General features: G+C 61.8%; 53 protein-coding genes and 2 tRNA genes (1 of these 55 cut by a window edge). 33 read left to right on the top strand and 22 right to left on the bottom strand.

The window, feature by feature from the left end:
- The 11 genes from EJ075_RS00520 to EJ075_RS00470 all read left to right on the top strand — a co-directional run.
- On the top strand, window positions 1-2 hold a 2-nt sliver of the coding sequence (locus EJ075_RS00520) for a hypothetical protein (protein ID WP_126102959.1). 1,570 nt of this gene lie to the left of the window's left edge; just 2 of its 1,572 coding nucleotides fall inside the window; its start codon lies off the left edge, out of view; its stop codon straddles the left edge of the window (only 2 of its three bases are visible, at window positions 1-2).
- A 747-nt stretch (window positions 3-749) separates the two neighbouring features.
- Window positions 750-1,556: a glycosyltransferase family 2 protein gene (locus tag EJ075_RS00515; protein ID WP_095486496.1), complete on the top strand. Its 807-nt coding sequence runs from the start codon at window positions 750-752 to the stop codon at window positions 1,554-1,556.
- Window positions 1,556-2,701: a glycosyltransferase family 4 protein gene (locus tag EJ075_RS00510; RefSeq protein ID WP_126102958.1), complete on the top strand. Its 1,146-nt coding sequence runs from the start codon at window positions 1,556-1,558 to the stop codon at window positions 2,699-2,701. Before EJ075_RS00515 ends, EJ075_RS00510 begins: the two co-directional genes overlap by 1 nt.
- A 5-nt stretch (window positions 2,702-2,706) precedes the next feature.
- Window positions 2,707-4,674, top strand: a complete 1,968-nt coding sequence (locus tag EJ075_RS00505; RefSeq protein WP_126102957.1) for a hypothetical protein — start codon at window positions 2,707-2,709, stop codon at window positions 4,672-4,674.
- A complete protein-coding gene (locus EJ075_RS00500; RefSeq protein WP_126102956.1) occupies window positions 4,661-5,419 on the top strand; it encodes a hypothetical protein in 759 nt (252 codons plus the stop codon). Before EJ075_RS00505 ends, EJ075_RS00500 begins: the two co-directional genes overlap by 14 nt.
- A gap of 14 nt (window positions 5,420-5,433) precedes the next feature.
- Entirely contained in the window at window positions 5,434-6,711 is a 1,278-nt protein-coding gene (locus EJ075_RS00495; RefSeq protein ID WP_126102955.1) for a glycosyltransferase family 4 protein, read from the top strand.
- Window positions 6,702-8,036 carry a hypothetical protein gene (locus EJ075_RS00490; protein ID WP_126102954.1) on the top strand — a complete coding sequence of 445 codons (1,335 nt, stop codon included), beginning with the start codon at window positions 6,702-6,704 and terminating at the stop codon, window positions 8,034-8,036. The genes EJ075_RS00495 and EJ075_RS00490 overlap by 10 nt, the downstream gene beginning before the upstream one ends.
- A 13-nt stretch (window positions 8,037-8,049) precedes the next feature.
- Window positions 8,050-8,373, top strand: a complete 324-nt coding sequence (locus tag EJ075_RS00485) for an acyltransferase (protein ID WP_095486502.1) — start codon at window positions 8,050-8,052, stop codon at window positions 8,371-8,373.
- 9 nt (window positions 8,374-8,382) lie between these two features.
- Window positions 8,383-9,564, top strand: coding sequence for a GNAT family N-acetyltransferase (locus tag EJ075_RS00480; protein ID WP_095486503.1), 1,182 nt, complete (start codon window positions 8,383-8,385; stop codon window positions 9,562-9,564).
- Window positions 9,565-9,657: 93 nt separating this feature from the next.
- Window positions 9,658-9,990: an NAD(P)-binding protein gene (locus tag EJ075_RS00475; RefSeq protein WP_245458069.1), complete on the top strand. Its 333-nt coding sequence runs from the start codon at window positions 9,658-9,660 to the stop codon at window positions 9,988-9,990.
- Window positions 9,983-11,152 (top strand): NAD(P)/FAD-dependent oxidoreductase, encoded by a 1,170-nt coding sequence (locus tag EJ075_RS00470; protein ID WP_158302621.1) that lies wholly within the window; start codon window positions 9,983-9,985, stop codon window positions 11,150-11,152. The genes EJ075_RS00475 and EJ075_RS00470 overlap by 8 nt, the downstream gene beginning before the upstream one ends.
- Before the next feature lie 206 nt (window positions 11,153-11,358).
- Here the strand turns inward: EJ075_RS00470 and EJ075_RS00465 are convergent, their stop codons facing one another.
- Window positions 11,359-13,194, bottom strand: a complete 1,836-nt coding sequence (locus tag EJ075_RS00465) for a polysaccharide biosynthesis/export family protein (RefSeq protein WP_164547005.1) — start codon at window positions 13,192-13,194, stop codon at window positions 11,359-11,361.
- A gap of 256 nt (window positions 13,195-13,450) precedes the next feature.
- On the opposite strand from EJ075_RS00465, the gene EJ075_RS33035 reads away from it, so the two are divergent.
- Window positions 13,451-13,594, top strand: a complete 144-nt coding sequence (locus tag EJ075_RS33035; protein ID WP_158302623.1) for a hypothetical protein — start codon at window positions 13,451-13,453, stop codon at window positions 13,592-13,594.
- Window positions 13,595-13,894: 300 nt separating this feature from the next.
- On the opposite strand, the gene EJ075_RS00460 is transcribed toward EJ075_RS33035, so the two are convergent.
- The 3 genes from EJ075_RS00460 to EJ075_RS00450 form a co-directional block, all read right to left on the bottom strand.
- Window positions 13,895-14,734: a response regulator transcription factor gene (locus EJ075_RS00460; protein ID WP_126102952.1), complete on the bottom strand. Its 840-nt coding sequence runs from the start codon at window positions 14,732-14,734 to the stop codon at window positions 13,895-13,897.
- Window positions 14,735-15,467: 733 nt separating this feature from the next.
- The gene (locus EJ075_RS00455) at window positions 15,468-16,124 is read right to left on the bottom strand and encodes a Crp/Fnr family transcriptional regulator (RefSeq protein WP_245458068.1); all 657 of its coding nucleotides are present in this window, start codon (window positions 16,122-16,124) and stop codon (window positions 15,468-15,470) included.
- Window positions 16,125-17,267: 1,143 nt separating this feature from the next.
- Window positions 17,268-17,344 (bottom strand) — tRNA-Pro (locus EJ075_RS00450).
- 204 nt (window positions 17,345-17,548) lie between these two features.
- Here EJ075_RS00450 and EJ075_RS00445 point away from each other — a divergent pair.
- Window positions 17,549-19,069: a phosphomannomutase/phosphoglucomutase gene (locus EJ075_RS00445; protein ID WP_126102950.1), complete on the top strand. Its 1,521-nt coding sequence runs from the start codon at window positions 17,549-17,551 to the stop codon at window positions 19,067-19,069.
- 109 nt (window positions 19,070-19,178) lie between these two features.
- Here the strand turns inward: EJ075_RS00445 and EJ075_RS00440 are convergent, their stop codons facing one another.
- A complete protein-coding gene (locus tag EJ075_RS00440) occupies window positions 19,179-20,057 on the bottom strand; it encodes an NmrA/HSCARG family protein (protein WP_126102949.1) in 879 nt (292 codons plus the stop codon).
- 97 nt (window positions 20,058-20,154) lie between these two features.
- On the opposite strand from EJ075_RS00440, the gene EJ075_RS00435 reads away from it, so the two are divergent.
- The gene (locus tag EJ075_RS00435; protein ID WP_126102948.1) at window positions 20,155-21,066 is read left to right on the top strand and encodes a LysR family transcriptional regulator; all 912 of its coding nucleotides are present in this window, start codon (window positions 20,155-20,157) and stop codon (window positions 21,064-21,066) included.
- A gap of 9 nt (window positions 21,067-21,075) precedes the next feature.
- Here the strand turns inward: EJ075_RS00435 and betB are convergent, their stop codons facing one another.
- From betB to betI, 4 genes are read right to left on the bottom strand one after another with little or no spacing between them, the layout of a single operon-like run.
- Window positions 21,076-22,539 (bottom strand): betaine-aldehyde dehydrogenase, encoded by a 1,464-nt coding sequence (betB, locus tag EJ075_RS00430; RefSeq protein ID WP_126102947.1) that lies wholly within the window; start codon window positions 22,537-22,539, stop codon window positions 21,076-21,078.
- A 52-nt stretch (window positions 22,540-22,591) separates the two neighbouring features.
- Window positions 22,592-24,244, bottom strand: a complete 1,653-nt coding sequence (gene betA, locus EJ075_RS00425; protein ID WP_126102946.1) for a choline dehydrogenase — start codon at window positions 24,242-24,244, stop codon at window positions 22,592-22,594.
- A gap of 45 nt (window positions 24,245-24,289) precedes the next feature.
- Entirely contained in the window at window positions 24,290-25,819 is a 1,530-nt protein-coding gene (gene betC, locus EJ075_RS00420; protein WP_126102945.1) for a choline-sulfatase, read from the bottom strand.
- Window positions 25,816-26,406 (bottom strand): transcriptional regulator BetI, encoded by a 591-nt coding sequence (gene betI / locus EJ075_RS00415; RefSeq protein ID WP_126102944.1) that lies wholly within the window; start codon window positions 26,404-26,406, stop codon window positions 25,816-25,818. The genes betC and betI overlap by 4 nt, the downstream gene beginning before the upstream one ends.
- Window positions 26,407-26,631: 225 nt before the next feature.
- On the opposite strand from betI, the gene EJ075_RS00410 reads away from it, so the two are divergent.
- Both EJ075_RS00410 and EJ075_RS00405 read left to right on the top strand, forming a co-directional pair.
- A complete protein-coding gene (locus EJ075_RS00410; RefSeq protein WP_126102943.1) occupies window positions 26,632-27,798 on the top strand; it encodes an acetyl-CoA acetyltransferase in 1,167 nt (388 codons plus the stop codon).
- Window positions 27,799-27,928: 130 nt separating this feature from the next.
- Window positions 27,929-28,933, top strand: a complete 1,005-nt coding sequence (locus tag EJ075_RS00405; RefSeq protein ID WP_126102942.1) for an asparaginase — start codon at window positions 27,929-27,931, stop codon at window positions 28,931-28,933.
- A gap of 9 nt (window positions 28,934-28,942) precedes the next feature.
- On the opposite strand, the gene EJ075_RS00400 is transcribed toward EJ075_RS00405, so the two are convergent.
- Complete coding sequence (locus EJ075_RS00400; protein WP_126102941.1) at window positions 28,943-30,319, bottom strand: TIGR03808 family TAT-translocated repetitive protein; 1,377 nt, start codon at window positions 30,317-30,319, stop codon at window positions 28,943-28,945.
- A gap of 119 nt (window positions 30,320-30,438) precedes the next feature.
- Between EJ075_RS00400 and greA the strand changes: the two genes are divergently transcribed.
- Window positions 30,439-30,912, top strand: coding sequence for a transcription elongation factor GreA (gene greA, locus EJ075_RS00395; RefSeq protein ID WP_126102940.1), 474 nt, complete (start codon window positions 30,439-30,441; stop codon window positions 30,910-30,912).
- On the opposite strand, the gene EJ075_RS00390 is transcribed toward greA, so the two are convergent.
- The 4 genes from EJ075_RS00390 to EJ075_RS00375 form a co-directional block, all read right to left on the bottom strand.
- On the bottom strand, window positions 30,909-31,298 hold the full coding sequence (locus EJ075_RS00390; RefSeq protein ID WP_126102939.1) for a type II toxin-antitoxin system death-on-curing family toxin: 390 nt from the start codon (window positions 31,296-31,298) through the stop codon (window positions 30,909-30,911). The genes greA and EJ075_RS00390 overlap by 4 nt on opposite strands.
- A complete protein-coding gene (locus EJ075_RS00385; RefSeq protein WP_095486518.1) occupies window positions 31,295-31,516 on the bottom strand; it encodes an AbrB/MazE/SpoVT family DNA-binding domain-containing protein in 222 nt (73 codons plus the stop codon). The genes EJ075_RS00390 and EJ075_RS00385 overlap by 4 nt, the downstream gene beginning before the upstream one ends.
- Before the next feature lie 72 nt (window positions 31,517-31,588).
- Window positions 31,589-33,712, bottom strand: coding sequence for a methylmalonyl-CoA mutase (gene scpA, locus EJ075_RS00380; protein WP_126102938.1), 2,124 nt, complete (start codon window positions 33,710-33,712; stop codon window positions 31,589-31,591).
- Window positions 33,709-35,151, bottom strand: a complete 1,443-nt coding sequence (locus EJ075_RS00375) for a methylmalonyl-CoA mutase subunit beta (protein WP_126102937.1) — start codon at window positions 35,149-35,151, stop codon at window positions 33,709-33,711. The genes scpA and EJ075_RS00375 overlap by 4 nt, the downstream gene beginning before the upstream one ends.
- Window positions 35,152-35,412: 261 nt before the next feature.
- On the opposite strand from EJ075_RS00375, the gene EJ075_RS00370 reads away from it, so the two are divergent.
- The 5 genes from EJ075_RS00370 (at window position 35,413) to EJ075_RS00350 (ending at window position 40,976) form a co-directional block, all read left to right on the top strand.
- Window positions 35,413-36,951, top strand: coding sequence for a helicase HerA-like C-terminal domain-containing protein (locus tag EJ075_RS00370; protein ID WP_126102936.1), 1,539 nt, complete (start codon window positions 35,413-35,415; stop codon window positions 36,949-36,951).
- A 176-nt stretch (window positions 36,952-37,127) separates the two neighbouring features.
- Window positions 37,128-37,988, top strand: coding sequence for a xanthine dehydrogenase family protein subunit M (locus EJ075_RS00365; RefSeq protein ID WP_095486522.1), 861 nt, complete (start codon window positions 37,128-37,130; stop codon window positions 37,986-37,988).
- Complete coding sequence (locus EJ075_RS00360) at window positions 37,988-38,464, top strand: (2Fe-2S)-binding protein (protein ID WP_126107184.1); 477 nt, start codon at window positions 37,988-37,990, stop codon at window positions 38,462-38,464. Before EJ075_RS00365 ends, EJ075_RS00360 begins: the two co-directional genes overlap by 1 nt.
- Before the next feature lie 2 nt (window positions 38,465-38,466).
- Entirely contained in the window at window positions 38,467-40,731 is a 2,265-nt protein-coding gene (locus tag EJ075_RS00355) for a xanthine dehydrogenase family protein molybdopterin-binding subunit (protein ID WP_126102935.1), read from the top strand.
- Entirely contained in the window at window positions 40,731-40,976 is a 246-nt protein-coding gene (locus tag EJ075_RS00350; protein WP_095486524.1) for a MoaD/ThiS family protein, read from the top strand. The genes EJ075_RS00355 and EJ075_RS00350 overlap by 1 nt, the downstream gene beginning before the upstream one ends.
- 311 nt (window positions 40,977-41,287) lie before the next feature.
- Here EJ075_RS00350 and EJ075_RS00345 read toward each other — a convergent pair whose 3' ends face one another.
- Window positions 41,288-41,878 (bottom strand): CGNR zinc finger domain-containing protein, encoded by a 591-nt coding sequence (locus tag EJ075_RS00345; protein WP_095486525.1) that lies wholly within the window; start codon window positions 41,876-41,878, stop codon window positions 41,288-41,290.
- A gap of 118 nt (window positions 41,879-41,996) precedes the next feature.
- Here EJ075_RS00345 and EJ075_RS00340 point away from each other — a divergent pair, with 118 nt between their 5' ends.
- Window positions 41,997-42,902 carry an alpha/beta fold hydrolase gene (locus EJ075_RS00340; RefSeq protein WP_126102934.1) on the top strand — a complete coding sequence of 302 codons (906 nt, stop codon included), beginning with the start codon at window positions 41,997-41,999 and terminating at the stop codon, window positions 42,900-42,902.
- A 98-nt stretch (window positions 42,903-43,000) separates the two neighbouring features.
- On the opposite strand, the gene EJ075_RS00335 is transcribed toward EJ075_RS00340, so the two are convergent.
- The 3 genes from EJ075_RS00335 to EJ075_RS33025 all read right to left on the bottom strand — a co-directional run bounded on the left by EJ075_RS00335 (window position 43,001) and on the right by EJ075_RS33025 (window position 44,437).
- On the bottom strand, window positions 43,001-43,825 hold the full coding sequence (locus tag EJ075_RS00335; RefSeq protein WP_095486527.1) for a L,D-transpeptidase: 825 nt from the start codon (window positions 43,823-43,825) through the stop codon (window positions 43,001-43,003).
- A gap of 271 nt (window positions 43,826-44,096) precedes the next feature.
- Complete coding sequence (locus EJ075_RS33030; protein ID WP_164547004.1) at window positions 44,097-44,396, bottom strand: HAD-IA family hydrolase; 300 nt, start codon at window positions 44,394-44,396, stop codon at window positions 44,097-44,099.
- Window positions 44,359-44,437: transfer RNA gene (locus EJ075_RS33025), tRNA-Phe, on the bottom strand. The genes EJ075_RS33030 and EJ075_RS33025 overlap by 38 nt, the downstream gene beginning before the upstream one ends.
- 268 nt (window positions 44,438-44,705) lie before the next feature.
- Between EJ075_RS33025 and EJ075_RS33020 the strand changes: the two genes are divergently transcribed.
- The 5 genes from EJ075_RS33020 to EJ075_RS00310 all read left to right on the top strand — a co-directional run bounded on the left by EJ075_RS33020 (window position 44,706) and on the right by EJ075_RS00310 (window position 48,087).
- A complete protein-coding gene (locus tag EJ075_RS33020) occupies window positions 44,706-44,852 on the top strand; it encodes a hypothetical protein (RefSeq protein ID WP_164547003.1) in 147 nt (48 codons plus the stop codon).
- Between the two features lie 61 nt (window positions 44,853-44,913).
- Entirely contained in the window at window positions 44,914-45,792 is an 879-nt protein-coding gene (locus EJ075_RS00325) for a branched-chain amino acid aminotransferase (protein ID WP_126102932.1), read from the top strand.
- Window positions 45,793-45,899: 107 nt separating this feature from the next.
- Complete coding sequence (locus EJ075_RS00320; protein ID WP_126102931.1) at window positions 45,900-46,496, top strand: superoxide dismutase; 597 nt, start codon at window positions 45,900-45,902, stop codon at window positions 46,494-46,496.
- 199 nt (window positions 46,497-46,695) lie between these two features.
- Window positions 46,696-47,139, top strand: coding sequence for a cytochrome c (locus tag EJ075_RS00315; RefSeq protein ID WP_095486530.1), 444 nt, complete (start codon window positions 46,696-46,698; stop codon window positions 47,137-47,139).
- Window positions 47,140-47,148: 9 nt separating this feature from the next.
- Window positions 47,149-48,087, top strand: coding sequence for a cytochrome c (locus tag EJ075_RS00310; protein ID WP_126102930.1), 939 nt, complete (start codon window positions 47,149-47,151; stop codon window positions 48,085-48,087).
- Between the two features lie 19 nt (window positions 48,088-48,106).
- Here the strand turns inward: EJ075_RS00310 and EJ075_RS00305 are convergent, their stop codons facing one another.
- Together EJ075_RS00305 and EJ075_RS00300 are read right to left on the bottom strand one after the other, a co-directional pair.
- Complete coding sequence (locus tag EJ075_RS00305) at window positions 48,107-48,496, bottom strand: SET domain-containing protein-lysine N-methyltransferase (RefSeq protein ID WP_126102929.1); 390 nt, start codon at window positions 48,494-48,496, stop codon at window positions 48,107-48,109.
- 160 nt (window positions 48,497-48,656) lie between these two features.
- Window positions 48,657-50,798: a S9 family peptidase gene (locus tag EJ075_RS00300; RefSeq protein WP_126102928.1), complete on the bottom strand. Its 2,142-nt coding sequence runs from the start codon at window positions 50,796-50,798 to the stop codon at window positions 48,657-48,659.
- A gap of 120 nt (window positions 50,799-50,918) precedes the next feature.
- Here EJ075_RS00300 and EJ075_RS00295 point away from each other — a divergent pair, with 120 nt between their 5' ends.
- Complete coding sequence (locus EJ075_RS00295; protein WP_095486534.1) at window positions 50,919-51,287, top strand: hypothetical protein; 369 nt, start codon at window positions 50,919-50,921, stop codon at window positions 51,285-51,287.
- Between the two features lie 433 nt (window positions 51,288-51,720).
- Window positions 51,721-52,146, top strand: coding sequence for a MucR family transcriptional regulator (locus EJ075_RS00290; RefSeq protein ID WP_023800837.1), 426 nt, complete (start codon window positions 51,721-51,723; stop codon window positions 52,144-52,146).
- 147 nt (window positions 52,147-52,293) lie between these two features.
- Here EJ075_RS00290 and EJ075_RS00285 read toward each other — a convergent pair whose 3' ends face one another.
- A complete protein-coding gene (locus EJ075_RS00285) occupies window positions 52,294-52,722 on the bottom strand; it encodes a SufE family protein (RefSeq protein WP_095496748.1) in 429 nt (142 codons plus the stop codon).
- Between the two features lie 115 nt (window positions 52,723-52,837).
- Window positions 52,838-53,188, bottom strand: a complete 351-nt coding sequence (locus EJ075_RS00280) for a DUF5330 domain-containing protein (RefSeq protein WP_095486626.1) — start codon at window positions 53,186-53,188, stop codon at window positions 52,838-52,840.
- A gap of 532 nt (window positions 53,189-53,720) precedes the next feature.
- Here EJ075_RS00280 and EJ075_RS00275 point away from each other — a divergent pair.
- The 3 genes from EJ075_RS00275 to EJ075_RS00265 all read left to right on the top strand — a co-directional run bounded on the left by EJ075_RS00275 (window position 53,721) and on the right by EJ075_RS00265 (window position 56,664).
- Window positions 53,721-55,460, top strand: a complete 1,740-nt coding sequence (locus tag EJ075_RS00275; RefSeq protein WP_126102927.1) for a HAMP domain-containing sensor histidine kinase — start codon at window positions 53,721-53,723, stop codon at window positions 55,458-55,460.
- A complete protein-coding gene (locus EJ075_RS00270) occupies window positions 55,435-56,208 on the top strand; it encodes a peptidoglycan-binding protein (protein WP_126102926.1) in 774 nt (257 codons plus the stop codon). Before EJ075_RS00275 ends, EJ075_RS00270 begins: the two co-directional genes overlap by 26 nt.
- Window positions 56,209-56,316: 108 nt before the next feature.
- Window positions 56,317-56,664 carry a DUF1491 family protein gene (locus tag EJ075_RS00265; RefSeq protein WP_095486537.1) on the top strand — a complete coding sequence of 116 codons (348 nt, stop codon included), beginning with the start codon at window positions 56,317-56,319 and terminating at the stop codon, window positions 56,662-56,664.
- The last annotated feature ends 39 nt before the right edge of the window (window positions 56,665-56,703 follow it).

The raw sequence follows: 56,703 nt of genomic DNA, 5'->3' as shown, positions 1-56,703 counted from the left end.
AGCTACCCGTAGCCAGGCGGTCGAGCGCAAGGTACCCCGCCTGCGAAGGGCCGGGCGCGCTCGACCCTTCTCGGGCACAGAATAAGCTCGGAAATCACGGCCGAGTGAAGGAGCGAGCCCACCTGCACATCGCAGCTTCTGGCCAGTGGCAATGTCAGCGTTGCGCTGGACGTTCATTTCTTCGCCCCGACGGCTCGCTCAGTAGAAATTGTCGCTTGTGAGCTAGTGCCGGCCGCGGGTCGATGGATGTCCTCGCTGGCGTTGAAGGTGGCCCCAGAGGTCTAAACGGGTTTGGCAACGCTGCCAACACAGCTGCTGAAGATGATCGGTGCCGCTGCCGTGCTATCCGCGCTGGTGGTATGGGCTGGAAATAACCTGAAGGGATACCCCAAGAGAGCTAATCATCTATTGTCTTTTCCTAACCATCCATCGTCCTTCCATTTAAGATATGCATCAGTAATGCTCGCATAACAAACTAAGATTAGGGGGCTGCAAGCGTACCGATCTTCATCTCATCTTCATTTTATTATGGCCGGGAGTCCGCATATGGTTGGATCAAGCACATCCGTGGATGTGGCGGTCATTGGATCTGGCCCCCACGGCTTGTCGCTGGCCGCGCATTTGCGTGCGCGCGATGCGGAGCACCGGACGTATCACCCGGCCCATCATCTCGCCCGATACCTATCGGCAGTCCTGGCGCGCTTCCAGCCCGCCCCCTGGGTCCCATCGTACGACCTCAAAGCGCTGCCATGAACGCCCGTCTTTCCAGCATTGTCGCCCCCATCGGTGCCGCATCGCCGCCTGACCCGATCGATTTCGCGCTGCGGCGATCGTTGACTCTGCCTCGAGTCAGCTTCGTCGTCCCGACGCTCAATGAAGCCGAGAACCTCCCTTGGCTTCTGCCGCGCATCCCCAACTGGGCGCATGAGATCATTATCGTGGATGGTCGTTCGACCGACGACACGGTCGCGGTCGCGCGCCGCCTGCGCGAGGACGTGAAGGTTGTCATGGAGCCCCGTCGGGGCAAGGGCGCTGCACTGCAAGCGGGATTCCTGGCCGCCACAGGCGACATCATCGTCATGCTGGACGCCGACGGCTCCATGGTCCCGGAGGAGGCGATCGTCTTTGTAAGTGCGCTGATGGCCGGCGCGGATCTCGTCAAGGGTTCACGTTTTATCCAGGGCGCCGGCACCGACGATATGTCCCTGGTCCGGATGTTCGGCAACAGGGGGCTGACCCTTTTCGTGCGGCTGCTCTATGGCGGTTGGTACTCCGATCTATGCTACGGATACATAGCCTTCTGGACCAAACACGTCGCCACGCTGGACTGCGATTGCGATGGGTTCGAGATCGAGACGCTCATCAACGTGCGGGCCTTGAAGAACCACCTCAATATCGTAGAGGTGGCGAGCTTCGAGGCTCAGCGCATCAGCGGTGTGAGCCATCTGCGCGCCATGCCGGACGGCTGGCGCGTCCTCAAAACCATCCTGCGCGAGAGGATACACCAACAGCGCAGGCGGAGCGCGACAGCCTGTGTTGTCGGTGGACAGACCTGATGCGAATCCTGATGGTTGCCGCCCGCTGCTACCCCCTCATAGGCGGCATCGAAACTCACATCCAGGAAGTCGGCCCCCGCTTGGTAACGCTGGGCCACGCCGTCGACGTGCTCACCACCGATCCCTCGGGGGAGTTGCCGGTTGAGGAGGAGGTGCGCGGCATGCGCGTCCGGCGCGTGCGGGCCTGGCCGAGGGAGCTGGACCTCTATTTTGCGCCCCGCATTTATACCGCGATCCGGCGCGGGACTTGGGATCTGATCCATTTCCAAGGTTACAACACCTTCGTGGCGCCGATCGGACTGTTCGCGGCCGTGCGCGGGGACCTGCCGTTCATCCTGACCTTCCATAGCGGCGGGCATTCCTCCCGGCTGCGCAACACCGTGCGCGGCACGCAGCACGCGCTGCTCCGGCCTCTGGTGGCCCAGGCCGCGCGGCTGATTGGCGTCTCCGAATTCGAAGCCAGCTTCTTCAGCGGGAGGATGGGCGTGCCACGGGAGCGGTTTGTCGTTATCCCGAACGGCGCCGCGATGCCAGCTCCGAGCCCCGGCATCAAGGTCGATCCGCACCTGATCGTCTCGGGCGGCAGGCTGGAGCGCTACAAGGGCCATCACCGGGTGATTGGGGCCTTGCCCGAACTGATCCGCAGGGTGCCAGACGCGCGACTGCACGTCGTCGGTACAGGCCCGTATGAGAGAGAGTTGCGGCGCCTCGTCGCGATGCTAGGCCTCGAGAAGCGGGTCACCATTGCGGGTATCCCCGGATCCGAGCGGCAGAAAATGGCAGACCTTCTGGCGAGGGCTGCGCTGTTCGTGCTGTTCAGCGACTACGAAGCCCATCCGATCGCCGTAATGGAAGCCCTGTCGCTGCGCCGTCCGGTCCTTGTCAGCGACACGTCCGGTCTGCGGGAGCTGGCCGCCAAGGGCCTGTGCCGGGCGATTCCGCCCAACGCCGGTCCGAAAGAGTTGGCCGCCGCCATGGCCGACGAGCTAAAGGCCCATCGGGAGGTCCCGGATTTGGCGCTACCGGACTGGGATGCCTGCGCTCAAGTGCTGAGCGACGTTTATTGTGATGTCCTGAGCAGCCGATCCGTGGTCCGCTTGCCCCCCGGCGGCGTGATGTCGTGGCCTCCTGCGACGGGGGTATGAGGCTGATGATGCCGGCTCATTTCACCGCGGGAACCAGGATCAACCCGCTCCGGGCCGGGATACGATTCGTCTCGGCCGTTATCGGCCCCGACCTTCGCGACGGCGGCGCCGATGCCCCGTCGCAACGCGCCAATTCCGGGTGGATCGCGGTTCTATGCCTGACGATCGCCACGGCTCTACTCCTGGTCGTGGCCGGGCACGCGGCCGGGCGCCGGGGCTATGACGTGGCGCCGCTGCTCTTCTGGTCCGGTGTCGTCCTCCTGGTCGTTCCGACCAGCCTTCGCATCACCTGGCCGATGGTAGCCCGGGGTGAGCGCTTGTTCCTCCTGTTTCTGCTTGCCGAAGCCCTGTTCTACTACAAGACGGTCTATTCCCCGACGAGCTTCATCAATCACGACGAGTTCTTGCACTGGATCGCAGCCGACGATCTTATGACGGCCCGCCGGCTATTTCTGTCCAACCCGCTTTTCCCAATCGGGCCAACGTATCCCGCCCTGGAAATCCTGACGACGGCGATCGTCAATCTGACGGGCTTGCCATTGTTTGCGGCGGGGACTCTATTGTTGGCCGTCCTCAGGGGCACGTTCATCGGTGCCCTGTTTCTGTTCTTCGAAAGCATCACCGGATCGCCGCGCATCTCGGCCATCGCCTGCCTGGCCTATATGGGCTGCTCAACCTTCGTCCTGTTCGAGTCGATGTTCTCCTACGAGAGCCTCGGCATCGTGCTGTGCGTGCTGGCCTTCGCGGTCGAAGCAGCGTCCAAGGATCTCGTCGGGCGACCGAGACTGAAGGCGCTCGGGCTGATTGCCTTGCTGTTGGCGAGCCTCGCGGTCACGCACCACCTCTCGGCCACTTTCACCGCCACCTACTTCGGAGCGCTGGCGGCCCTCGAGGCTTTGCGCCGGCAGGGGCCCTTGCGGATTGGGGCCAGGACCGCCGCGGGCTTCACGGCGCTTCTGGCTATAGCCCTGCCGTCCCTTTGGGTGCAGGCCCGTGGCATCCCTCTCACAGGCTATCTCGGCCCGATGGTCGAATCCGGCTTCGACACATTGCTCGGGAAGATCCTGGGCGCGCCCACTCCACGGTCGGAGTACCCCGGAGCGCCGGACAAGGCCCTCTACATGCGGCTGACCACCTTGCTGGCGATCCTGCTGTTGGCACTCGGCCTGGCAACGGGATTCTTTCGGTCGCTGGCCATGGCAGCGCCGAGTGGTGCGCGGTCGGGTTGGCGTCCGATCCGGGACATTCTCAAACGCCGCTGGCGCGACAGCCGCCTCGTGCTCCTCGCCTTGCTGGCTTTCGGGCTCCCAGTCTCGGTGGCCTTCCGACTGACCATCGCCGGATGGGAAATCGGCAACCGCATGGGAACGTTCGTGTTCATCGCCGTCGGGCTGGTCGTCGCGGTGAGCATCGTCCACTTCTGGCAGGGCCGCACGCCACGCGGGTGGCGCCGCATCGCACCGGCCGTCGCTCTGGCGGTCATCGTCCTGGGCGGCGTCGCGAGCTCTACGATTAATCCGATCCATGGGCGCTACAGGGTGGCGGCAGATCAGGCATCAATCGAGCCCATGGGGATCGAAACGGCACGCTGGGCCAAGGAATGGCTCGGTGCCGGCAACCGCTTCACCTCCGACCGCATCAACCGCCTTCTGCTTGCGAGCTACGGCCGGCAGGACGTGAGGGTCAGGATCATCGAAGGCGTCTATTCCGCGCGCATATTCGAGGCCGAGACATTGGGGCCCGACGAGTTTTGGGCCTTGGCGCGAAGCGACATCGATTTCCTGATGATTGACCTACGCCTGACGACGGCTCCCCCGGTGCTCGGCTTCTACTTCGAGCCGTGGCAACGGCAGGGAACGCCGCTCTCGGGCGCAGAGCTGCTCAAGTTCAATGACATCAAGGGCGTCACCCGCATCTACGACAACGGCTGGATCGTCATCTATGACGTGAGAGGATTGCATGAGAATTTGTAGCAAGCTGGACCTTCTGGCCGCGTGCCTGTGGGCGGGGGCCGCGGTGGCGGCTGTTGCGGTCAGCGACAGCTTGCTCATCCGTACTGCCCTGGGCGCGCCCATGGTGTTCCTCGTCTCGGGCCACACGGTGCTGCGGGCCATTGGCGTGAGGACCGGCTCCGCGTTGCAACACTTCGTCTACGCGGTCGGAGCAAGCCTCGCCGCCGGCATCGCCGGGGGATTTGCCCTGAACGCCGCGGGCTCCCTTACGCCGCTCGGCTGGGCGCTGTGGTTCTGGGCCGTGACGGCCGCCGCGGCACTGGTGGCCGCCGGCCGCCGCGACACTCCCGATCTGCCAGCCTGGCCGGCTCCGGCGCGGGTCCGGCTCTGGCAGGGGGCCGCGTTCATGCTAGCGCTGCTTGTGGCGACCGGAGCCTATGCGCTGGCCGTCCGGGACGAAGCGGCCTACCGGGAATTCAAATACACCGCGTTCTGGTTGTTGCCGTCGGCAAGTGGCGAGTCCGGCCGGATCACCGTCGGCATCAGGAGCGCCGAGACTCAACCTCAGCTGTTCGACCTGGAAATCACCCTCGACGGGCAACCGTTCGCCATCTTCCGATCGCTCACCATCGCGCCGGGCGAGACCTGGGCGCGGGAGATCCCGGTGCCCGTCTTGGCCACCCCGCAGAAGGCAGATGCCCGGCTCTATCGGCCGGAAGACAACCGACTCTATCGCAGCGTTTCGACGCTGGTGCCGCACATCTGAAACGGAGCCCGACCATGCGCATCCTGCTACTGTCGCAGTTCTATCCTCCGGTGATCGGGGGAGAGGAGCGGCACGTCCGCAACCTCGGCGCGGCGTTGGCGCAGCGGGGCCATCACGTGAGCGTCGGCACCTTTATGCATCCCGGATCGCCCGAAACCGAGCTGGACGGCGCGGTCCGCGTGCACCGCCTGCGCGGCACGCTCCAGCGTCTGTCGGGCCTCCACAGCGATCCCGAGCGCCGCCACGCACCACCCTTCCCGGATCCCGAACTGGTGCTAGCCCTGAGGCGGCTGGTCGCCCAGGAGAGGCCGGACATCGTCCACGCCCATAACTGGATCTACGCGTCCTTCCTGCCGCTCAAAGTTCTGAGTGGGGCACGCCTCGTGGTTACGCTCCACGATTACGGCCTTGTCTGCGCCAAGAAGAACTTCATGCACTTGGGCACCCATCTCTGCGGTGGCCCAGCACTGGCGAAGTGCCTGCCCTGCGCTGCCGGGCATTACGGGGCCGTGAAGGCAGCCGTGACCACGTTTGGCAACTGGGGGTCGAGCTTCGCCGCCCGGCGTGTGGTGGACCGTTTCATCGCGGTGAGCCACGCGGTGGCGCGTCACAACGGCCTGACCCAAGGCCGCGCCCCCTACGAGGTCATCACCAATTTCGTGCCCGACGATGTCGAGGTGCTTGGCCCGGAAGATCCCTGCCTGCGGGAGCTACCCGGGGATGGATTCATCCTGTTCGTCGGCGATATGATGCGCCTCAAGGGCATTGACGCTCTCCTGCAAGCCTATGCCGACCTCGAGCGCGCGCCTCCGCTGGTCCTGATCGGGCGCCCGCTCGCCGATACACCGACTGAGTTTCCGCCGAACGTCCATGTGTTCACCATGTGGCCTCATTCCGCCGTCATGCACGCATGGCGGCGCTCACTGTTCGGCGTGGCGCCATCGGTCGGGCTGGAACCCTGTGCGACCGTCATCATGGAAGCGATGGCGTCCGGCAAGGCCGTCGTCGCAACCGACGTCGGAGGCATGCCCGATATGATCGATCACGGCGAAACGGGGCTTCTCGTGCCGCCCGGTGATGCGTCAGCCTTGGCCCACGCGATGCAGACACTTCTGGAGGACCGCGCCTTGCTTGCCCGCCTGGAGGCGACAAGCCTCGCCAGGGTTGGGCGCCTCAAGGCCGGAGCGGTCGTGACCCGGATCGAGCAGGTCTACCGGGACGTCCTGCGCCCAACCGCCAGCAGGTCCGCGGTGCCGGCGCACCAAGGTTCGGGAGAGCCATCATGCCGGTAGGCCTCGTCGGGACGGCCACTATTCGCGCCCGACGAGAGCTTCGAAAGAGCGCCGCGCTCGTTCTGAATTCCGGCGCTCTGGCGATCGGAACGATTGCAGCGGCCGGTCTTGGGTTTGTCTATTGGTGGCTCGCCGCCCGGCTGTTTCCGCCGGAGGTGATCGGCAAGGCCTCCGCCCTCCTGTCCGTGATGGGCCTCGTCGGTCTGCTGGGGGAGGCCGGGCTGGGGACCTTGCTGATGGGGGAGATCGTCCGGCATCCCGGCAAGGAGCGCTGCCTCGTGGCCGCAGCAGCGTCCGTCGGGGTGGCGCTGACGGTCGGCCTGGCCTTGTTGTTTGTCTTCGAGGAGGCGCACCTCAATAGCTCGACCGGGCTGATCGGCGGCTGGTTCGTGGGCGCTGCGTTCGTCCTCGGCTGCGGCCTGACTGGTCTCAGCATGGTGGGCGATCAGGCGCTCGTCGGCCACTTGCGGAGCAGCGGCAAGATGATCCGGCAGGTGCTGTTCTCCGTGGTCAAGCTGATGCTGATCGCCGCCCTCGCGGCTGCCGGCTACGCCTCCAATGCCGCGATTCTTCTGTCGTGGGTGGCCGCGCTGCCGGCGTCCTGGATCGGCTTTGATCTCCTGACCCGGGGCGGTGCGCGTCGCCTCGTTGGGCGCCCCGATTTCCGGCTGCTCCATACGCTTCGGCGCAAGGTATTCGGTCACTACGCGCTCGATGTGGCCGCACAGGCCCCGGGCGTCATCATGCCCTACCTTGTGCTGGTTCTCCTGTCGCCGACCACCAATGCCGCCTTCGTGCCGTTGTGGATGCTGGTCTCCATGGCCTCATTGATTCCCGCAGCCATGGCCACGGTGCTGTTCCCCGTGGTCAGAGCAAGCCCGAAACAATCCAGGCACGATATCCTTTTGTCGCTGACGGCGTCATTGCTCTTCTCACTGGTCTGCGCCGCCTTCATCTTCACCTATTCGCAGGAGATCCTTGCGGTCTTCAATCCCGTCTATCCTGAGATCGCCGGTTCGAGCCTGCGCTTCCTCGGCTTCAGCCTGTTGGGATCAACGCTCAAATTTCATGCCTGTACGCTGGCGCGGTTGCGCGACAGGATGCGCAAGGCATCTCGCTGGTTCGCGCTTGGCGGATTGCTGGAGCTGTGCTTCGTGGTCGCGGGGGCGAAGCTTGATGGACTTCAAGGCCTGGTCCTAGGCTGGACGCTCGCCGTCAGCATCGAGGGTGCATGTGCGGCCCTGATTTTGGCCTTCGCGATGAAACTGGATTCTGCCGCCGGCCCCGCGCACGAACGACCGACCGCGTCGCCGCTCCAGACTTGAGGAGACACCGATCATGGCGCTGGGTTATCGACCGCAATTAGATGGCCTGCGGGCCATCGCGGCCGGACTCGTCGGCGTCGAGCACTTCGGCGGGCCGCGGGTCAGAACGCACTTCCCCATCGGGGCGGGAGCGCTGGGGGTCCAACTGTTCTTCGTCCTGAGTGGCTTCCTGATCACGCGCAACTTGCTGTTCAGACTGGAGCAAGCCCCTGCGGGCGAAGTCATCCGCAGGTTCTTCCCTATAATTCGATCGGCGACCCGGACAAGGCACGCTAGCTCTTGGGATTTCAACCAGAACATCTCTAGCAGCAGACTGGCTAAAACCTTTGTTACATAGGCACACCCAATGACGACGGCGAATATTGCTCTGCAAATCTTCACCGATATGGACGCGGTGGAAGCTCAGTGGAGAACATTAGAGCAGCATGCGGATTGTACCGTATTCCAATTGTTTGATTGGCAGATGGAATGGTATCGCCACATCGGCTCCAGAGAGAAACTGATTCCGGTGATCGTGCTGGGTCTCGACGATACGGGCGCGGCGATTTTTATTCTGCCATTGGCGATCGAACGCCATGGTCTGATCCGCCGGCTTGTCTGGTTTGGATCGGAATTGTGCGATTATAATTCGCCCATTCTGGCGATAAACTTTAGCGATCACGTGAAACCTGGGCAATTCGGCCGCCTGTGGAAAGACATAATTCGGGCGATTCAAAACTATCCTCAACTTCGTTTCGACGCTGTTGAACTTTACAATATGCCTAGTGTTGTCGGCTCTCAACCTAATCCCTTTCTCGACTTGCCAGTCTTGCTGGCTAATTGCGCCGGACATGTCGCAACCCTCCCGGAAGCGAACTGGGATCGGTTTTATGCGTCAAAGTTTTCGAATTCGACGCTGCATACCCACCGGCGCAAGGCCAAAAACCTCGCCAAGCAAGGTGGCGGGGCGGTTCGCTTTGTAGACGTGCAAGATCAGGCCGAGATCGAGTGCACCATTGCAAAGCTGATCGAACAAAAACGGAGCAGCTATGCCCGAATGGGTGTTCATGATATGTTCGAACGTCCGGGTTTTCGCGAATTTTATTTGGCGATTGTCGCCAATCCTCGGTTGCGCGAGGTCATCCATGTCACGCGGCTGGATTTGGATGGGATTCCGGTGGCGACGGGTCTGGGTCTCCAGTTAAATTCCAGTTATTCACTGGTGATGTCGAGTTATCAGGAGGAGTTCGCCAAATACAGTCCCGGGCGTCAGCATATTCAGGAAATTATGCAATATGCCATTGGCCAAAAGATGCAGAAATTCGATTTTACGATCGGCGACGAGCCTTATAAGCTCTCATGGTCCGATATAAATTCGCTTTTGTTTTTCCATTTTGATAGCAGAACTTTGCGCGGTCGTATTGTCATTGCGATGAAAATGGCAATCAATTATGTGGATACATGGTATAATCAAACGCCGTTATTAAAGCCACCGCTGCGGCAGGTTCTTCGTAAGACGAGACGATCCTTGCATCGCATGTTTCTCTGACCGGGCGATCACGAGTTTTTGATCTCGGCGCGGGATGCAATCATCGAGCTTCGCGAAAGAGTATAGTATAATGCGATTACTTTGTGGGAGACGATGATGTATAGCGCAGATATTGGGATTGTCGGCGGCGGTCTGGAGGGTTCTATCGCCGCCGCGACGCTCGGGCGAGCCGGATTCTCGGTCGTCCTGATCGACGCGCATCATCCCTGTCCGGAGGATTTTCGCTGCGAGAAAATTGGGATTGTTGCCGCGTCAACGCTGTTTACCGAACTGTGGATTGCGCGGTTTGGTCGGGTGATAAACAAGCGCCCCTGGTTTGGTTTTGCAGCAAAAGACGGAGTCTTGAATTTTCTTCGACACCGTTTGGTTCGCCGTCACGATCGTGCTGTCAATGAAGTGGTGGGCGAAGGAGCGGGAATTGAATAATATTGATGTAGCGGTCCTCGGGGGTGGTACCGCCGGCTCGTTAGCCGCTGCGATGCTTGGCCGGATGGAGATTTCGACCATCCTTGTTGATATCCATCAAGTCTATCCAGGGGAGTTTCGCTGCGAAAAACTCGATGACGATCAAGTCGACTTGCTCAAAAAAACCGGGCTGGCGGATGCCGTATTGGCGGCTGCGACACCGATGACTGAGATATGGGTGGCCCGTCACGGTTATGTCATCGGTAAAAAGCATGGGAAACACGGCGAGCCCTGCGAATATGGGGTGGCTTATCAGGATTTGGTAAATGTTATTCGCCGCCAGATTCCAGATAGTGTCCAATTCATCTGCGCCAAAGTGACCAAAATAACGACGAGTTCCGACCGGCAGGAAATTACCCTGTCAAATGGTGACACATGGTCGACCCGATTGATTGTGGTGGCGACCGGCTTAAACAATGTCGTCCGGGGTGCGATCACGCGATCCGAGATCAGCAAATGCCACTCGATCAGTGTTGGTTTTGATCTCACCTCTAAAGCTGGTTTCAAATTTCAAGCTTTAACGTATTTTGCGGAAAAGCCAGGGCCTATGGGTTACGTGAGCATGTTTCCGATTGGTTCAAGAATGCGCGCCAATGTGTTCGTCTACCATGGTGATATACGCCATCCGTGGTGTCAGGAAGTGCGCACATCGCCGTTATCTGCATTGTATGCGGCAATGCCCCGATTGAAGCGTCTCCTCGGTGATGCTGTCGTGTCAAGCGATATTCAAATTCGACCCGTTGATCTTTACGCCGCGCAGAATCACGAACAGCAACCCGGTCTGGTATTGGCCGGTGACAGTTTTGCTACCAGCGATCCGGCGGCGGGTACCGGTCTCAATAAAGTGCTAACCGATGTTGATCGGTTATGCCATCATATTCCGACATGGTTAGCCACGCCCGGAATGGGCGTCGAGAAAATTCAGACGTACTACAGTGATCCCGTCAAAGTTGCCTGTGATGAATGGTCGCTTGCTGAAGCATCTTACAACCGATCACTGGCGTCCGATACAACGCTATTATGGCGTATTCGTCGGATGGGCAGGATTGGTCTCGACATGATGGGAATCTCGATCCCACAACTTCGCTTGGCGGCAAGCGGAGTTCGTTGGGGAGCAGGCTGAACTTGGCGGTATCGACAGCGTTGTTGGTCTTCATGCCGCGTCTGCCGCCTGCGCGGGCCGAAGCCGCTTCGTCGCGGCGAAGGCCCGTCAGGCTGGCGCCGATCAGGGCTTTCGACGTTTCCAAGACCAGGCTTAGAAAGTAGTGACCGCATCAACTGGTACGCATCACTGGCAGAAGCCATTCTGGCAGGAGACAAGCAGCCACATCAATTCGGATCGATCCTCTCCTCCCTCACCACGCGGGCAGGGTCGACGTCGCTTGGGTTGCACGCGGCAGGCAAGCTCTCGCAGGTCGGCGACAAGGTCGGGACCGACGAATCGGCCGGTTCTCTTGGCTCGCTTTCGCCCACGATGATGTTGACGAGGTCGCCTGGCTGCAACAGGGTCATCCCAACGGTCTCGATGCTGACCGGCCCGGCTGCCGATTGCCGCACGATTTGATAAATTACGCTGTTTGCGTCCTTCGCAAATTGGGCGCGGGTCACCGGCAACGTGTAAAGGATGCCTTCGCTGGCGTTCAACTCGCGCACATTGGCCGCGATCTGGCTCTCCGCGGTCTCGATCTCGACCTCCAGATCGTTCCTGAGGTCGGCCCGGGTCCGCAACACCTCAGACTCTAACCAAGCGAGGCGCTGGTTGGCGCTCGCGTACTGGTTAAGGGCGTCCTGCCGACGCTGTTCCGCGTCGGACAACTCACTCTGGATCTGAGCCATCACCGTCATGCTGAGAACTTTGCGGTCCACGAGCGTGCGCATGCTGTTGACGCGCTCCTGGCGCAGCTTGACCAATTCGTCGAGCGACTCCATGCGCCTATAAGCGACAACATCCTGCCTGGCCGCCTCCAGCGCCCGCAGGCTCGCGCGCTCGCGATCCTTGCGGGCCGTGGCGACGGCCTTGCGCCGGTCGCTCTGCTCGTTGACGAGGTTAGCAGCTTCGGTCGCGCCGGCCAGCTCCAGCAACTGGCGCGGGATAGTGGGTGCCGTGCCGTCGCGCTCGGCCTTCAGCACCGCCGCGCGCGCGAGCAACTTCAACATCGCATCGATCGCCGCGCTCCGCTTCTGGGTCTCACGCACGGTTTCGATCTTCTGCCACGGTTCGCTCTCGGCCCGGTCGAGTCCGCCGGCCAGCGCGATCGCATGCAGGATCGTCATGCCGGCCGCATACTTGAACGAGCCTGGATTCTTGACCGGCCCCAGCACGTAAATGGGTGGGCGCTCCAGCGGCAGGATGTTCACCAGTCCCTCGCGGCCCAGCAGTTGATTGAAGGTTTCCACCAGGTCGGCCTGTACCTGTTGCGTCGACCGGTTGGCGACCGGAATGGAGCCAAGCAAGGGCACGGAAATCGTGCCGTCCTCTTGGATAATATATTCGCCGCTCAGTTCCGGACGCTGCAGGATGCCGTGCAAGGCAGAGGACGCGCGCCCCCACTTGTCTTCCTCGACGTCGACGCGCTCGTAGAACGTGACCTTGAGGCGGTCGCCGATGCCAAACAGGGCTCCGGTTGGCACGCCTGGCGCATTGCTGAGGGTTTTGGAGCCCTCGGCACTGGTGGGGACGGCAGGGACGACGCTCCGCTCGACCAACGCCGCGGCGGACGCATCCGGTCCCGTGCTGAGAGTTTTGGGGGGCTCGGCACTGGTGGGGACCGCAGGGACGGCGCTCTGTTCGACCGGCGCCGCCGCAGCCGGTCCCGACACGATCGCGCGAGAGGGTTCGGCCGTGGCTTGGACCGGTTGTCCTTGCCAGCTATCGATAGCAGCAGACACCTTCTGCACCACGGCTCCGGAGGCATCCTCGACCTTCTGCATCACGGCTCCGGAGGCATCCTCGACCTTCTGCACCACGGCTCCGGAGACATCCGCGGCCTTGTGCACCACGGCGCCGGAGACATCCTCGGCCTTCTGCATCACGGCTCCGGAGATATCCTCGATCTTCTGCATCACGGGTCCGGAAACAACCTCGACGGCCGGCCAGTTTCCGATCGCGGCCCCTCCCAGGGCGGCGACCCCGCAGAGCCCAAAGGCAAGCAGGATGGCCTTCATTCCCCTGCGGCGAGCCGCCCGTGACGAAGGAGCGACGGGGTCGGAATTGTATTTTGTATCCATGGCCATGGCGCGTGGCTTTCAATGGCGGCCATCCCGTCCCGAACTGGTCAAGCACGGGTCGACGGGCACGGCTCTGCCTTATCGTGACCCTTCGCCGCCAGCGGCACAACTATCCCTTTGTGGGCACTCCTTCCGGATAAAGCGCGGCCTTCGTCCAATAGCCAGACTGCTGCGCTGCAGGAGAACTTGTTTGATGGCAAACGGGACAAAAGCGATCGAACGCAACGAAGAGGCGGAAATCTTGGTTACCGACGCAGCGCCTCGAACCGTCTGCGGCTCCGGCATGCATTCGCAGGATGGCTGGGCTGTTTCCAACTTCATCATCGAGGTGAGGTAACCATAGCGGACCTGGCCCCGCCTCATATTCCTTTCGTCAGCTCTCACGTCCTCGGCCGAAGTCCGTGCCGCTTGGACAACGCTACCGCGTCACGCACATCCCGCCGACGCAGGTACAGACGACAACGCTTGCCGCATGATTTGAGGAAAACCGATCGGAGACGGCCCGCTTCCAGTACAAACGGCGCACCTCTTTCGTTGCCACCGCCGAGGGTGATTTGAACCTGGACGTTCTTGATCGCGGAGCCTCGTATCAGGGTGAGGCTTGGCAAGTGAAGGCACCAGCCCGAATGCCGATATATCAAGGCAGGGAAGCGGGTCTCATTGAATGAATATTATCGAGAGAGTGGTACCCCTTTTGTGCTTTAAGCAGATCTTGCGGATGGTGAGACGGTTGAGTTGCTATCTTTTCGTTCCCTGACGGGCCATTGCCAGACGCGGCAGTAAGCATGCCATGGTTCATCGCCCAAACTGCAGCCTGTGTACGGTTGCGGACCCGGATCTTTCGGAGGATGGCCTTGACGTGTACCTTCACCGTAGCTTCGGCAATGTTGATCTCGCGCGCGATGGCTTTGTTAGACTCCCCTTCGATTAAGCGACGTAGAATACAGTTTTCCCGATCTGACAAAATTGATAGTTCTTGATCCTCATGCTCCACTTTAACAACCGCATTTGTTAACTCATCAGCTACCGCGTCAGGTTTCAGATCATGCCTTATATCTTGAATAGCCGTTGAAGTTTCGGCAGGTAACACCGTCTGCCCTAGCATAACCAATTCGAGAGCTTTGATGAAGGTGTCGTAAGCAGCGACTTTTATCAAATACCCGTCTGCCCCCGCACGAAAAGCTGAAACTATATCGGTCGATCGACAGTGATCGGCTAGCGCGACGACATGGCTGGTCGGATAAATCGCTTTGAATTCTGCAATTTGTGCGAATTCAGCATCCGCATCAGTACCGCCGACATCTATGATGAGCAAGATGGACCGGTGCTGGGCTAGCGGCTTCTGCAGAAGATCGTGAACACAAGCCGCAGAGAAAAGGACACGAAACTTTGCCGCTTCCAGGATTCGACTAAGGCCTTCTCGGAGTAACTCGCTCGGCCCGACAAGTACTGTTATAAAAGATTGTCTTGTCATCATTGCCTCTCGCTCCGGCGCGATTGAGGTACACGCGTCGAGTAGGGCACTCCACGCGCCAACCGCACTCGATGCCCCCGGTTTGAGTCTCTTGCAGTTCCTCACTCCCTCCTTGGCGAGAATAGGTTGGGCAGTGTAAGATCTATTTATAAGCAGTCTCTAACATAGGTTGCTTTTTCGGTAAATTTTGCCGGCAACGGACGCCAAACTGGAACCCAAGGGCGCGGCAATCTGCCTGAAGACGCAGGGATGGGACGGCTTAGCCATCTCAAGCCGCTGGTAGTCGAACGACGATCGGGATGGTGCCTGCGGCGATTGCAGCGATAGGCGAGGATTCCTGAAGGCGGTGGTTGGCATGGTCAGGTCGCAGCGCTTTGATATCGTTGCCCAACGCTTTAGGTGAGAACACCCGATAGATCTGCCGCAGTGTGTGAGCCACTTGCACTTATTCTGCGGCACGCTCTCGCCGCGCGATAGGCCGTGTCGCCGTCGGTCATGATGGTCGGGCCTTTTGCATATTGCTCAACACGGACGAGGTTAAGTTCCGCTCGGCCCGTCCTTCACCGCACGCCGGATGCGGATACCCTGTGGTCGAGATATATCACCGCCCCGCCAGGCCGCGCACGACCAGTCGTCCGGAAACATTTGGCTGGAACTGGTCCAGCAACGGCGGAGGGTCGTCTTCCAGCGGAAAACTTGCTAATGGCCCGTGCGCTGCCGCTCTAGGAGATAGCCGTTACCTGAGATACTCGTTGTCGAATCCGGCTATTTCGACCAGCTTCTTGCGGTTGATCACCTGTACATGGCCCGCCTTGAAAGAGACGAGATCGGCCCTGCGGAGTTCCCCCAACGTTCGGTTGACGTGAACGGTGGTCATTCCGAGAATGTCGGCCAAGTCATATTGCGTAAGGGGACACTCATATCTTCCATGGGCCGACAAGCCAACCATGGAGAGCCTCTCCTCCAACTCGAGCAGGAAATGGGCGGTGCGGCTCATCGCGGTCCGCCGCCCGGTATTCATGAGATGTTCGGCAAGGATGGCGTTCAGGCGGGCCAGGGAGCAGACGATCTTCTTCCCGAGACGGCCTTCCGACAAGATGGCCTCGACAAGTTCCTTACTGGAAATTTCATAAACAGTTAGTTCGGTTATGGACGCCAGCGATGCTAAACGTGGTCCGTCCACAGAACGGAAACCGACAATGTCCCCCGTGAGGGGAGTGTCGATGATCTGCCGTTCTCCGTCCGGTAGCCCGTGGGAAAGGATGGCCCAACCCGATTTTACGATGAATATCTCATCGTTATCGTCATCCTGGCGGCCTATCACCGAATGGGGTTTGTAGATTTTTGCGGTAACACCGAGAAAATCGTCATTCCCCCAATCGTTCTTCGACAATGTCGCCCCTATGGGATGCGAGCGCATGAACTGCCATAGTGTCTGCATGAAGAATCGCGAGGTTGCCCCTGTTTCCGCACAATAATTGCCCCCGGACGAGTTCGACAGACAGATCTCCTACCGTAGGGGCAGGCTGGCCCACTGTCCTCGTCTGTTTGAATGAGGCAAATTGCGCTTAGATCAAGGTGTTGCAAGCATCAGGCGGTTAAGGCTCCCGGCTTGTCTCGGGACACTCGCTCTTTGCTCGCTCGGCGGCGTGGCGGTTGCCGGCGCGCTCGATGCGGCCGATAATTTTCATCATGAAAACGCTGACGCCGATGCCTGAGTTCAAACGCAGCGTTCATGGCATGCCGCAAGAAAAGCGCACGCTTCTTCGCTGTGCGGTCGATGAACGAATGCGGGAAGAGGAATGCTGACGCTGACGCGTCCGGCCTGACCACTTGCCGCACTACGGGCTACGAGTTCCTGTTCGGGCTCGATCATGTGTTTATCCCCCTATCGATTTATTCCATAGGTGGATAAAGCTGAGGCGGCGCACTATCCGGCGACCGTTGCTCGATCTTGTCCTATTCCATTCGCGGTTCCATCGCCTCAGTTCTAAGGAACGGGGCGACGCGAAACGAGACTGGTCCACTCGATGAGAGGGCGGCGGGACTGAGGACGCAGCGGAAACAACGAAACAATCCGCGCTGTAGTCGCGAGGCGGTCATATCGCCAGTTGCGATATGGAGGCGCAGAGGGGCAGGCCGTAGCTCGAAGTATGGGTGTTGTCTTCGGGTCAGTTCGAGACGTCGGACCCACCGGATTGAATTTTTGCATTCTCGCGCGTCTTACCAGAACCGGTCGGACCGCTTCCTGCCCATTGAAGTCATTCGACAGCTGTCGGCGGTTGCGAGCTTTTGGCGCGCAGCAGACTAGTTTGGATGGCGCGGCCTCAGAGAGCACCATCTGCAAAATCGCGAGTGGTTAATGTGGTCTTGGCTTTGGTCGGTGCGGAAACAAGCCGATCCGGGCTGGCGGGTGCAATGGCATAGATAGCGCTTGATAATCATGCGTCTGCCAGCTGCACCGAGGTGCCTAGATGCTGTTTCCGGTTTTCTGTGGGGTAGGCGGTATTCGGGCCGCCTAAGTATTTGTTTTTTCTGGTCGGAGTGGCAGGATTTGAACCTGCGACCCCATCGTCCCGAACGATGTGCGCTACCAGGCTGCGCTACACTCCGTGACCAGACCGCGGGCTTATAGCCGCCGCACTTCGTTCCTGCAAGCGCCAATGGCAGCGCTTCTGTCGCATTTCTTCCGCTTTCGCTTTAACGTCATACAGGTTTCAGTTTCCTGGGGGATAAACACGGCTTAAAGGCTCGTGTTATAGGCATCGGCCACCTGCGTTGAAACCACTCTGATTCCAGCCGCTTGGAGTTGCTGTCTTGCCCCTGAAGATCGTTAGCGAAGCCCGTCCCAACACCTTCGAGTTTGAAACCTCGGCGCTTATCAAGGCGTCCGGCTTTCGTGAGTATGACGCGCGCTGGTGGTTCGGCCATCCGGGCTCTGCGGAGCCGCCGGAGCTCAACCTGATCGGTGTTCAGGCGCTCGGCATGGGGCTCGGCACGTTGATCCGGCGCCTGGGCGCCGGGCCGGATATCGTGACCGGGCATGATTTCCGTTCCTATTCGCTGGCAATCAAGCTGGCGCTGGTTTCCGGGCTGATGGCCGCCGGCGCGCGGGTCAGGGATATCGGGCTGGCGCTGTCACCGATGGCTTATTTTGCCCAGTTCGCGCTCGACACGCCGTCCGTCGCCATGGTCACCGCCTCGCACAACGAAAACGGCTGGAGCGGCGTCAAGATGGGGGCGGCGCGTCCCCTGACCTTCGGTCCGGAGGAAATGAGCGCATTGAAGACGATCGTGCTTGCCGGCGACTTCGACCTTGTCGGCGGCGGCTCCTATGACTTCGTTGCGGATTTCCGCAAAACCTATCTGGACGACCTGACCACTGGGAAACGCATATCACGAAAGCTCAAGGTGGTCGCCGCCTGCGGTAACGGCACTGCCGGCGCCTTCGCGCCTGAAGCGCTGGAGCGGATCGGCTGCGAGGTGATCCCGCTCGATGTCGAGCTCGACCATACATTTCCGAACTACAATCCCAATCCCGAAGACATGAAGATGCTGCACGCGATCCGCGACAAGGTGCTGGAGACGGGAGCCGACGTCGGGCTTGGCTTCGACGGCGATGGCGACCGCTGCGGCGTGGTCGACAATGAAGGCAACGAGATCTTCGCCGACAAGGTCGGCGTCATGCTCGCGCGCGACATCGCGCGACTGCATCCCGGCTCGACCTTCGTCGTCGACGTCAAGTCGACCGGATTGTTCAACACCGACGCCGCGTTGCGCGCCGATGGCGCCGTCACCGATTATTGGAAGACCGGCCACTCCTACATAAAACGGCGCGTGGCTGAGCTTGGCGCCATCGCTGGTTTCGAGAAATCCGGTCATTTCTTCTTCAATCCGCCGATCGGGCGCGGCTATGACGATGGTCTCATCACAGCCATCGCCATCTGCCAGATGCTGGATCGCAGCCCGGGCAGCAGCATGGCCGATCTCTATCGCGCCCTGCCGCTGACCTTCGGCACGCCGACCATGTCGCCACACTGCGCCGACGAGCTGAAATACGGTGTGGTCGAGCGGGTCGTTTCCGATTTCCAGGCCATGAAGCAGGACGGCACTGTCTTCGCCGGCCAGAAGATCGCCGAGCTGATCACAGTCAATGGCGTGCGCGTCGTTGCCGAGGACGGCACCTGGGGCCTGGTGCGGGCGTCATCGAACAAGCCGGAGCTTGTCGTGGTGGTGGAGAGCCCGGTGTCGTCGGAGCGGCGCCGGCAGATGTTCGAAGGCGTCGATGCGGTGCTGCGCCGCAGCCCGGAAGTCGGCGCTTATAATCAGACCTTCTAGGTAGCGCCTCATCGCATCCAGGGTGAGAGGACCATGCAAGGGAAGCGGTCCAGCTTGTCGCTGATCCGCTTCCGCCGGGCATCATCGCAAACGGGGAACTCAGTCGGGCTTAAGATGCCTGCTCAAGAGCGTTCCAGTCGAACTTCCGCGCCCAGTCAGCAAAACTGTGCCAGCGGACCTCCGGGAAATCTCGGTGCAAAGCCGCGATATCGACGTCGTAGCCGACGCGGTCGAACCACTCGAACATCAGCGCTACGTCCTCGCTTTGCTGGCGGGCCACCGCGATCGGAATTTCCTGATAGTTGATCGGGCGGCCGATGGCCTGCGAAAGGATCTTGGCCTGGTCTTCGCCGGACAACTCGTCTCCGGCGAAATCGAAACGCTTGCCGAACACGCGCTCGCGCCGCTCGACCAGGGTGGCAACAAAGGCGCCGATGTCCGCCAGGGCGACCAGCTGGAGGGGGCGTTTGGCGGGCACTGCGAAAGCATGCGTGCCTTGGCTGAGCGCGCCGATCGACCACGGCGCGACGAAATTCTCCATGAAAGCAACCGGGGCGCTGATTGTATAGGGAAGGCCGAGCCGTTCGACATGCTGCTCGACGAGATATTTGCTTTCGAAATGCGGGATGCCGGTTTTCTTGTCGGCATCGGCAACGGACGAATAGATCAAATGTCCGACGCCGGCAGCCTTGGCTGCATCGGCGGCCAGAATCCCCTGGCGGGTCTCCTCTTCCATCCCGGCCTCGTAGCTGTTGCCCATCAAGAACATGGTGTCGACGTCTTTTGCAGCCTTCATAACGGAGGCCGTATCGCCGAGATCGCCGGTCACGATCTCGGCGCCTGCCGACGCCAATTGCCGCGCGGCATCGCTGTCCGGCCTGCGCGTCAATGCCTTGACGCGATGTCCGCTCGACAGCAAGGCACGCGCAACTGCGCCGCCTTGCTGGCCTGTGGCGCCGGTGACTAGAATGCTTCGTTTAGTGGTCATGTGGTTGCTCCTTTTTTGCGGTGGAGCAAAATTAAGGTTTGTCACATTGATGCACAATTGCATATAATTGGAAAACTTTGTCCCATATGCGGATACAATGATCGATCTCAATGATATCGTGGTGTTCGCTCGCGTCGTCGAAGCTCGCAGCTTCACCGCTGCCGCGCGGCTGCTTGCCATGCCCAAGACGACGGTCAGTCGACGCGTTGCCGCGCTCGAGCGTGAGGTTGGGGTCCGCCTGCTGCAGCGCACCACGCGCAGCCTCAACGTGACGGATGCCGGGCGTCTGTATTACGAGCAGAGCAGTCAGGCGCTGCGGACGATCGAGGAAGCAAATCTGCGCCTTGCGGAAGCGAAGGCGGAGCCATCGGGCACGATTCGCATTTCGGCGCCCGTTGGCTTCGGGAGCCATTTCCTCACAGCTGCCGTGGTCGACTTTCTGGCAATGTATCCGAAGACCAAGGTCGAGCTCCGCCTGACCGACGACAAGCTCAACCTGGTTGAGGACGGTATAGATCTCGCCTTCCGAACCGGCATCCTACAGGATTCGACGCTGATTGCCCGCAAACTCGGCTCCACGCACAGGCTGCTCTGCGCCAGCCCGGACTATCTCGCAAGGCACGGGATGCCGAAACGCCTGGCGGATCTTGCGCACCACCAGTGCGTCATCGCAGGCCCTTCGACCTCCGGCACCCATTGGGTGCTGGACGGGCCACACGGTCAGGAGACGGTCACGGTGGCCGGGCGCTTCGCCGCTAATGAAATGCAGGCGGTCGTTGCGGCCACGCTCGCAGGCTTCGGCATCGCCCAATTGCCGCACAGCATCGCCGAGCCCCTCATCAATGGGGGGCGGCTGAGCCGCGTTCTCCGGGACTACACGACGCCGGCTGGCGGGCTGCATGTCCTATATCCGAGCAGCCGGCATCTTTCGCCCCTGGTCAAGGCATTCATCGAGCTTGCATCCGACCGGATTTCCAGTCTGGCAAATACTGCGGCTGACCAGCAGTAGCCGCGTGCCTCAATACGGGCTCGCCACATCCCCGGTCTCGACATAGACCGACTTCAGCTGCGAATAGAGCGCCAGCGCGGCAAGCGAGTTTTCCCGCCCGATTCCCGACTGCTTGAAGCCGCCGAAGGGAATTTCGACCGGCGTCAGATTGTAGGCGTTGATCCAGCAGGTCCCGGCCTGCAGCTCGGCGATAACGCGGTGGGCGCGCGGCAGGTCGCGCGTGAACACACCCGCGGCAAGGCCGAACTCGGTATCGTTGGCCCGGTCGATCACCTCGTCCTCGCCGTCGAATTTGAGCACGCTCATCACCGGCCCGAAAATCTCCTCGCGCGCGATGCGCATCGTGTCGGTGACGCCGGTGAAAACCGTCGGCTCGACGAAGAAGCCGTCCTGGAAACCCTGCAGCGAAGGCACATTGCCGCCGCAGGCGAGCACAGCGCCATCCTGCTTGCCTGCCTCGATATAGCCGATGACCTTTTCGTGCTGCGCCTTCGAGACCAGCGGTCCCATCTGCGTTTCCGGGTCGAGCGGATCGCCGATGCGGATCTTCTTCGTCCGCTCGACCAGCCGTTCGACGAAACGGTCGTGGATGCCCTTCTGCACGAAGACCCGCGTGCCGTTGGAGCAGATCTGGCCGGTCGAATAGAAATTGCCGAGCATGGCGCCGCCAATGGCGTTTTCGAGATCGGCATCGTCGAAGACAATCAGCGGCGACTTGCCGCCGAGCTCCATGGTGGCGTGCTTCATCTTCGAGCCGGCGAGCGACAGCACCTTGCGCCCAGTCGGCACCGAGCCCGTCACCGAGACTTTGGCGACGACATCATGCCCGACGAGGCCGGCGCCGACATCGCCATAGCCTTGCACCACGTTGAAGAGCCCGTCGGGGAGGCCGGCCTCGGTATAGATTTCGGCGAGCGCCAGCGCCGATAATGGCGTGTTCTCAGACGGCTTGAACACCATGGCGTTGCCCATGGCGAGTGCGGGTGCCGATTTCCAGCCGGCGATCTGGATCGGATAGTTCCAGGCGCCGATGCCGACACAGACGCCCAGCGCTTCGCGCCTCGTATAGGCGAAGGGTCCGCCGAGATCGAAGGACTCGCCATTATAGGCAGCGACCGCGCCACCGAAATATTCGAGGCAGTCGGCTGCCGATGGCGCATCCGCCACCAGCGTCTCCTGGATCGCCTTACCGGTATCAAGCGTCTCGATGCGCGCCAGGTCGGTGTTGCGCGCGCGCAAGATGTCAGCGGCGCGGCGCAGGATGCGTCCGCGCTCGACCGGCTTCAGCCGCGCCCAGGCCGGTTGTGCTGCACGCGCCGCTTCGATCGCGAGTTCCAGCACGTTCGGCGTCGCCGAACGCAGCATCGCGATGGTCTCGCCGGTTGCCGGATAGATGACCGGCAGCGGCGCACCCTGCTCGTCGTCGATGTAGCGTCCGTTGACATAGTGCGATGCCGTTGGTTGGGCGCGCATAGCTGTTCTCCAATCGTCTTCGCCAGAGCGGAGCAGTCCGCCGGATCATGGCCTATCTGTCTGACACCTGCCAGCGCGGATTGATCCATGGTTCCTGGTTGGACGGCGCCAGCGGCGTGCGGCCAAGAATGTGGTCGGCGGCCTTTTCGCCTGTCATGATCGACGGCGCGTTGAGATTGCCGTTGGTGACGCGCGGGAAGATCGAGGAATCGGCGACCCGCAACCCTTCGACGCCGATGACACGGCATTCCGGATCGACGACGCTCATCGGATCATCGGCGCGACCCATCTTGCAGGTGCCGCAAGGGTGGTAGGCGCTTTCGGCATGGTCGCGGATGAAGGCATCGAGATCGTCGTCCGACTGCACGTGCGAGCCCGGCGAGAGTTCCTCGCCGCGATAAAGATCGAATGCCGACTGGCCGAAGATCTCACGCGTCAGCCGGATGCAGTGGCGGAACTCGGTCCAGTCGTCCGGATGCGACATGTAGTTGAAGCGGATCACCGGCTTCGACCTGGGGTCGGGCGAGCGCAGCGTGACAGAACCGCGCGATTTCGATCGCATCGGCCCGACATGCGCCTGGAAACCGTGCGCCTTCGCCGCCGCCTTGCCGTCATAGCGAACCGCCGCCGGGATGAAATGATACTGGATGTCGGGATAGTCGACGCCGGCGCGCGAGCGCACGAAGGCGGCCGCCTCGAAATGGTTGGTTGCGCCAAGACCCGACTTGAAGAACAGCCATTGCGCGCCGATCATTGCCTTGGAGAAGGGGTTCAGCACCGAATTCAGCGTGATCGGCTGCGTCGATTCCTGCTGGATATAGAGCTCCATATGGTCCTGCAGGTTGCGGCCGACGCCGGGCCGGTTAGCCACCACCTGAATGCCGTATTCCCTGAGATGTTCGGCCGGGCCGATGCCGGACAGCATCAGGATCTTGGGCGAATTGATCGAGGAGGCGGCAACGATCACTTCACGTCGCGCCTTGACCACCTGAATCCGTTTGCGCGTTTCGATCTCGACACCAGTGGCGCGTTGATTCTCGATGATCACCCGCCGGGCGAAGCCTTTGACCAAGCTCACATTTTTCCGCCTCAGCGCCGGCCTGAGATAGGCGCTCGCCGCCGACCAGCGGCGGCCGCCGCGAATGGTCTGCTCCATTGGCCCAAAGCCTTCCTGCTTCGCGCCGTTGTAGTCGTCGGTCAGCTCGAAGCCGGCCTGACGGCCTGCCTCGACGAAGGCGCCGTAGAGTGGGTTCGTCCTTGAGCCGCGCTGCACGGACAGCGGGCCGCCGTGGCCGCGCCAGCCATTCTCGCCGCCATTGCTGTCCTCCATGCGCTTGAAGTAGGGGAGCACGTCGGCAAACCCCCAGCCAGCCGCGCCCTGTTCGGCCCAATGGTCGAAATCGCGGGCGTGGCCGCGTACATAGACCATGCCATTGATCGAGGACGAGCCGCCGATGACCTTGCCGCGCGGCGTCGCCAGCACGCGGCCGCCGAGATCCGGCTCCGGCTCGCTGGCAAAGCCCCAGTCGTAGAGGCTCATGTTGAGTGGGATCGACAGCGCCGACGGCATCTGGATCAGCGGCCCGACATCGCTGCCGCCGAACTCGATGACGATCACCGAATGCTTGCCATCCTCCGACAGGCGGTAGGCCATGGCCGAGCCGGCCGAGCCGGAGCCGATGATGACGAAATCCGCCTCAAGCATGGTTCATATGCGCCATGAAATCAGCGAGCGAGGGAACAAGTGCCATCATTCGCCTCGCGGAAAGCGCTTCTGCTCTTCGAGCAGGTCAAGGTTCATGTGGTTGCGCATGTAGCGTTCCGAAGCTTTCTGCAGCGGCTGGAATTCCCAGGGGTAGTGAGTGCCGTTGCGCAGCGCCGGGTAGACCACCCAGCGGCGCGCCTGGCTAGTGCGCACGGCGGCGTCGAAGGCCGCCATGTCCCAGCGCGCCCGGACCTTTTCGGTGAAACCAGCAACCAAAGCGGCATGTGCCGGGTCGGCGGCGAGATTGGCCAGCTCGAGCGGATCCGATTCAAGATCAAACAGTTGCGGCGGATCGATCTCGCAATGGATGAATTTGTAGCGGCCCTCGCGGATCGCCACCATCGGCGCGTTGGAGCCTTCGGCAGCATACTCCATCAGCACCGGCGCAGTGCGTTCCTTGCCGTCGAGCAGCGGCAGCAGCGACTGGCCGTCGGTCCATGGCGCAATCGCGCTCATGTCGATGCCGGCGAGGTCGCAAAGCGTCGGCGTGACATCGAGATTGGAGACTGGGGTCTCGATCAGCTTGGCGTGTATGCCCTTGCCGGCGATCATCAGCGGCACCCGCGCCGAGCCCTCGAAAAAGCACATCTTGAACCACAGGCCGCGCTCGCCGAGCATGTCGCCGTGATCCGAGCAGAACAGGATGATCGTGTCGTCGAGCATTCGCGTGCGTTGCAGCACCGAAAGCAACTCGCCGACCTTGTCGTCGAGATAGGAGATGTTGGCGAAATAGCCGCGCCGCGCGCGGCGGATCTGCTCCGGCGTGATCTTGAAGCTGTCATGGTCGCTGGCCCGGTAGAGCCGCTGCGAATGCGGATCCTGCCTGTCGTAGGGAATGAAGCCCACCTCGGGCTCAAGCGCCGGGCAGTCCTCGTAGAGATCCCAATAGCGCTGCCGAGCGACATAGGGGTCGTGCGGATGGGTGAAGGAAACCGTCAGGCACCACGGCCGGCGCGAAGCGTCGTCGGAGACGCGGGCGAAATCATAGAGCTTCTGCACCGCGTGGAAAGCGACCTCGTCGTCATACTCCATCTGGTTGGTGATCTCGGCGACACCGGCACCGACCACCGAGCCGAGATTGTGATACCACCAGTCGATCCGTTCACCGGGCTTGCGATAGTCCGGCGTCCAGCCGAAATCGGCCGGATAGATGTCGGTGGTCAGCCGCTCCTCGAAGCCGTGCAACTGGTCCGGCCCAACGAAATGCATCTTGCCGGACAGGCAAGTATGGTAGCCGGCGGCGCGCAGATGATGCGCATAGGTCGGGATCGACGAGACGAATTCGGCAGCGTTGTCATAGACCTCGGTGCGTGACGGCAACTGGCCGCTCATGAACGCGGCCCGGCCTGGTGCGCAGAGCGGCGAGGCGGTGTAATTGTTCTTGAAGCGCGTCGCGTGCGCCGCCAGTAGCTTGAGATGCGGCGCGTGCAGGAAGTCCGCCGGCCCGTCCGGGAACAATGTGCCGTTGAGCTGATCGACCATGACGATCAGGAAATTGGGTCGCTTGGACGTCACTGCGCGCTCCGCCGGCTTAGTTTCGTTTCGAGATAATCCTCGATCAGCGCGATCGCGGTCGCGGCATTGGGCGCGCCGTCCTTCAGCGCGCGCCTGATGTAGAGCCCGTCGATCAGCGCCGCTGTCGCCTCGGCGACGCGGTCGGCTTCGCTTCTCGGCAGGATGCCGGTCAGCCCGCTCAACAGATTGGAATGCAGGCGCCTCGCATAGACCTTGAGCAGGCGGCGAAGTGCTGCCGATTTCTGCGCCTCGACATAGAAGGCGAGCCAGGCCGCAATCGTCTCCGGCTGGAACTGGGCGTCGGAGAAATTGACGGCGACCACCGCCGAGACGCGCTCGCGTGCCGTGCTGGCCGATCGAAGCGCGCGCCGCATGTCGGCGGTCAGCTCGGCCAGGATGTGCCGCATCGTTGCCAGCAAAAGCTCGTCCTTGGCGCCGAAATAGTGATGGGCAAGCGCCGAGGACACGCCGGCGCGCCCGGCGATTTCCGACATCGTCACATCAAGCGACCCGCGCTCGCCGATCGCTGAGATCGTCGCGTCGATGAGCGCCCTGCGGCGCAACGGCTCCATTCCGACTTTCGGCATTCTTGCTCCGGCCCTGTTGCGACAAGATTATTTTTTATTGACGGATCAATCAACAAAAATCCAGCCTGATTTTGTGGCAAAGGTCAGGCGCTATGACCAGATATCAAGATCAAGCGATTGTGTGGTTCTGGCCCCTTCACGAAGTCGGCGGAACGGTTCATGCTTGAACAATGCTGAGGCGCGCCGTGACATCGCGTAGCCCGGGCCTGCAGGATGGAGATTGCCATGACAGCATGCATCGTCGGCTGGGCGCATTCGCGCTTCGGCAAGCTCGAAGGCGAGACGCTGGAGAGTCTGATCACCAAGGTCGCAACCGAAGCGCTCGATCATGCCGGCATCGGTCCGGACGAGGTCGACGAGATCGTGCTTGGCCACTTCAATGCCGGCTTTTCCGCGCAGGATTTCACCGCAAGCCTGGTCCTGCAGGCCGACGACCGGCTGCGCTTCAAGCCGGCAACCCGCGTCGAGAACGCTTGCGCGACTGGTTCGGCGGCGGTCAGGCAAGGCATCCGCGCCATCGACGCCAATGCGGCCCGTATCGTGCTCGTGGTCGGCGCCGAGCAGATGACGACAACGCCCGGCCCAGAGATCGGCAGGAACCTTCTCAGGGCCTCGTATCTGCCCGAGGAGGGCGACACGCCGGCAGGATTCGCCGGCGTTTTCGGCAAGATCGCGCAAGCCTATTTCCAGCGCTATGGCGACCAGTCGGACGCGCTGGCGATGATCGCCGCCAAGAACCACAAGAACGGCGTCGACAATCCCTATGCGCAGATGCGCAAGGATTTCGGCTACGAGTTCTGCCGGCACGAGAGCGAGAAGAACCCATTCGTCGCTGGGCCTCTGAAACGCACCGACTGCTCGCTGGTTTCGGACGGCGCCGCAGCCCTTGTCCTTGCCGACACGGCGACGGCGTTGAAGATGCGCCGCGCGGTCGCCTTCCGTGCCAACGAGCATGTGCAGGATTTCCTGCCAATGTCGAAGCGCGACATCCTTGCCTTCGAAGGCTGCGAGCATGCCTGGAACCAGGCGCTGAAGAAGGCGGGCGTGACGCTCGACGATCTGTCCTTCGTCGAGACGCATGACTGCTTCACCATCGCCGAGCTGATCGAATATGAGGCGATGGGCCTGGCGAAACCGGGTGAGGGCGCGAAACTGGCGCTGGATGGCGAGACGGCGAAGGACGGCCGGCTGCCGGTCAATCCGTCCGGCGGGCTGAAGGCCAAGGGTCATCCAATCGGCGCTACCGGCGTGTCGATGCACGTGCTGAGCGCCATGCAGCTCGTCGGCGAAGCCGGTGGCATCCAGGTGCCGGGCGCCAAGCTCGGCGGCATCTTCAACATGGGCGGCGCCGCAGTCGCCAACTACGTTTCCATTCTCGACCGGATCAGATAAAAGCGGCCCGCATTACAGCGCCCCGCGCCCCGTTAGGGCGCGCAAAGGACGCTGTAACACTTTGATTTTACGCGTGATCCTTTTCGAAAATCGATTCCGATTTTCGAGGTCATGCGTTAGCGGGGAAATCATGACAAATCCGGTTCTGGTCGAAGTTTTGCGCGGCGCTGTGGTCGAGAGCGCGCATCGTGGCGCCGTTGCGGTTTTCGATGCCGACGGCAACTCGGTCTGGGAAATCGGCGATACGGCCCGCCCGGTATTTCCGCGCTCGGCGGTCAAGGCTATCCAGGCGCTGCCGCTGGTCGAAAGCGGCGCCGCCGACGCGTTTGGCTTCGGCGACCGCGAACTGGCGCTTGCCTGCGCCTCGCATTCCGGCGAGCCGGCGCATGTCGAACTGGCGCGGGCGATGCTGGCGAAAGCCGGACTGGACGAGGCGGCGCTGGAATGCGGCGCGCATTGGCCGTCGAGCCATGATGCGACGGTTGCGCTGGCCAGCGCCGGCACCTTGCCAAACGCGCTGCACAACAATTGCTCAGGCAAGCATGCGGGCTTCCTCTGCACCTGCGTTCACGCCGGTATCGCCCATCGCGGCTATGTCAAATCAGGCCATGCCTCGCAGGAGATGGTGCGCGATGCGATGCAAGCGGTGACCGGGGCCGCCCATGACATCGATCATTGCGGCACCGACGGCTGCTCGATCCCGACCTATGCCGTGCCGCTACGCAGCTTCGCGCTCGGCTTTGCCCGCATGGCGACCGGCGTCGGCTTTGAACCCGTGCGCGCCAAGGCCGCAAAGCGGCTGCTTTCCGCCTGCATGGCCGAGCCCTTTCTGGTCGCCGGCACGGGCAGGGCTGATGTTACGCTGATGGAGGCCGCACCCGGCCGGATTTTTGTGAAGGGAGGGGCCGAAGGCGTCTATTGCGCGGCTTTGCCCGAGCTTGGCCTTGGCGTGGCGTTGAAATGCGATGATGGCGCTGGCCGCGCGGCGGAAGTCATGGTCGCCGCCGTGCTGGCCAAGCTCCTGCGGGCGGACAGGGCGCTGGCGGCGAAGCTGATCGAGCAGGCAAATCCACCCATCCAAAGCCGGGTCGGCGCCAAGGTTGGCGCTGTCAGGCCCACCGCCGCATTGAGCTGAGAACGGCATTCAGCTCACATGATTGCGCTCGATGGTCAGATGCGCATAGCCGGCATTGCCTGATGAGGCGAGGTCGCCGGTCACCGGCTCGGCCCAGCGGTGGCCGACGATCGCGCCTTTTTGGGCGCCGTCGATGACATTGTCGGAGATGACCGCCGTCCCGGCGCCCTCGACTACGGTGACGGCGATGCCGGTTCCGGCTTTGCGGATGACGTTTGCGGTAGCGACCACATTGCGCATGAACGGCCCCCAGCCGATGTGCATGCCGTAGAGCGGCGCATTCTCGACGACGTTGCCGGAGACGGTGGTATCGGCCTCGACGTTGATACCGATGCCGAAACCGGGCGAATCGGCAGGATAGGGGCCGCTGGTCGAGAGATTGCGGACGATGTTTCCTGAACACACGCCCATACGGCCGCCTTCGTTGAAATTGACGATCGAGATGCCGTTGGCGGCACCGTCGATGATGTTGTTGCAGAGGATCGCCCCCTCGAACGAGAATTCGGAATACACGGCGGTCTCGCCCGACCGCGAGCAGGTGTTGCCGGTGATGTGCAGATTGCTGGCGCTGTTGGCGCGGATCGCCGAAAACGCGCAGTCCGAGACGATATTGCCCGAGATGATGACGTTGCCGGCGCGGAACGCATTGATGCCGTTGCCGCTCTGGCCGGTTCCGCCGCTACGCGCCTGAATACGCTCGACGCGGTTGCCGCTGACGATCGTGCCGTCCTCGGCCGCTTGCCAGCGGTGCACGAGGATGCCACCATTGGCGCAGTCGGACACAGTGTTGCCTGATATCGCCAAGCCGGTGGCTTCGACCGAATAGATGCCGGAGTCGGCAGCGCCTGATATTTCCGAGCGCTCGATGCGGCCCGAAGCGTGCTCGATCGCCAGGCCGTTCTTGCCGCTGCCTGATATCTGGCAATTGTCGATGACGAGGTGGGCGGCGCGGCGCAGGTCGAGCAGTCCTTGCGCGTAGTCGCCCATCCAGCGGTTGGTGCCGTCGAACACCAGCCCGGTGAATTCGATGTGCTCGGCCTGTTCGGCCATGAGCAGATGGCCGTTGCCGCCATAGACGATCCGCGATGCACCCGGCACGCCGGAAAGCCTGACACGGCTGGGCAGCGAAAGGTTGGATACAACATAGGTTCCCGGCGGCAGGAACACCGGCATGTCGCGGTCGTTTGCGTTGCGCAGCAGCCGGGCGAAGGCCTTGCTCTGGTCGTCAAGCGCGCCGGGATGCACGCCGAGGTCAGCAGCATTGATCGAGCCGCGCATCGAGGCATTGTCGATACCTGGCAGGCTGGCCGCCGCTGCCTTGCCGAGCGAGAGGCCCATGACGGCAAAGCCGGCGGTCTGCGTAAGCAATTTTCGTCTGTTCAACATCGGCACAGATTCCCAGCGTTCGGCCATCGCACCGCAGGAATCGTGCCAGGCCGGATCGGCCCCGGCTCGGTTTGCGGCAATGGCTTGTGAAGTCGCCGCGCGAGGCATAAGTTCGATTAATGAGCAGAGCCTTCACGCGCGAAGAGGATAGCGAAAACGCCATTGCCGGCATCGGCGAGCGGCCGATCAGCCATCACCGCAATCTGGTGACGGAACGCGGCCTGGCGATGATCGACGCCGAACTGGCTGCCCTGCGCGATGACCTGGGCAGGGCGGAGAAGAGGGCCGATCGCGAGCGCATCGCGCTCATCTCGCGCGACCTGCGCTACTGGACCGCGCGGCGTGAAAGCGCCGAGCTTTCCGTGCCGGAACCGGGCAGCGACCTGGTTCGCTTCGGCATGGGCGTCACGCTGGAAGGCGATGACGGCAGGAAGGTACACTGGAAGATCGTCGGCGAGGATGAAGCCGATCCGGCCAAGGGCACAATTTCACATGTTTCACCGATGGCCCTGGCCTTGTACGGCAAGAGGATCGGCGAAATTGCCGTGGTGAACGGCAAGGAATGGGAGATCGTCAAGCTCTCCGACAATTAGTCCTCGACCTTGATGACATGGTCGCGGAAGAATGCCGCCGCGCCGGCCTCGTCGATCTCGCCGGCGGCAACGCCCATGACGAATTCGTAGACCGTGCCGTTGTCGGCCGTCAGCGTATAGCCGTTGACAATCAGGAACGCGCCGGCGGCGACGATGGCAGTGCGCTTGTTGCCGTCGACAAAGGCGTGATTTCTGGCGATGCCGAAGATATAGGCCGCAGCCAGATCCTCGATCGATGGATCACCATAGTTCGCCTTGTTCTCGGCGCGAGCGAGCGCCGATTCAAGAGCATTCTCGTCTCTCAAACGCTGCGCGCCACCATGCCGGCGCAGCTGCTCCGCGTGCATCGCTTCCACGGCGCGCCGGCTCAGGAATTGCAAGCTCATTCGGCGAGCTTCTGAAGCGCGACCTTGTATTTGTCCATCACCTCGCGGGCAGCTTTCATTTGCCGCTCGAAGTTATCGTCCACCGGCTTCAGCGCAAGGCCGTCACCTGTTTCAACGATTTGAAGCTGGTCGCCAGCCTTCAGGTTCAGACGATCGAGAAGCTCCCTCGGCAGGATCACCCCTTCGGAATTGCCGATCTTGCGGATGGTCGTGTTCATAGCGCTGCACCCTTGTTGCAACACATATTATAACGCGACCTGCTCTCCGTTACAACGGATATTATAACAGGCTCAGCCGACTTGCAGCAGCCGATCGATCAGCCGTTCCGCCGCTTCAGGGATGACTGTGCCCGGCGGGAAGATTTCCGCGGCACCCGCCTGCAGCACGGCATCGTAATCCTGCGGCGGGATGACGCCGCCGGCGACGATCAGCATGCCGTCGCGCCCGAGCTTCTTCAGCGCATCCTTGAGTTCGGGAATGAGCGTCAGGTGCCCCGCTGCCAGCGACGAGGCGCCGACGATATGCACGTCATGCTCGACCGCGAGCCTGGCGATCTCTTCCGGCGTCTGGAACATCGGCCCGACGGTGACGTCGAAGCCGAGATCGGCAAAGGCAGTGGCGATGACCTTCTGGCCGCGGTCATGGCCGTCCTGTCCCATTTTGGCAACGAGAATGCGCGGCTTGCCGCCGGATTTCTCCTCGAACGCCACGATCTTGTCCTGTAGCCGGTCCACCACCGGACTGTCGCCAAGCGCCTTGCGATAGATGCCGGAGATCGTCTGGACCGAGGCGACATGGCGGCCGAAGACCTTTTCCAGCGCGAGCGAAATCTCGCCGACCGTGGCGTTGGCGCGTGCGGCGCGAACGGCGAACTCCAGCAGATTTTCGCCGCTCTCCGCAGCGCGGCTCAGCGCATCCAGCGCGCTCTCGACCGCGCCGACGTCGCGTGTGCCTTTCAGCCTTTGCAGCTTCGACAATTGTCGCGCTCTGACTTCGGCGTTGTCGATCTTCAGCACGTCGACCTCGATATCAGTCCCGGGGCGGTGGGCATTGACGCCGACCAGTATCTGCTCACCGGAGTCGATCCGTGCCTGCGTGCGCGCGGCAGCCTCTTCGATGCGCAGCTTGGGTATGCCTTTTTCGGTTGCGGCGGCCATGCCGCCCAGGCCCTCGATCTCTTCGATATGGGCAAGCGCGCGCGCCGCCAGATCATGTGTCAGCCGTTCGAGATAGGCAGAGCCGCCCCACGGGTCGATGATGCGGGTGGTGCCGGATTCCTTTTGCAGGATCAACTGCGTGTTTCGGGCGATGCGAGCCGAATGGTCCGTCGGCAGCGCCATCGCCTCGTCGAAGGAGTTGGTGTGCAGCGATTGCGTATGACCCTGCGTCGCCGCCATTGCCTCGATCATGGTGCGGACGATGTTGTTGTAGGGGTCCTGCGCCGTCAGTGACCAGCCCGAAGTCTGGCAATGGGTGCGCAGCGACAGCGAGCGCTCGTCCTTCGGCAAGAAGTTCTTCAGCATCAAGCTCGACCACAAAAGGCGCGCCGCCCTCAGCTTGGCGACTTCCATGAAGAAGTTCATGCCGATCGCCCAGAAGAACGAAAGGCGCGGCGCGAAGCGGTCGATATCGAGACCGGCGGCGACGCCGGCGCGGGCATATTCGATGCCGTCGGCGATCGTATAGGCGAGCTCGAGGTCGGCGGTCGCTCCTGCCTCCTGCATGTGATAGCCGGAGATCGAAATCGAATTGAACTTCGGCATGTGCTGCGAAGTGTAGGAAAAAATGTCGGACACGATCCGCATCGAAGGCTTTGGCGGATAGATGTAGGTGTTGCGCACCATGAACTCTTTCAGGATGTCGTTCTGAATGGTCCCGGCGAGATCCTTCTGCGCAACCCCCTGTTCTTCCGCCGCCACGATGTAGAGCGCCATGATCGGCAGCACCGCGCCGTTCATCGTCATCGACACCGTCATTTCATCAAGCGGGATGCCGTCGAAGAGCTGGCGCATGTCGAGGATGGAATCGATGGCGACGCCGGCCATGCCGACATCGCCGGCAACACGCGGATGATCGCTGTCGTAGCCGCGATGCGTGGCGAGGTCGAAAGCGACCGACAGTCCCTTCTGGCCGGCCGCAAGGTTGCGCCGGTAAAAAGCATTCGACTCTTCCGCCGTCGAGAAGCCGGCATATTGCCGGATCGTCCAGGGCTGCTGGACATACATGGTCGGGTAGGGGCCGCGCACGAATGGCGGCAGGCCCGGATAAGTGTCGAGATGCGGCAATCCCTTGAGGTCGCCCTGGTTATACAGATGCTTGATGGCCAGACCTTCCGGCGTCATCCGTTGGCCCTTGACCTCGACCGGCGCCCGGCGCGGCGTCGACCAGCCGACTTGGCTGAAATCCGGGATCATGTTGCTATTCCGATCGATTGATCGATGCGGATCGGAAACAGCGGCTCGCACACCGCCACGCCTTCCGTGAAGGCGGGTCGCGGCTCTGCCGCCAGCGTCTCGACCGGACGTTCGGTCTTCGACGGGTGATGCGTCGTGCCGATGATGGCCCGCTCGTCCGCCTGATAGGCAGCATTGCGGCGGGCGGAGGCGGCCTGAACCCGTTTCTGGATGTGTCCTTGCTGCAGGCTGGACAGCACGCCTCCTTCCGCCTCGATCCGCTGGAATTCTTCCCAGGCCGCTTCGCAGAGTTCGGCGGTCAGTGCTTCGACGGCGCCCGAACCGCAAGCAGGGTCGACGACATGATCGATATGGCTTTCGTTGGCCATGATCAGTTGCGTATTGCGGGCGACACGGCGGGCAAAGCCCGCCGGCAGGCCATGCGCTATCGTATGCGGCAGGATGGAGATCGAATCCGCCCCGCCGGCCGCCGCGGCAAAACCGGCAATGGTGCTGCGCAGGATGTTTGTCTCCGGGTCTGCCAAAGTCATCATTCGGAAGGACGTCTCGGCATGGATGTTGGCGGTAGAGGCGGAAATCGAGCATGCCTCCTGAACACGCGCCCACAGCCTGCGCAGGGCCCTGACCTTGGCCATCGACACGAACTGGTCCTGGTCGACGCTCAGCGCAAAGCCGATATGGGGCGCCGCATAGACAAGCGGCTGGCGCGCCTCCTCGAACATCCGGAGATAGGAGACCGCCGAAGCCATCATGGTGCCCAGCTCCTGCGCTTCGGTGGCGCCGGCATTGTGGAAGACGCGCCCGTCTGCCTCCAGCAGAACCCCGGGCACGCCCATCGAGAAAAAATGCGCCAGGGACTGCGGCATCGACGCCTGCAGGGCTTCGATCGACATGCGCAACCGGCCGGTTCCGGCAAATATCGCCGCCGGATCGATGCCGAATGAAAGGTTGAGCTTTGCCGGATCTGACCGGCGCTTGCTCAAGAACGCAACCAGCCAGTCGGCCACGGCGCGGCTCCAGGGATGGGCGTCGATGCGGACCTGGGTGCGATTGAGCGGCACACCGTCCAGCACGGTCTCCAGCGCCTCGGCAGTCCTCGGCAGACCGTAGCCGAACGCATTCGGCGCGCCTTCGAAGACAAGCGACAATCCGGTGGCGCCCTGTGCGACGTCTTCCAGGGCCTGGGCTTTGGCGCGGCCGATATCCGGATCGTCGATACGCTGGCTGACGATCCACGGCGATCTCGGATTTGCCCGCGCGAGAGGCTCTGCGGTGACCGAACGATCATAGAGCGGCTCGATGCGGATCGCATCGTCCGTATGGGACACGAGCTTTTCCTCGAAGGATCCGCCGGCCAGGGCTTTTTCCGCAAGGGCCAGCCACCGCTGCCGGTCAGGGTTCGGAAGTTCGGCATCGTGGTTCAAGGCACCGGCGCCCATCCGCTCTCCTCGTCTTATCGGCCGCATCGGCCTGGAACGTCAGTCTACGGTTCCCAGTCGCAGATCACAATGCAACACGCTTCCTGCGACAGTGAACCGTCAACCGATTGCCAAACATGCGCAAAATCCGCAAGCTCCAAAAAACTCAATTTCGACCATGGCCATTGTCGCTGCGCAATGGCGTCATTATACCTGCGGCGAGCCCGGTTACTTTCAATAGATCAGGGCGTTCAACACTTCAGGTTTGCGGAGACCCGACACATGGCTGACGACACCAGTATTTTCATAGGGGCCAGCCGCAAGCCTGATGACAGCTACCAGCGCGCCGAAAATCTGCTGCTTCAGTATGGCAATCGCCACGGCCTGGTCACCGGTGCGACCGGCACCGGCAAGACCGTGACCTTGCAGATTCTGGCGGAAGGTTTCTCCAATGCCGGCGTGCCGGTCTTCTGCGCCGACATCAAGGGCGACCTGTCCGGTATCGCCATGATGGGCACGGCACAGGATTTTCTGGTCAAGCGCGCCGAGCAGGTCAAGCTCGATCCTTATGAATTCCAGGAGTTTCCGGTCATCTTCTGGGATCTGTTCGGCGAGCAGGGCCATCCGATACGCGCCACCGTCTCGGAAATGGGGCCGCTGCTTCTGTCGCGGCTGATGAACCTCTCCGAGGCACAGGAAGGCATCATGAACATCGCCTTCCGTATCGCCGACGAGGAGGGCCTGTTGCTGCTGGATCTGAAGGATCTGCAGGCGCTTCTTGCCAACATTGCCGATCGCGCCCAGGAAATCGGGGCTCGCTATGGCAATGTCACCAAGCCTTCGGTCGGCGCTATCCAGCGCACCTTGCTGGTCCTGGAGCAGCAGGGGGCGACGAATTTCTTCGGCGAGCCGGCGTTGCGGATCGCCGACATCATGCGCACCACCCGCGACGGGCGCGGCGCCATCAGCGTGCTGGCCGCCGACAAGCTGATGGCGAATCCCCGGCTCTATGCGACATTCCTTTTGTGGCTGATGTCGGAGCTGTTCGAGGAACTGCCTGAAGTCGGCGACCCCGACAAGCCAAAGCTGGTCTTCTTCTTCGACGAGGCGCACCTTCTGTTCGACGATGCGCCGAAGGTGCTGATCGACCGGGTCGAGCAGGTGGTCCGCCTGATCCGCTCGAAGGGCGTCGGCGTTTACTTCGTCACCCAGAATCCGCTGGATATCCCTGAAACGGTTCTGGCCCAGCTCGGCAACCGGGTGCAGCACGCGCTTCGCGCCTACACGCCGCGGGAGCAGAAGGCGGTGAGGACGGCCGCCGAGACGTTCAGGCCCAATCCCGACTTCGACTGCGCGACCGTGATCACACAGCTCGGCACTGGCGAGGCGTTGGTCTCGACGCTGGAAGCGAAGGGCGCTCCTTCGATGGTCCAACGGACGCTGGTTCGCCCGCCGTCGTCACGACTTGGTCCGATCACGCCTGACGAGCGCCGCAAGCTGATCACTGAGAGCCCGGTTGCGGGGCAGTACGACCAGACCATCGATCGCGAATCGGCTTTCGAGATGCTGCAGAAAAAAGCCAAGGACGCTCTGGACGCAGAGGCGCAGCAGCAGGAGAGCGGCCGCTCGCGCTGGACCATTCCAGGCTTCGGCAATGACGATCCCGCCCCCCAGACCACCGGCCGAGCACCGGCGCGGCGCGCATCCAATCGCCAGACGGTGGCGGAGGCGGCGATCAAATCGGTGGTTCGTTCGGTCGGCTCGTCCGTGGGACGGGCGATCGTGCGCGGCATTCTCGGCAGTCTCGCCAGGGGGCGCTGAGAGCATCGGACCCAAAAAGGTGGGAATCGGCCGGGCGCCGAGTCTGAAAAATCCCATCACGGCACACGTCATTTCAGGTTGGCCCTAGCTGAATTGCCGCAAATGCAGAACCGGGTGGCCATTGTGAGGAGACTCCTTATAACGGTTGATGAGATTGCGATAACCAAGGGGAGACGATGCGTTACATACGTCCGCTTTCAATCGAAGACGCCGTTGGCCAGTTGACCGGCTCGTCCGGCACAGCCGCCATTCTCGCCGGAGGCAGCGACCTGCTGGTGAGGATGAAAGGCGGCTTCATCGAACCCGAGCTGATCGTCGACATCAAGGCGATCGATGGGCTCAGCGAAATCAGGGAAACGGCGGAGGGCTTCAGCATTGGTGCCGCGGTCCCCTGCGCTGCATTGGGAGAGAACGCGGCCCTGAAGACAGCATGGCCTGGCGTCGTCGAAGCGGCTAAGCTGATCGGCTCCAAGCAGGTACAGGGGCGCTGCACCATCGTCGGCAATCTCTGCAACGCCTCGCCGGCCGCCGATAGCGTGCCGGCGCTGGTGGCCGCCCACGCCAGGGCGTTGGTTATCGGGCCCGGAGGCAAGCGCACAATCCCAGTGGAAACCGTGCCGACCGGGCCGGGCAAGACGTCGCTCGCCAAGGGAGAGATCATCGAGGCGATCCTGCTCGACAGGCGCGCGCCGCGCTCCGGCGATGCCTATCTGCGTTTCATTCCACGCACGGAGATGGACATCGCCGTGGTCAGCGCCGGCGTGAACCTGACGCTCGATGAGCAAGGTGTCGTCAAGGCGGCCCGCGTGGCCCTGGGCGCCGTGGCCGCGACGGTGCTGCTGGTCGAGGAGGCCGCCGAGGCCCTCATCGGCAGGAAGATGGACGAAGCAGCACTTGAGCGGCTCGCCAAGGTCTGCGCGGGGGCCTGCCGTCCGATCGACGACAAGCGCGGCACCGTCGAATTCAGAAGAAAAGTTGCGGGTGTGCTGGCCAGGCGGGCCGCCATGACCGCCTATGCACGTGCAGGAGGCAAATGATGGCCGGCGTAGCAGTCTCAACGACAATCAACGGCGACAATTTCGAATACCTTTGCCAACCGGACGAGACGCTGCTCGATGTGCTGCGCGACCGCCTCGGCCTGACCGGTGCCAAGGAAGGCTGCGGCACCGGCGACTGCGGCGCCTGCAGCATCATCCTCGACGACCGGCTGGTGTGCTCGTGCCTGGTGCTTGGCGCGGAGGCCGAGGGCCGGCGCGTCGAGACCGTCGAAGGCATGGCGCATGGCGACACGCTGCATCCGCTGCAGCAGAAGTTCCTCGAACACGCAGCACTGCAATGCGGCATCTGCACGCCGGGCTTCCTGATTGCGGCCAAGGACCTTTTGGCCAAGAACCCCGACCCGACCGAGGAGGAAATCCGCTTTGGCCTCGCCGGGAATCTCTGCCGCTGCACCGGCTATGACAAGATCGTGCGCGCCGTCCAGGACGCTGCCAGCGTGATGAAGGGAGCCTGACGATGAATTTCGATCCACGTTTCGCGGGGCGCAATTTCACATCCGTCGGCACTCGCCCCATCCGTCCCGACGGCGTCGACAAGGTGACGGGCCGCGCCCGCTACGGCGCGGATTTCAACATGGCCGGCCAGCTGGTCGGGCGTGTTCTGAGAAGCCCGCACGCCCACGCCACGATCAGGAAGATCGACACGTCGAAGGCGGAGAAGCTCCCCGGCGTGAAGGCGGTGATCACCGCCGCCGACCTGCCTGACCTCACCGATGGCGATGCCGCCATGTACGACATCCTCGACAACTGCATGGCGCGCAAGAAGGCGCTCTATGACGGCCATGCGGTGGCCGCGGTCGCAGCGGTCGACGCCCGCATAGCGAGGCAAGCGCTGAAGCTGATCGAGGTCGACTATGAGGTGCTGCCGCATGTGACCGATGTCGACGAGGCGATGAAGCACACGGCACCCCTGCTCAACGACGCGATCTTCACCGAGGGCCTTGAGGAGAAGCCCGTCAAGCCTTCCAACGTCACCAAGCGCACCCAGTATGGCCATGGCGACATCCATGAGGGTTTCGGCCAGGCCGATTTCGTCGTCGAACGTTCCTTCAAGACCGAGCAGACGCATCAGGGCTATATCGAGCCGCATGCCTGCGTGGCCAATGTCAGCTCCGACGGGACCGCCGACCTCTGGGTCTGCACGCAAGGGCATTTCGTCTATCGCCAGCATTGCGCCCAGTTGCTTGGCATGGAAGCCTCGAAGCTGCGCGTCACCTCGTCGGAGATCGGCGGCGGTTTCGGCGGCAAGACTCATGTCTGGGCCGAGCCGGTGGCGCTGGCGCTGTCGCGCAAGGCTGGCCGGCCGGTTAAGTTGGTCATGACGCGCGACGAGGTGTTCCGCGCCTCTGGGCCGACAAGTGCCACCTCGATCGACGTCAAGATCGGTGCCCGCAAGGACGGCACGATCACCGCAGCCGAGGCGACCTTGCGCTATTCCTGCGGCCCCTATGCCGGCATGTGGGCCGAGATCGGTGCCATGACCGCGTTTGCCTGCTACAGGCTCGAGAACGTCAAGACGGTCGGCTATGAAGTTCTGGTCAACCGGCCGAAGACCGCCGCCTATCGCGCGCCGTCAGCGCCGATGGCTGCCTTCGCGGTGGAGAGCGCAATCGACGAACTGGCCAAGGAGATCGGCATGGACCCGGTCGAATTCCGGATCAGAAACGCCGCGCAGGAGGGCACCAGATCGTCCTACGGCCCGGTATATGGCCCGATCGGCATCGGCCCGACGCTCGAAGCGGCGAAGAACCACCCGCACATGAAGGCTCCGCTCGGCAAGAACCAGGGCCGCGGCATGGCTTGCGGCTTCTGGTTCAACTTCGGCGGCCAGACCTGTACGGACCTCAACATCGGCATGGACGGCTCGGTCTCGCTTGCCGTCGGAACCGTTGACGTCGGCGGCTCGCGCGCTTCGCTGTCGCTGGTGGCCGCGGAAGAACTTGGCATCGCCTATGAGCAGGTCAAGGCGGTGGTCGCCGATACTTCCAGCCTCGGTTACAATGATATGACGGACGGCAGTCGGGGCACCTTCTCGTCCTCTATGGCGACGATCTCGGCCGCCCGCAACGCGATCAAGGTCCTGCGGGAACGCGCCGCGCAGATGTGGGACATTTCCGTCGACGACGTGGCCTGGGAACAGGGCCATGCGGTCGCCAAGGGCGAGAAGCACGGCAACCTCGGAAAACTGTCGCTGAAGGAGATCGCGGCCGAGTCGGGCAAAACTGGAGGGCCGATTGCCGGCCACAGCGAACTCGTCGCCGATGGCGCGGGCGTCTCCTTCGCCACCCATATCTGCGATATCGAGGTCGATCCCGAGACCGGCGCCACGAAGGTGCTGCGCTACACCGTCGTCCAGGACGCCGGCAAGGCGGTGCACCCGACCTATGTGGAGGGACAGTACCAGGGGGGCGCCGCGCAAGGCATCGGCTGGGCGCTCAACGAGGAGTATATCTACGGCAAGGACGGGCGGCTTCAGAATGCTGGCTTCCTCGACTACCGCATCCCGGTCTGCTCGGACCTGCCGATGATCGACACGCAGATCCTCGAGATCCCCAACCCCAACCACCCTTACGGGGTGCGCGGCGTCGGCGAGACATCGATCGTGCCGCCGCTGGCGGCGATCGCCAATGCGGTGTCGAACGCCGCGGGCGTGCGGATGACGCATATCCCGATGTCGCCGCCGCGCATCCTGGCGGCGATCGAGGCCGAACGGGCAGGCTGATGGTTGAAGTGACGCTCTGGGGATCGCTTGGCGCGGCCGCCGGAGGCAAGAACAAGGTCGACATCGAAGCAAAGGACATAAGGGAGCTGTTCAGGAAGCTGGCTGAACAGTATCCCGGCCTGGAGCCCTTGATCGATCGCGGCATTGCCGTCGCCATAGACGGGACGATCTATCGCGATACCTGGTCGAAGGAATTGCCAGAAGGTGCTGAAATTTTCCTGCTGCCGCGTCTTGCCGGAGGATGACTGGACAACCGTGTTGACCTGCCATGTAGGCTCGAGAAACCTCGGTTATTCACGAGAGTTCTTGGCCAGTTCAGCCGGCGAGTTCGGCTCCTTTTTGATGACTGCTTCTGGGCCGAAGCAGGATTGGCAGCTTTGAGGCTTGATTTCTTGGAAGCGGACCTTCAGCCTTCCGCGGGCCTCGACGTGGTCCGAACCTGAGCAGCCATAGCGCATTTGCGCAACTGGACGCGGTAGCGCCAAGATAGATGTGGCGGCCGACGGCATCCGCTGTGGTCTTGTCTCTGCCGCTACATCACGATGAAGCCGTTCGGTTAGGCATGCTCCCTGTGGCGCGACACCTTCTCGCGGTTTCCGCAAGTCCGCATGCTGCACCAGCGGCGTTTCCCGCCTCGCGACGTGTCCAGGAAAAGCCAGCCGCAGCGCGGACAGGAGCGCAGCCTTTCCCGCGACAGGGTGAAGAAGGCTTCCACCGACAGCACGGCCAGGAAGGCCGTGACGGCGGCCGGGTTCCGCCACTCGACCAAAGTGAGTTCCGGTCGCGCGTCGGTCGGTAAGATGGACCCGGCGGCAAGCCCGCTTGCCGCACCGGAAAACAGGAAGCTCAGCGCCTCCATCGCGGGGGGCCGGCCCGCGGCGATCGCCCCGAAGACCCGGGCCGACGCCTCCCGCACCGCGTGGACCCGTTCGATGAGCGGTTCGCCCGTTATGCTGGCGACCGCTTCTGCCTGGCGAGCATCTGCAAGCCCCGATGCCTTGAACCAGTTTCCGATGTCCCGGGCGGATTTAAGCAGTTCGTTATCCTGCTCGGGCACCCGCCGATTGAACACGGCGTTCGCCAGGTCGAGGGCGGGGTGCCCGCCAATGAAGTGCTCCTGCACCCATTGCGTATGTGCGTTCGCCACGGAACCTAACCTCGTCTGACCTGTTATCCGGTTACAAGCACTGTAACCGCTATAATATGGAAATCCGGTTTCGAGGCCAGGGCGATGTCACGTCCGGCACGAGAAGGAGGAATGAGAGATGCAAAACCATCACCACAAGACCCGCCACGAGACCATCGATGTCAAAGGCCTGGACATCTTCTACCGGCATGCCGGCGACCCGGCGAGGTCGGCGATCCTGCTGCTGCACGGCTATCCGACCTCGTCTTACATGTATCGCAACATCATCGAGCCATTGGCGGAAACCGCCTATGTCCTTGCGCCGGATCTGCCTGGTTTCGGCTACTCCTCCGCGCCATCCGCCGATGCCTACGACTACACGTTCGAGAACATTGCCGACACGATCGACGCGTTCCTCGCTGCGCTGGACCTCGAGGGATTCTTCCTGTTTATCCACGATTTCGGCACCCCGGTAGGCTATCACCTCGCAACACGCCGGCCGGACCGCATCCGTGGTCTGATCGTCCAGAACGGCAATGCGCATGAGGAGGGGCTGGGGCAGGGATGGGACGCCCCGAAGGCGTTCTTTGCCGACCCGACCGAGGAGAACAGGGCCAGGCTCCCCGACTGGATGAATTTCGAGACGACCCGATACCAGTATGTCGGAGAGCAGCCGGAGCGCCTGGCGTCTCTCTATCCTCCCGAGGGTTGGCATCTCGACTGGGAGCGTCTGTCGCGGCCCGGAATCATCGATATCCAGTTCAAGATCTTCTCCGATTACGGGTCGCACATTGCGCGTTTCCCGACCATCCGGGCCTACCACTCCGAGCATCAGCCGCCGTGCCTTCTGCTTTGGGGTAGGCACGATCCCTTCTTTGATATCAACGAGGTCATGGCATACAACCGCACCCTTGATGCGCTGGAGATCCACGTCTTCGAAAGCGGACACCAGCTTTTGGAAACCCATCATAGAGAATGCGCGGCTCTTGTGAGCCGCTTCATGCTCGACGTGGACGCCGGCGTGTTTCGAGATTCCGCCAATTGACGGCGGCAGAGAACTCGGCGGGGTGCGTGAATGCTTTGGCGTGTCCGGATCGACAGTGAGAAGGGCGAATGTCCGCTCCTCCAGCACTTTCGACCAGCTCAGAAAATCGAGTCCGAGATTGTTCTGGCCGCGCCGAGCAGGATCGATCCTTCCGGCACGCCGTCATCGATCGGAATGGCCTTCCGGTTTGCTGGGGCATCCATCGGTTCACCGATACCGGAGGTAACGATCACCGGCGCCTTGCCGGGCACGCGGTCGTAGAGATCGATAATGTCCTGATTTATCAAGCGAACGCAGCCAGATGACACCGATTTACCTATGGAGTTCCACTCCGGCGAGCCGTGCAGGCGGTAAAGTGTGTCCTGGTTGCCCTGGAAGAGATACAGCGCACGCGCGCCGAGCGGGTTCGTGAGGCCGCCGGGCATGCCGCCATTGTCGGCGCTGTATTTTGCGAGCTCAGGCTGCCGGGCAATCATTTCGTCCGGCGGGGTCCATTTCGGCCATTTCTGCTTCCATTGGACGACGGCGTCGCCCGACCATTCGAAACCGGCACGACCCAGTCCGACGCCATAACGGATGGCTTGTCCGCCCGGACGCACGAGATAGAGGTGGTGGCCGGCCGTATCGACGACGATGGTGCCGGGCCGTTGGCCGGTCGGATCGGGAACGATCTGACGCAGAAATTGCTCGTCGATTTTCTCGAACGGTATGCCCGGGAGGTCGAACCCACCGTCGCTGACCGGAGCGTACATTGTTGCATAGTCCAGGAGCGGCGGCTCGACACTGACTGGCGGCGGAGGCTGAACCGGCTGCCCTCCCACCGTGGTGCAGGCGGAAACCGCAATCGAGGCGGCGCCGAGCGCAGCGGCGTTGAGAAAGCCGCGACGGCTCAGGCGATAGGATTCGATTTCGGTTGTGGACATGGTTGCCTTTTTTTAGGTCTCAAATCGAAACAAAACATGAATACGCCGATCACTACGGCGCCAGCCCTACCAATGCCCCGGCGCGATAGGCGGTTCCGATTCTGGCCTGAGGGTGGACAAACAAAGGCAAAGCTGTGACGGCGCCGCCGCTGTTGCACCGAGGCAACAGGCCTACGGCGCCGCGTCCATTTGGACGCGTAAAGGACGCTGTGGCACTTTTACTTTGCCCACGATCCTTTCCAAAAATCGATTCCGACTTTGGGGTCATGCGCTAGCCTCCGGCCAACAGGCCTTCGAGCGAGGGCAGGATCAGGGCCGGCGGAAAGTCCCGGTATTCCTCGGGCTGGTTGGAGCGGTTGATCCAGACTGTCCGGAAGCCGAATTTGGTCGCGCCTGCGACGTCCCAGCGGTTGGATGACTGAAACGACACCGCGCCCGGATAGAGGCGCCAGCCTGTCGTGATCATGTCGTAGACCGACGGATCGGTCTTGAAGCGCCTGACGGCATCGACGGAATAGATGTCGTCTAGAACCTGGTCGAGCGCGGCGGATTTGACCGCCGCTTCCAGCATTTCAGGCGAGCCGTTGGAGAGGATCGCCAGTCTCGCGCCCGATGCCTTGAGCGCCTTGAGCACGGCCGGCACCTCCGGATAGCAGTCGAGCCGCCAATAGGCGTCGAGCAGCTTGGCCCTGAGCCCCTTGTCTGCGGAGGGAACCTTACGCAAGGCGAAATCGAGCGCCTGCTCGGTGAGTTGCCAGAAATCGGCGTAGGCGCCCATCAGCGTCCTCACCCAGGAATATTCCAGCTGCTTGGCGCGCCAGATCTCCGAAAGCAGCTGGCCGTCTGGCCCGATCTGGTCGGCATGACGGCGTACGGCGGCATGCACGTCGAACAGCGTGCCGTAGGCGTCGAAAACGTAAGCCGCATGGTGCATGATGACAGTTTTGCGGCGAGGCAGGGCAAGGCGCAAGCACAGATTGCAGTTCACATAGCGCTGGCCTCAACAAATCTCAGCGATGCCCGTTGACGGCAGACCCCAAAGCATCTTCCATTGGCGACACAGGACAGCTCTGAAACGGAACCAAGCGATGACACTGGCGACTGCGGCGCAATCCGCGACATGGACCTTCGTGGACGGCGACTGGCACGAAGGCAACGTCGCCATTCTGGGGCCGCGCAGCCATGCCATGTGGCTCGGCACCAGCGTGTTCGACGGCGCCCGCTGGTTCGAGGGCGTCGCCCCCGACCTCGACCGCCACGCCGCGAGGGTGAACGCCTCGGCGATCGCGCTCGGCCTCAAACCATCCATGAGCACCGAAAAAATTGTCGGGCTAACCTGGGACGGGCTGAAGAAGTTCGACGGCAAGACGGCGGTCTACATAAGGCCGATGTACTGGGCCGAGCATGGCGGCTATATGGGCGTGCCGGCAGATCCGGCCTCGACCCGTTTCTGCCTTTGCCTCTACGAATCGCCGATGATCTCGCCGTCGGGCTTTTCGGTCACCGTCTCGCCGTTCCGGCGCCCGACCATCGAAACCATGCCGACCAATGCCAAGGCCGGTTGCCTCTATCCCAACAACGGCCGTGCCATCCTCGAAGCCAAGATGCGCGGCTTCGACAACGCCTTGGTGCTCGACATGTTGGGCAATGTCGCCGAGACCGGAACCTCGAACATTTTCCTGGTCAAGGACGGCCATGTCCTGACGCCGGCGCCGAATGGCACGTTCCTGTCCGGCATCACCCGCTCGCGGACGATGACGCTGCTTGGCGAGTACGGGTTCAAGACCACCGAGAAGACGCTGTCGGTGCGCGATTTCCTCGAAGCAGACGAGATATTCTCGACGGGAAACCATTCGAAAGTCGTGCCGGTCACCCGCATCGAGGACCGCAATCTACAACCCGGGCCTGTAGCCAAGAAGGCGCGCGAACTCTATTGGGATTGGGCGCATTCGACTTCGGCCGGCTGACTGGCTAAAAAGGGAACCGGCGCTTCATTCCGGAGTTGCTCCACATCAATCCAGACCTATGTTAGTCCGGTATCGACACCGGATTTTTTCCACGAGGAGTACGACCGATGGCTTTTGAACTGCCCGCCTTGCCCTATGACTACGAGGCCTTGCAGCCTTACATGTCGAAGGAGACGCTGGAGTACCATCACGACAAGCACCACAAGGCCTATGTTGACAACGGCAACAAGCTGGCTGCCGAAGCCGGCCTGGGCGATTTGTCGGTCGAAGACGTTGTAAAACAGTCCTTCGGCAAGAATGCCGGGCTCTTCAACAATGCCGCCCAGCACTACAACCACATCCACTTCTGGAAGTGGATGAAGAAGGGCGGCGGCGGCAACAAATTGCCGGGTGCGCTGCAAAAGGCGTTCGACAGCGACCTTGGCGGCTACGACAAATTCAAGGCGGACTTTATCGCCGCCGGAACCACCCAGTTTGGTTCGGGCTGGGCCTGGGTTTCGGTCAAGGACGGCAAACTGGCAATCTCGAAGACCCCGAACGGCGAGAACCCGCTGGTCCATGGCGCGACGCCGATCCTGGGCGTCGATGTCTGGGAGCACTCCTATTATATCGACTATCGCAACGCCCGGCCGAAATATCTCGAAGCCTTCGTCGACAGTCTCATCAACTGGGACCATGTCCTTGAGCTCTACGAAAAGGCCTAGACCTGATCGATTTGCAGAAAAGCCCCGGAAAGCCGGGGCTTTTCTTTTGGCGCAAGCTCGGCCGCTTTTTCCAACACAGAACGACTGTCGCAAAAATTCACATAAGAGTGAGGCGAATTTCCGGAATTTTTAAGCCACCTTTGCCGTTATCGATCAGTTCCGACCTTCACCCGAACATCTTCACCATGGAGCCAGTTGAATGAGAAAGCTTATCCTCGCCATCTCGATGCTCGCCTTCGCCGGTTCGGCGGCGTTTGCCGATCCGATCCAGGACCGGCAGGCCCTGATGAAGGAACGTGGAAAGATCGCCGGCCAACTGTCGAAAGTTGTCAAGGGCGAGGCCCCCTACGACGCCGCCGCCGTGCTGACGGCGTTGCAGGCGCTGCAGGCCAACGCGGAGAAATTCCATGCCAACGTCGACACTTTTTTCCCGGCGGGCAGCGACACCGGCGACACCACGGCTGCTCCCAAGATCTGGGAAGATATGGCCGGCTTCAAGGAGGTTGAGGGCAAGTATCTCGCCAACGTCAAGGCTGCGGCGGCCGCCGCCCCTGCCGACGTCGATGCCTTGAAGGCGCAGTTCAATACCATTGGCGGTGATTGCGGCACCTGCCACCAGACCTACAGGATAAAGAAGGGCTGATAGCGGGCGATGCGCCTGCTGAAAAAACTCGTCGGCGCGACCCTTCTTCTAGGCGCCGCCGGCGCAGTTGCCGGCTGGTTCCTGTCGGCGCCGGTCAGGCTAGACCCTGAGACCCTGGCGCAGCTCGGCCCCGGCGATGCCGCCAGGGGCAAGCGCATTTTTTATGCCGGCGGCTGCACGTCCTGTCATGCGAAGCCAGGCTCGCAGGGCGATGCGCGCCTTCAACTGGCCGGCGGTCTCCAACTCAAGACGCCGTTCGGCATCTTCGTGCCCCCGAACATCTCGCAGGATGCCAAGGACGGTATAGGCGCCTGGTCGGTGGAAGACCTCGCCAACGCCATGCTGAAGGGTGTGTCGCCGGGCGGCGAACATTTTTACCCCGCGTTTCCCTATTCATCCTACGCGCGCATGAAGCCGACCGATATTGCCGATCTCCATGCCTTCATGAAGACGCTCCCCGCTGTCGCCGGCAAGGCGCCGCCCAATGCGCTAGGATTCCCGGTCAACATCCGTCGCGGCATCGGGCTGTGGAAACGTCTCTATTTGGGCGATCAGCCGGTGGTTTCCTTTCCGGACGGGACGCCGCAGCCGGTGCTGGCAGGTCGTTATCTGGTCGAAGGGGCTGGCCATTGCGGCGAATGTCATACGCCGCGGGATTTCATGGGTGGCAGCAAGAAAAGCCAGTGGCTAGCGGGTGCTGCGGCCGCCGAAGGCAGCGGCATCGTCCCGAACATCACTTCGGGCGAAGGCGGGCTCGGTGACTGGTCAGAGACCGATATCGCCTACTATCTCGAAACCGGCTTCACGCCGGATTTCGATTCCGTGGGTGGCGCCATGGTCGATGTGCAGAGAAACATGGCCGAGCTGACGCCCGAGGACCGGGCGGCGATATCAGCCTATCTGAAGGCCATACCGCCGCATCCCAACGGCTATCCGGCACGCAAGTAGCCTTCGAGCTAATGTTCGATTACGGGTGGCGATCGCCCAGGAAATCGAAACCGGTTTCGAAGAAATGATTGTAGTCGCAGGTCAATTCCTCGCCGGCCGCGATGTCGCGCAACGCATATGTCTCCTCGGGCGAGGCGACGTCGCAATTCGGGTCATCGGCATGGTTCATGTAGCGCGCGTCGTCGGCTTCGAAGACGATGTAGTTGGGGTCGCGCCGGTCGGGATAGGAATAGCGATCGAGATAGGCTTTGATCGGCCCGGTTTCGCGCTCATAGGTCTCGACAGGGATGCGCCGGTCGTAATTGGGATCGAGCTTCCAAACCAGTGTGCCGCGGGGAATGTGGTTCTTGGCAAAAACACCAATGCCTTGGATAGGCGATTTGTCGAGATAGACGTCGACGAGCAACATGGCAGACCCTTTGGAGTGACTGGGTGATTTTGGTTGGCGGCCGCGAAAAGCCGCGCATTGGGTAGCGCGCGGCCATCGCAATTGCGAGCAGAAAATCAGTAGCGCATGACCCGGAATCGGAATCGAATTTCCGCTGAGGATCATGCGCAAGATCAAGCTCCTACAGCGCCCTTTGCGCGTCCAAAAGGGCGGCCGGCGCTGTGGTGGCCTTGCCCGCCACCTTCAGCGCAAAGGCATAGGTGAAGGCGATTTCCTCGAGCCTGGAAAACCGGCCGGATGCGCCGGCATGGCCGGAGTCCATGTTGATCTTGAACAGCACCGGATTGTCGCCGGTCTTGCGGTCGCGCAGCCGCGCTACCCATTTGGCCGGTTCCCAGTAGGTGACACGCGGGTCGGTGAGGCCGGCAAGCGCCAGGATCGGCGGATAGTCGAGCGCGGCGACATTGTCGTAGGGCGAGTAGGCTGCGATCGTCCGGTAGTCTTCCTCCGAGACGATCGGGTTGCCCCATTCGGGCCATTCCGGTGGCGTCAGCGGCAAGGTCGCGTCGAGCATCGTGGTCAGCACGTCGACGAACGGAACCTCGGCCACGATCCCGCCAAAACATTCCGGCGCCATGTTGGCGATCGCGCCCATCAGCATGCCGCCGGCCGAGCCGCCCTGGGCGACAATGCGGTCATGGGCCGTGTAGCGCTCGGCGACGAGGTGGTGTGCGACTGCGACGAAATCGGTGAACGTGTTCATCTTGTGCGCCCGCTTGCCGTCGTCGTACCAGCCGTAACCCTTTTCCTTGCCGCCGCGGACATGGGCAATTGCGTAGACGAAGCCGCGATCGACCAGTGAAAGGCAGTTGGTGTTGAACGCGGCCGGCACCGTGATGCCGTAGGATCCGTAGCCGTAGAGCAGGCAAGGCGCTGATCCGTCGAGCGGTGTTTCGCGGTGATGGATGAGCGAGACCGGCACCAGTTCGCCGTCGGCGGCGGGCGCCATCAGCCGCCGCGTCACATAATGGTCCGGGTCGTGACCGGACGGAACTTCCTGGGTCTTCAGCAGCACACGTTCGCGGGTGCGCATGTTGTAATCGAAGACCTGCGCCGGCGTCGTCATCGACGAGTAGGAAAAGCGCATGATCTCGGTGTCGTATTCATAGGATCCCGACAGGCCGAGCGAGAAGGCTTCCTCGTCGAAAGAGATGAGGTGTTCCTCGCCGCTTTTGCGATCGTGCACGACGATGCGCGGAAGGCCTTCCTTGCGTTCAAGCCTGACCATATGGTCCTTGAAGCCGATCACCGAGAGGATCAGCCGACCCGCTTCGTGCGGCACCAGTTCCTGCCAGTTAGCACGCACCGGGTCGTTCGCCGGCGCCGTCATGATCTTGAAATCCTTGGCGCCGTCGGCGTTGGTGAGAATGAAGAAGATGTCGCCGCCTTCTTCGAGGTCGTATTGCAGGCCGGTCTCGCGCGGCGAAACCAGCTTCGGTTCGGCGAACGGCTCGCTGGCGCTCATCAGTCGGTACTCCGACGTCTCGTGATCGTTGATGCCGATCATGATCCACTCGTTGGAGCGCGTGCCGCCGACGTTCATGAAGAAGCCTGGATCGGTTTCCTCATAGATCAGCCGGTCGTTCTCATGACTGTCGCCAAGGGTATGGAACAGCACCTTGGAAGGACGGTGGTTGGGATCGAGACGGGTGTAGAAAAATCCGTCGTTGCCTGCGTCCCACACGCCGCCGCCACCTGTGTCCGGGATCCTATCCGGCAACTCTTCGCCGCTGGCGAGATCGCGCACGCGAAGCGTGAAGAATTCAGAGCCCTTGTCGTCGAACGCCCACAGGAGCTTGCCGTGATCGGCCGAATGGTCGACGCCGCCGAGGCGAAAATAGGCCTTGCCCTCGGCCTCGAGGTCGCCGTCGAGCAGGATCTGCTCGTCGCCGCCATCGCGCGGTGTTCGGAAATAACGCGGCTGCTCGCCACCAAGCTTGAAAGATGACCCGTAGGCGTATGGCCCATCCTTCATCGGCACCGAAGAATCGTCTTCCTTGATGCGGCCCTTCATCTCCTTGAAAAGCTGCGTCCGCAACTGGGCGGTGTCGGCCATCAACGCTGCCTGATAGACGTTCTCGGCGTCGAGATGGGCGCGGATTTGGCCGTCGAGCAGGGACGGGTCCCTGAACATCTCTTGCCAATTGTCGGCTCTCAGCCAGGCATAGTCGTCCGTCCGGTTTACTCCATGATGTATATCGAAGACCGGTCGCTTCTCTGGTTGTGGCGGGCTGACAGTCGGAAATGCTGGGGTTCTGGTCATTGCGTCTCGCTGTGGAAGTTACTTGAATGGAGAATGAACACGCCGATCAGCGCAGGTTCAAGAGCCGGAATATATGTTTTGGGCCGAGCTCCAGAAGATGAGCCGGAGGAGAGAGAAAAAATGAAATTCCGTTTTCACGCTGCCGCGGCTTTCGCCGTCGCCTCGACTGTTTTGGCCTTTACCGGCCAATCTCATGCAACCGTGTTCGCAGCTTGGCAAGTGACCAACGTTCCGTTTGGCGACACCCTCAACGTGCGCAAATATCCGGCCGGGTCTTCGCAGAAGCAGGCCGCCTATCCCAACGGTGCCGTATTGCAGATGACCGGCAAATGCACCGGCGGCATAAACCTGCTCGACATCGCCAATCAGCCGGCCTCGCAGCAGGTGGAAAAGGTCCGCTATCGCTGGTGCGAAGTCTGGCACGATCCGGCCCAAAGCGGCAATTTCGTCACCGGCTGGGTCTATGGAAAGTACATCACGCCACAATGAAGGCCCGGTGCCGGTCCGCAGCGCCGATTTCCGGCTTGCTCGCAGACAGCAGGATAAATCGCAACCTATGGTTTCGTAGACTCTGAAAACAACCAAATAGCTTACGCTACAACCAAGCATAGCCAAGCATTCAGATATTTTTACTGTCCATCACGGATGTAACGGCAGCTTGACGCTGCGTCAGCCGCCACTGGTCTGACCAGAAAATATCGCAAAGTTACAGAGTGCACGAAAGATTGAAGCTGATCGTGGAATATTTTATTAACATCGATGAATATAGCACAAGAAGCGAATTGACTTACTTGGTGCACTGGCTCATTAGAATGCTGCGACGCGAATCGCAGAGGCTCTTTCCTGCAAAAATTTCGCGCGGTGCCCGACCTGCCAAAAATAGGGCGCGGATAGAAACAACTCTCGTTGGGGCCATGAAGCCATGGATATTATCGAAACACCTTCCAGAAATAGTGATGCGCTGATCGAATTGACGGCCGATGTCGTAGCCGCCTATGTCAGCAACAATCCGGTGCCGGTCGGCGAGCTGCCGAGCCTTATCGCCGATGTCCATGCCGCCCTCGGGCGCGTGGGCGGGGCCAGTGAACAGCCTCCTGCCGACAAGCAGAAGCCGGCAGTAAACCCGAAGCGCTCCGTCCATGACGACTACATCGTCTGTCTTGAAGACGGCAAGAAGTTCAAGTCGCTGAAGCGCCATTTGATGACCCACTACGGTCTGACGCCCGACGAGTATCGTGAAAAATGGGGCCTGGACGCAAGCTATCCGATGGTTGCTCCCAACTATGCTGCCGCCCGCTCACAGCTTGCCAAGAAGATGGGTCTCGGCCGCAAGCGCAAGGGGCGCTGATACCGGCTGTCTTTCCCAACCTGGGTTAGACGATCAACGGCGCCTTCGGGCGCCGTTTTGCTTTTGGGGCATTGCTGGAGCAATCGATAGGCGTTGCGCCATATGCGAGGGCTCGCCATCATGTAGGCCAATCCCGCTGTGGCCTAATCAGGCGGTCTGCCTCAAGGCCGCCTCGGCGTCGCGCTTGATGCGCTTGACCATAGAACGAAGACCATTGGCGCGTTGCGGCGACAGGTGCTCGTCGAGCCCGAGTGCCTTCAGCGTGGCTTCCGCGTCGGTTTTCTGGATCTCGCTGGCGGGTCGTCTCGAAAACAGCGCCAGCATGATAGCGACGAGGCCGCGCACGATATGGGCGTCCGAATCACCGGCGAAGGTGACGACTGGGTCGGGCCCCGGTCCATATTCAGTGGTCAGCCAGACCTGGCTGACGCAGCCAGGCACCTTGTTGGCGGGGTTGCGTTCCTCATCGGGAAACGGCGGCAGGGCCTCGCCCAGCTCGATCACATAGCGATAGCGGTCTTCCCACTCGTCAAGCAGGGAGAAGTCGTCGCGGATCGTTTGGATCGTCGTGGTCATCACCCCGGATATAGTCATCGGGCGACGCCGCGTCACGGAAAAAGAGGAAAAACACCATAGGCGTCGAGAGGGCGGAGGGCCTGCGATGCAGCGACAGATGCGCTGACAAAATATCTCAGTTCTTCGCCGGCAGGTCGACTTTTGCGGGCAAGACGATGTCTTCGGGCACGCTGCCGGTCGTCGTCGCAGTGTCGGGTTCGGCGGTCTTGTCGTCCAACATGGCGGCCGCGATCTTGGCGGTCTCCTTGGCTCGGGCGGTGATCGTGTGCATTGCGGACTTGCCGGTCTCGCAGACGTCGGGCTTGCGCTCGCATATGCCGGCAATGTCGCCGACCGCTTCACGCGCCGCAAACAAGGCCTGGATCGGCCCGACGCTTTGGTGGCCTGTCTCGTCGGAGCCGACATTCAGCGGCAGCGCCAGAAGCACCAGCGAAAACCAGAAAGCCATTCTTATCAGAAAGCCCATCTGTATGCCTCTCATCCGTGATCGGATCATGCATTCGTGCGGCATGACCTCTTTGGATACGATAGTGGCATAGACGCGCAAAGGACGGCTTGCCTGGTCAGCGAAAATTTTCCTCAAATTTTAGGCAAATTCGAAACGAAGCATTTTGCAATGCGTTTGCCTCAAATCCAGATGATTTTCTTCACTTGGGGTTAACCATCCATCTGGCTGTTTTCTATAGGTATTTCCCAGAAGTGCGGCGTGCCGGTGGCGACTGTCAGAGGCAGAAGGACGATCCGCCCGGATAACGCTCCATTTACTATGGCTGCAATTGCCCAGGTTTTGCCGCGCCGGTCTCCCAATATTTGCCTCAGGCCGGGCATTGGTCGGTCCCGCCTTATCCATTCCTTAAACGCTGGATGCGAGTTTCAGAGCAACAAAAGCAACCTGCGAAGCAGGGCTGTTCACGACCGGGTGCGAGTGCGTTGAGTTGAGTTCGATCGGGGCCAGATACGTTGAGTTGCCCGGCGCGATGGCAGCCGGTTGCGAACGTATGGTTCATCCGTCCATCCTCGGACAGAACGATCGCCGGTGCCAGCGCCGGTTTATCGGTGTCATGCTGGCCGCTCCGTTCTTCGCCGCAGGTGCAGCAGTCACGCTGGTCACCTCGGGCATGGGCGCGGCCCTGACCATGGCTGCGATCTTTGCGGCTTTCGGCCTTTGCTGGTTTGCCGCCTTGCTGGTGGCAGCATCGGGTAAGATGGCGTTCGCCAGCCAGGTCGCCCTGGCGATGGGCAGTCTTGCCCTTGCCGGCGTCATTGCCGCGGCGGGCGGTCTGGCCTCTCCAGTTGCCATGCTTGTCGTGGCGCTCCCGTTCGAAGCCTGGTGGATTGGCGCGTCTCGTCGCGCTGCATTGTGGGGTGCGGTATCCGCATTTGTCGCTATCGTGCTGCAGGCTTTTGCCGGTTCCGTCTTCCCGTTCGGCGCGGCAGAAATCGCTGCGTGGCATTGGTTGCTGCCGCTGGCCTGGGCGCTCACCCTCGTTCCCCGCGTCGCGAGACTTGGCAGCCCGGCCGGCGCGCAGCTTGATCCGGCGACCGACGAACGGCTCGAGAACGTCATCGACGCCGTTGTCCTGCGGGTCGGCAGGCATGGCGAGGTTCTGGATGCGTCGGCAAAAGCGCGCACGATCCTGAAACTGCAGCCGGAGCTGCTGTTCGGTACTGGCCTGTTCGATCGTATCCATCTGTCCGATCGCGTCGCATACCTCAGCGCGCTGGCCGACATGCGCGATGGCGCGTCGACGCGCCGGCTCGATTTTCGCGTCCGGCTGCCGCAAAACGGCCACGGCCCAACGGCGGACAATTACCGGCCGTTTTCCCTTGAGCTGACGCGGGCGAAGGAGCAGCAGGACGTCTTCACGCTCGTCTTGCGCGAAAACGACGAAGTCGCCGGATTGCGCGAAGAGCTTGCCGCTGCGAACGAGGCGGCCGCGTCTGCCGAAGTGGCGAAGGGACGGTTTCTGGCGGTCGTCAGCCACGAGCTTCGCACGCCGTTGAACGCCATCATCGGTTTCTCCGACATGCTGCTGCATGAGATGTTCGGCACGTTCAAGGATCCGCGCCAGAAGGAATATGTCGGCTTGGTCAAGGAGTCCGGCCAGCATTTGCTTGCCGTCGTCACCTCGATACTCGACGTGTCGAGGATCGAATCGGGCGCCTACGCGGCCGAGCCGGAACCGTTCCGTTTCGTGGAAGCGGTCGAAATGTGCCAGTCCATGATGCGGCAGCAGGCCGAGGCAAAAAACATCGATCTGCAGGCTCAGATCGCACCGGATGCCGGCGAGATAAACGCTGATCGCCGTGCCGTGCAGCAGATACTCATCAATCTCGTCTCCAACGCCATCAAGTTCACGCCCGATGGCGGCGATGTCATCGTCGGCGCCAAGCGGATCGGCTCGCGACTGCATTTCTGGATCAGGGACACCGGCATCGGCATCGCCGAGGAAGACTTTGCCAATCTCGGCAAGCCGTTCATGCAGATCCAGAACGACTATACGCGCCGCTTCGAGGGAACCGGGCTCGGCCTGTCGCTGGTGAAGGGCCTGGTGGCGCTGCACGAGGGCACGATGTCGATCGAAAGCATGCCGGGCGAGGGCACCACAGTAACGATCAGCTTGCCGGTGAACGGACCGAAGGGACGTTCGACGGACAAGCCCGGCGTGCTGCCGATGCCCGTGGCCAAGGCGGAGACGAAAGGGGACAGGCATGGCTCGCTCCGCAAAACAGCCTAAGGCGGTCAAGCGCCGCGGCAATGCCTTCCAGGGTGGCGCGGTCGCCGTCGGCAGCCTGATCTCGCGCAATCCGATTCTGGTCGGCGGTTCGACCGCCTTCCTGGTGACGCTGTTTTACGTCTCGGCGAATGCCCTGTGGTATCAGCCTTTTCCTCATGCCGGCGCGTTCTTCGCGACCAGGAGCATAGAGGGCTTTCCTCGCGCAGACGCCGACGAGCCAGAGACCACCATCAACATCGTGCGGCCCGGCCCGGCTCCGGCACCGATCAAGAGCGATCCAGTCGTCAAGCAGGTCCAGGGCATCTTGAAGGATCTCGATTTCTATTCCGGCACCGTCGACGGCATTTCCGGCCCCAACACGCGCAACGCCATACAGGCCTATCAGCAGAAGGTCGGGCTCAACGCTTCCGGCGAGATCGACAGTGTGCTGCTCGATCAACTAGGCGCCACGCCAACCGCCTCGACGGTCGTGCCGCATCCGGCGCCCCGCCCGGACGACATGGCCGCGATTCCCGTTTCCGCTTCGGCGCCGGCGGATGCGTCGGCGCAGGCACCTGACGCCCGCATTATCAAGATTCAGGCCGGTTTGAAGGCATTTGGCAATGACGACATGCAGCTCGATGGCGTGGTCGGGGCACGCACCAAGGCAGCGATCAAGGAGTTCCAGTCACTGTTCGGGCTACCGGAGACTGGCGAGCCCGACGAGGTCGTCTACGTCAAGATGCGCGAGATCGGCCTGACCAACTGACAGTCGACGCCTGACGGTCGAGGCGTTCGCCAACCGGATGGGCAAAAACCGATTTCGGTTTTCGGACCTTTGCTCTAAGTACCGTCCGATGTCGTCCAGAACCTTGCCATGCGCGTAACCACCGATCTGTGGGTGTCGGCCCTTTTGCGCCGGGTTTTCAGCGCCGGGGGCTTCGCCGCCGTGGTTAAGCGCGGCGCGACCGAGGCCGGCGCGGTCTTCGTGCTGGCGCGTGGCCGCATGGGCGAGATCGCCCTGTTTGGGCCGGCGCCGCAGACGAGCTACGATTCAGCCAAACCCGACGACCGGTTTTTCAGCCTGCTCGGCGCTGGCGACGATGCCGCCGTCTTTGACGCGCGACTGGAAAGGGAGAAAAAATTCGATCCCGACATCTGGGTGGTCGAGATCGAGGCCGGCGCTGTTCCCGTCGAGGAGCTTATTTCCGTCAAGTCGCTCTAACGATATGCATGAAAGACAAAGGCTTGAAACGTTCGCTTG

The organism is Mesorhizobium sp. M6A.T.Cr.TU.016.01.1.1, assembly GCF_003952585.1.
In the GTDB taxonomy this organism is placed as follows: Bacteria; Pseudomonadota; Alphaproteobacteria; order Rhizobiales; family Rhizobiaceae; genus Mesorhizobium; species Mesorhizobium mediterraneum.
This window is presented reverse-complemented; position numbering and strand designations above follow the sequence as displayed.

Coding starts and splice junctions, on each gene's coding strand:
- EJ075_RS00435 (WP_126102948.1), top strand. CDS start 20,155: ATGATCGATCTCAATGATATCGTGGTGTTCGCTCGCGTCGTCGAAGCT.
- EJ075_RS00465 (WP_164547005.1), bottom strand. CDS start 13,194: ATGAAGGCCATCCTGCTTGCCTTTGGGCTCTGCGGGGTCGCCGCCCTG.
- EJ075_RS00510 (WP_126102958.1), top strand. CDS start 1,556: ATGCGAATCCTGATGGTTGCCGCCCGCTGCTACCCCCTCATAGGCGGC.
- EJ075_RS00290 (WP_023800837.1), top strand. CDS start 51,721: ATGGATATTATCGAAACACCTTCCAGAAATAGTGATGCGCTGATCGAA.
- EJ075_RS00280 (WP_095486626.1), bottom strand. CDS start 53,188: ATGGGCTTTCTGATAAGAATGGCTTTCTGGTTTTCGCTGGTGCTTCTG.
- EJ075_RS00295 (WP_095486534.1), top strand. CDS start 50,919: ATGAAATTCCGTTTTCACGCTGCCGCGGCTTTCGCCGTCGCCTCGACT.
- EJ075_RS00405 (WP_126102942.1), top strand. CDS start 27,929: ATGACAAATCCGGTTCTGGTCGAAGTTTTGCGCGGCGCTGTGGTCGAG.
- EJ075_RS00410 (WP_126102943.1), top strand. CDS start 26,632: ATGACAGCATGCATCGTCGGCTGGGCGCATTCGCGCTTCGGCAAGCTC.
- EJ075_RS00370 (WP_126102936.1), top strand. CDS start 35,413: ATGGCTGACGACACCAGTATTTTCATAGGGGCCAGCCGCAAGCCTGAT.
- EJ075_RS00270 (WP_126102926.1), top strand. CDS start 55,435: ATGGCTCGCTCCGCAAAACAGCCTAAGGCGGTCAAGCGCCGCGGCAAT.
- EJ075_RS33035 (WP_158302623.1), top strand. CDS start 13,451: ATGGCAAACGGGACAAAAGCGATCGAACGCAACGAAGAGGCGGAAATC.
- EJ075_RS00365 (WP_095486522.1), top strand. CDS start 37,128: ATGCGTTACATACGTCCGCTTTCAATCGAAGACGCCGTTGGCCAGTTG.
- EJ075_RS00285 (WP_095496748.1), bottom strand. CDS start 52,722: ATGACCACGACGATCCAAACGATCCGCGACGACTTCTCCCTGCTTGAC.
- EJ075_RS00485 (WP_095486502.1), top strand. CDS start 8,050: ATGGCGCTGGGTTATCGACCGCAATTAGATGGCCTGCGGGCCATCGCG.
- EJ075_RS00335 (WP_095486527.1), bottom strand. CDS start 43,825: ATGTCCACAACCGAAATCGAATCCTATCGCCTGAGCCGTCGCGGCTTT.
- EJ075_RS00310 (WP_126102930.1), top strand. CDS start 47,149: ATGCGCCTGCTGAAAAAACTCGTCGGCGCGACCCTTCTTCTAGGCGCC.
- betB (WP_126102947.1), bottom strand. CDS start 22,539: ATGCGCGCCCAACCAACGGCATCGCACTATGTCAACGGACGCTACATC.
- EJ075_RS00440 (WP_126102949.1), bottom strand. CDS start 20,057: ATGACCACTAAACGAAGCATTCTAGTCACCGGCGCCACAGGCCAGCAA.
- EJ075_RS00305 (WP_126102929.1), bottom strand. CDS start 48,496: ATGTTGCTCGTCGACGTCTATCTCGACAAATCGCCTATCCAAGGCATT.
- EJ075_RS33020 (WP_164547003.1), top strand. CDS start 44,706: ATGCACGTCGAACAGCGTGCCGTAGGCGTCGAAAACGTAAGCCGCATG.
- EJ075_RS00505 (WP_126102957.1), top strand. CDS start 2,707: ATGATGCCGGCTCATTTCACCGCGGGAACCAGGATCAACCCGCTCCGG.
- betI (WP_126102944.1), bottom strand. CDS start 26,406: ATGCCGAAAGTCGGAATGGAGCCGTTGCGCCGCAGGGCGCTCATCGAC.
- EJ075_RS00490 (WP_126102954.1), top strand. CDS start 6,702: ATGCCGGTAGGCCTCGTCGGGACGGCCACTATTCGCGCCCGACGAGAG.
- EJ075_RS00475 (WP_245458069.1), top strand. CDS start 9,658: ATGATGTATAGCGCAGATATTGGGATTGTCGGCGGCGGTCTGGAGGGT.
- EJ075_RS00360 (WP_126107184.1), top strand. CDS start 37,988: ATGGCCGGCGTAGCAGTCTCAACGACAATCAACGGCGACAATTTCGAA.
- EJ075_RS00385 (WP_095486518.1), bottom strand. CDS start 31,516: ATGAACACGACCATCCGCAAGATCGGCAATTCCGAAGGGGTGATCCTG.
- EJ075_RS00500 (WP_126102956.1), top strand. CDS start 4,661: ATGAGAATTTGTAGCAAGCTGGACCTTCTGGCCGCGTGCCTGTGGGCG.
- EJ075_RS00340 (WP_126102934.1), top strand. CDS start 41,997: ATGCAAAACCATCACCACAAGACCCGCCACGAGACCATCGATGTCAAA.
- EJ075_RS00350 (WP_095486524.1), top strand. CDS start 40,731: ATGGTTGAAGTGACGCTCTGGGGATCGCTTGGCGCGGCCGCCGGAGGC.
- EJ075_RS00390 (WP_126102939.1), bottom strand. CDS start 31,298: ATGAGCTTGCAATTCCTGAGCCGGCGCGCCGTGGAAGCGATGCACGCG.
- betA (WP_126102946.1), bottom strand. CDS start 24,244: ATGCTTGAGGCGGATTTCGTCATCATCGGCTCCGGCTCGGCCGGCTCG.
- EJ075_RS00325 (WP_126102932.1), top strand. CDS start 44,914: ATGACACTGGCGACTGCGGCGCAATCCGCGACATGGACCTTCGTGGAC.
- greA (WP_126102940.1), top strand. CDS start 30,439: ATGAGCAGAGCCTTCACGCGCGAAGAGGATAGCGAAAACGCCATTGCC.
- EJ075_RS00315 (WP_095486530.1), top strand. CDS start 46,696: ATGAGAAAGCTTATCCTCGCCATCTCGATGCTCGCCTTCGCCGGTTCG.
- EJ075_RS00515 (WP_095486496.1), top strand. CDS start 750: ATGAACGCCCGTCTTTCCAGCATTGTCGCCCCCATCGGTGCCGCATCG.
- EJ075_RS00300 (WP_126102928.1), bottom strand. CDS start 50,798: ATGACCAGAACCCCAGCATTTCCGACTGTCAGCCCGCCACAACCAGAG.
- EJ075_RS00480 (WP_095486503.1), top strand. CDS start 8,383: ATGACGACGGCGAATATTGCTCTGCAAATCTTCACCGATATGGACGCG.
- EJ075_RS00320 (WP_126102931.1), top strand. CDS start 45,900: ATGGCTTTTGAACTGCCCGCCTTGCCCTATGACTACGAGGCCTTGCAG.
- EJ075_RS00375 (WP_126102937.1), bottom strand. CDS start 35,151: ATGGGCGCCGGTGCCTTGAACCACGATGCCGAACTTCCGAACCCTGAC.
- EJ075_RS00355 (WP_126102935.1), top strand. CDS start 38,467: ATGAATTTCGATCCACGTTTCGCGGGGCGCAATTTCACATCCGTCGGC.
- EJ075_RS00495 (WP_126102955.1), top strand. CDS start 5,434: ATGCGCATCCTGCTACTGTCGCAGTTCTATCCTCCGGTGATCGGGGGA.
- scpA (WP_126102938.1), bottom strand. CDS start 33,712: ATGATCCCGGATTTCAGCCAAGTCGGCTGGTCGACGCCGCGCCGGGCG.
- EJ075_RS00275 (WP_126102927.1), top strand. CDS start 53,721: ATGGTTCATCCGTCCATCCTCGGACAGAACGATCGCCGGTGCCAGCGC.
- EJ075_RS00265 (WP_095486537.1), top strand. CDS start 56,317: ATGCGCGTAACCACCGATCTGTGGGTGTCGGCCCTTTTGCGCCGGGTT.
- EJ075_RS00460 (WP_126102952.1), bottom strand. CDS start 14,734: ATGATGACAAGACAATCTTTTATAACAGTACTTGTCGGGCCGAGCGAG.
- EJ075_RS00400 (WP_126102941.1), bottom strand. CDS start 30,319: ATGTTGAACAGACGAAAATTGCTTACGCAGACCGCCGGCTTTGCCGTC.
- EJ075_RS33030 (WP_164547004.1), bottom strand. CDS start 44,396: ATGCTGGAAGCGGCGGTCAAATCCGCCGCGCTCGACCAGGTTCTAGAC.